We start from the raw sequence: 53,814 nt of genomic DNA on the forward strand, positions 1-53,814 counted from the left end.
TGCGTGAAACTGTGTTTCACACAGGCTACGCTTGCTATTGGTAGTGGTGTTGGTTCCGGGATTGGAAGGCGTTTATCCCGAACTCTTACTTATTTCTACACCGGCAAAAGGTGTTGGAACATTATTGTTAAATGGAGAGATTAGCTCTGCAAGGTGCTTCAAAGGTCATACCTAAATTAGGGATTGTTGCTGAAAAGTATCCAAAAACAACGGAAACAGTAATTGGCGGAACAGTTGCAACAGGGGTTGATATTTATAATGGAGAATTGAGCTATGAAAAAACATTAGCCAATTATGCTTTAGCAGGGATTAAAGCGGGGAAACCTACTTCTCAACAGATAGCGATAGATTCATCTTATACGCTCTATGATCTTGGAAATGATATAGGAAAGGATGATAGTCAAAAAGCTTGGCATGCAACAGGAAAAGTCGTGAGTATTACCTCTGCAACTGGTTTAGATTTGTTACTAATGAAAAAAGATGCAAACCCTATATTTAGACAAATACTTAGCAATTCTGTCGTTGGATATGCTGAGAGTAAATTTAATACCAAGGACGAGAAATGAAAGATTATATATATATTGCTCATTTATTATTTATGTTGGATTGGTTATTTATAACTTTATAACGTCATCCCTCAGATATTTTATAGAGTTTGGTAAATGGGATATATCATTAAGTTTATTTTTTCATCCTATAAAGTTTTCTTTGGTTGTTGGAGCTGTTTTATTAATAGTTAACAAACTTTACTATACTAAAGGACGATATAAATAACAAATCAATCAAATGCTGACCATACTTAAAGCATAGCATTTGGTATGAGGCTGATATAGGTATAAATAATAATGCAGCAAGCGTAGCAACTGTATTTCACTAAAAAGTAAAAATACAAGTTCCGTTAATTTACTGCATAAGCGTTCCATTGTGAACCATCACGAATAATGGCGTTTAAAATGGTTAATAGCAAGCGTAGGGTGCGTGGATTGAAAATCCACGCACGAGTTAATTTTTTCCATGCGTGAAACTGTGTTTCACATAGGCTACGCTTGCTATCGTTAGTGGAGTTGGTGTTGGTGCTGAGATTGGTTATGGAATGGGGAAAGTTATAGAGGTTCCATTAAGTAAAAAATATCCGGGTTTAACATGGGCTAAATATAATCCTCAACCTTTGAATGATCAGATTCCTTATGTTTATGGCTATAAGAAGACTATTTTACCAAGTGTATCTGGAAATATTTCCATTTTAAAACAATTAGTTAAGGTCAGTTTGGGCTAGTTATCTAGCACAGCCCCAAAAACTTAACAAAAAAATATAATTTTTATAAAAAACAGTTGACGGACTGTTTTTTTTAGTATGATTCTGTTTTAGCCTAAAGGTTAAAACACTCTAAAAATTTTGTTCTTAGCCGACTTTGTGTCGGCTTTTTTTATACCATTGATTTATTGTGCACCGCTAAAATAGCGAATCATTTCGTCCATTTTCATTTTTTAAATAGAAATTAAAAAAACAGTTGACGGGCTATTTTTTTTTTTTAGTATTATTGGGTTTTAGCCTGAAGGTTAAAACACTCTAAAATTTTGTTCTTAGCCGGCCTTGTGTCGGCTTTTTTTATCCCTATTGATTTTGTAATCATCACTAAAATACCGTATAATTCCGCCCGTCTTACATTTTTTATAAGGGATTTTGAACGTGTCGGAAATTCAAGCAGGCAGAGTGATTGAAGCAAAAGAAATTATGACTTTATTACCACACCGTTATCCGTTTTTATTGGTAGATCGTGTGTTGGATTTTAAAGAAGGCGAATGGTTAAAGGCGGTTAAAAATATCAGTGTGAATGAACCTTGTTTTACCGGACATTTCCCCAGTGAGCCTATTTTACCGGGCGTATTAATTTTAGAAGCCCTTGCCCAAGCCATGGGGATTCTGGCTTTCAAAACCCACGAATTGAAAGGGGGTGAGCTGTTTTATTTTGCAGGAATTGATGAAGCCCGTTTTAAACGCCCTGTATTGCCGGGCGATCAAATGGAATTAAATGTTCAAGTCATCAAAGAACGTCGTGGGATCACCGCTTTCACCGGCATTGCAACGGTAAATGGTGAAGTCGCTTGCGAAGCAAAATTAATGTGCGCTCGTCGCTAAATAAGGAAATAACTATGATTCACTCAAGTGCAAAAATCCACCCGACAGCATTAGTTGAAGAAGGGGCAATCATTGGTGAGGATGTGGTCATTGGTCCTTTTTGTATTGTTGAAGGTACGGTTGAGATTAAAGCACGCACGGTGTTGAAATCTCATGTGGTGGTACGCGGTGATACGGTCATTGGTGAAGATAATGAAATTTATCAATTTGCAACGATTGGGGAAGTCAACCAAGATTTAAAATACAAAGGTGAAGCGACGAAAACCATCGTAGGGAATGCCAACAAAATTCGTGAACATGTGACAATTCATCGTGGCACGATTCAAGGCGGCGATGTCACCCGTATCGGCAATAACAATCTTTTAATGATTAATGTTCATGTGGCCCATGATTGCCAAATTAAAAATAATTGTATTTTAGCCAATAATGCCACCCTTGCCGGTCATGTGGAATTGGATGATTTTGTGATTGTTGGGGGAATGTCTGCCATTCATCAATTTGTAGTCGTCGGGGCGCATGTTATGCTCGGCGGCGGTTCTATGGTGAGTCAAGATGTACCGCCTTATGTGATGGCTCAAGGCAACCATGCCCGCCCGTTTGGTGTCAATTTAGAAGGATTAAAACGCCGTGGGTTTGATAAACCAACCATGCACGCCATTCGTAATGTTTATAAAATGATTTATCGCAGTGGGAAAACCCTCGAAGAAGTGATACCGGAAATTGAGCAAATTGCGCAAACAGAGTCGGCAATCAGTTTCTTTACCAACTTTTTCAAACGCTCAACGCGCGGTATTATCCGTTAATTTCAAAGGTTTATCCTCCTTTTTAAAATGGAAATAGCCAAGATAGCAATGTTAAATCAACCGCACTTTCAGGTTAAAAGTGCGGTTATTTTTTAGGATAAATTTAATGAAGAAAGAAAACATCACCATTGCCCTTGTCGCCGGAGAGGTGTCGGGCGATATTCTCGGCGCAGGTCTTATCCGCCAGCTGAAAAGCCATTATCCCCATGCCCGTTTTATTGGTATTGCCGGGCCCCGTATGTTGGCAGAAGGCTGTGAAACCTTGGTGGATATGGAAGCCCTTTCCGTAATGGGCTTGGCAGAAATGTTGAAACATTTACCCCGGCTGTTGAAGATTCGTAAAAATGTGATTCAAACCATGTTGCGAGAAAGACCCGATGTGTATATCGGTATTGATGCACCGGATTTTAATTTGGGTGTGGAGTTGAAACTCAAAGCCAACGGCATTAAAACCATTCATTATGTCAGCCCTTCCGTGTGGGCGTGGCGGCAAAACCGTATTCATAAAATTGCTAAAGCGACCCATCAAGTGTTGGCGTTTTTGCCTTTTGAAAAAGCCTTTTATGATAAATTTAACGTGCCTTGTCGTTTTATCGGGCACACGATGGCAGATGCCATTCCGCTAAAACCCGACCGCACTGAGGCATGCCAATTTCTCAACATTGATCCTCACCAACGTTATTTAGCGATACTGGTTGGAAGCCGAGGCTCGGAAGTGGAATTTTTAGCTGAGCCTTTTTTGAAAACGGCATTATTACTCAAAGGGCAATTTCCTGATTTACAATTTCTTGTCCCATTAGTGAATGAAAAACGCCGCCAACAATTTGAAGCCATTAAAGCCCGTGTTGCACCGAATTTGTCCATGCACCTAATTGATGGCAATGCACGCCAAGTTTTGATTGCCGCACAGGCAACAGTCTTAGCTTCCGGCACCGCAGCCCTTGAGGCCATGCTCTGTAAATCACCGATGGTGGTCGGCTATAAAATGAAACCGCTCACCTATTTATTAGCGAAACATTTAGTGAAGACGGATTATATTTCCCTACCGAATTTGCTTGCGAATGAAATGCTGGTGCCGGAGATGATTCAAGAACATTGCGAACCGGCATTATTGGCTGAAAAACTGGCTGTCTATTTGTCCGATGAAGAAAGTGCGGTTAAACATCGCCATGTTTTAATTCAACGCTTTACGGATTTGCATCAGCAAATTCAATGTGATGCGGATAAACAAGCCGCTCAAGCCGTCATTGATCTATTAGAGGAGACTTAACATGTTTAACTATCCTCAAGGCTATGAACGGATTGCCGGTGTTGATGAAGTAGGGCGGGGGCCTTTAGTGGGCGCGGTGGTGACAGCGGCAGTCATTTTAGACCCGAATAATCCCATTGAAGGCTTAGCCGATTCTAAAAAGCTCAGTGAAAAAAAACGCCTTATCCTTGCAGAAGAAATTAAGCAAAAGGCGCTGGCATGGGCGCTGGGGCGTGCGGAAGCGGAAGAAATTGACGAGCTGAATATTTTGCAAGCCTCCTTACTTGCCATGACACGGGCGGTAAAATCCTTAAAAATTCAACCGCACTTTGTGCTAGTGGATGGCAATAAAATTCCTCAAGATCTTGATATACCGGCTCAAGCCGTGGTGAAAGGCGACAGTCTGGTGGCGGAAATCAGTGCCGCTTCGATTTTGGCGAAGGTGGCGCGGGATCAGGAAATGGAAGCCTTAGATCGTCAATATCCTGAGTATGCCTTTGCCCAACATAAAGGCTATCCGACCAAATTACATTTAGAAAAACTCGCTGAATTGGGGGCATTGCCACAACACCGCCGTAGTTTTGCACCGGTTCGTAAAGCCTTGGAAAATGGCGAAAAATGAGGAAGGGGAAATGAATACGATATTTACCAATGCCCTTTGGGTTAGCCCGCTTTTTTGGACACTTATCCTGTTAGCCGTTGCCGTGATTTTATTCGTGAGGAATAAGATCCGAATGGATGCGGTTGCACTTTTAGTGATGTTGGCGTTCTATTTGAGCGGTATTTTAACCACCAACGAGATTTTTGCCGGCTTTAGCGATCCGAATATTATTTTGATTGCCCTGTTGTTTATCATCGGTGAGGGATTAGTGCGTACCGGTGTGGCTTATCAAGTCAGTGAAGGGATCTTAAAACTTGCCGGAAATAGTGAAACAAAAGTCTTGGTATTGCTGATGCTGGCAGTGGCAGGGCTAGGCGCTTTTATGAGTTCTACGGGAGTGGTGGCAATTTTTATCCCTGTGGTATTGATGATTTGTCGTCAAATGAATCTCTCGCCAAAACGTTTAATGATGCCCTTGAGTGTAGCGGGCTTGATAAGCGGTATGATGACACTTATCGCCACTGCCCCTAACTTGGTGGTGAATGCGGAATTAGTCAAAGATACCGGTGTGCGTTTAAAGTTTTTTGATTTCACGCCTATTGGTATTGTCATTTTATTTCTCGGGATTGGCTATATGCTTTTAACCCGCCGTTGGCTTGGGGGAAACATTGCTACAGACAACCAAGAAAACAGCCAACGTTCTATGGCTGAATTGATTGATGAATACGGTTTACGGGGGCGTGCAAAACGCTTTGTGGTGCGTACTGGTTCGTCTTTTATCGGCAAAAAATTGGATGAATTACATTTGCGCTCTAACTATGGCGTAAATGTGTTGGCGATCGAACGTTGGAAACGTTTTCGCCCAACTTATATGATGCCCCTTGCCACCTCTGAAATTCACGAGAAAGATATTTTAATGATCGATATCGGGCAACAGGAATTTAATTTATCGGAGTTTTGTCAAACCCATAACTTAGAACCGGCAGAGATTAAATCGCAATCCTTTGATGAACAGGCAAAATCCATTGGTATGGCAGAATTAGCTTTAGTACCGGGCTCGGCATTGATTGATAAAACCACACAGGAAGTCGCATTCCGTTCCCGTTATGGATTAAATGTGGTGGGGATTAAACGGGATGGCGAATTAATTTCCGACAGTTTTTCCGGCACCCCTTATAAATTGGGCGATTTAATCCTTGTCATTGGCGATTGGAAAGTGATTCAACAAATGCGTAATCGCACCAAGGATTTTGTCGTTCTCACCTATCCGAAAGAAATGGATCGCGTTGCACCGGCACAAAGTCAAGCGCCACAAGCACTACTTTCCGTGTTGGTGATGGTGTTATTAATGGTATCCGGTATCGTGCCGAATGTGATTGCCGCCCTTATCGGTTGTTTAATGTTGGGCTATTTCCGTTGTATTGATGCCAAGAGTGCTTATGAGGCTATCCATTGGCCAAGTTTAATTTTGATTATTGGTATGATGCCCTTTGCTACCGCATTACAAAAAACCGGTGGGATCCAGCTTGCTGTGGAGATAATGCTCCGGTTAGTCGGCGATTGGGGAATGTATTTTGTGTTGATGATGTTATTTGTCTTCTGCGCGGTAATCGGGTTGTTTATTTCCAATACCGCCACCGCAATTTTAGTGGCACCTATTGCCATTTCATTGGCACAACAGCTTCAAGTTTCCCCGATTCCTTTTGCGATGGTCGTGGCAATTGCCGCCTCTGCCGCCTTTATGACACCGGTTTCCTCACCGGTGAATACCATGGTAGTAGGACCGGGCGGCTATAAATTTAGTGACTTTTTAAAAATCGGTGTGCCTTTCACACTGATTGTGATGATAGTCAGTGTATTTTTCATTCCACTTTTATTTCCCTTTTAACCATTGAGATGTAAGAAAAAATTTAAGGAAAAATATGACCGCACTTTTAAAAATAGGATTAGTTTCCGTGTCTGATCGGGCTTCGTCAGGCGTTTATCAGGATCAGGGAATTCCAGAATTACAGGCTTGGCTGGAAAAGGCATTAATCGATCCTTTTTCTGTGGAAACCCGATTAATTCCCGATGAACAACGCCTTATTGAACAAACGCTCAAAGAGTTGGTGGATGAACAAGGCTGCCATCTTGTGTTAACCACAGGGGGAACAGGGCCAGCAAAACGTGATGTGACGCCTGATGCCACCTTGGCAGTGGCCGATCGTGAAATGCCCGGTTTTGGTGAGCAAATGCGTCAGGTTAGCCTTCACTTTGTACCTACGGCGATTTTATCCCGACAAGTCGGGGTGATTCGCAAAGAAAGTTTGATTTTAAATTTACCGGGACAGCCCAAAGCTATTAAAGAAACCTTAGAAGGGGTGAAAGATAAAGAAGGTCATGTGATGGTGAAAGGCATTTTCAGTGCCGTGCCTTATTGTTTACAACTGATTAGTGGGTTGTATATTGATACTTACCCTGAGGTGATTGAGAGTTTTCGCCCAAAATCGGCAAGACGAGAAAATTTGGAGAAATAAAATGAAAAAAATTGAAGCAATGATTCGCCCTTTTAAATTAGATGATGTGCGTGAAAACCTTTCCGATATCGGTATTAGCGGAATGACCGTGACTGAAGTGCGGGGATTTGGGCGTCAAAAAGGGCATACCGAACTTTATCGTGGGGCAGAATATATGGTGGATTTTCTCCCCAAAGTGAAAATGGAAATTGTCGTGCCCGATGATTTACTCGAACAATGTCTTGAAACCATTGTGGAAACCTGCCAAACGGGCAAAATCGGCGATGGAAAAATTTTTGTCTATGACGTGGAGCGGGTGATCCGCATTCGCACCGGTGAAGAAAATGAGGAAGCCATCTAGTGGAAAATAACTTAACTTTACACCGCACTTTATTGGGCATTGCAGCCGTGGTTGTGATTTTAGCGGGCATTAAACTGGCTGCAGAAATTGTTGTCCCCTTTTTACTAGCGCTTTTTATTGCCATTATTTGTTCACCGATCATTAAATCAATGACTGATAGACGTGTGCCTCATTGGTTGGCGATGGTGCTGTTATTTGTCTTAATTTCTCTGATTTTCTTTTTTTTAGTGGGGTTAATTAATAGCAGTGCGAGAGAATTTACCCAGTCAATTCCCCAATATAAAACGCTGCTTTCTGAACGGGTCAATGATCTGATGGTGTTGGTGCAACGTTTTAATTTGCCGGTTTCTTTTTCAAGAGAAACGATCCAAGATAATTTAGACCCAAGTGTCATTATGAATTTTGTAAGCCGTGTTTTGCTGAATTTTTCCGGTGTCGTGAGCAATGCGTTTGTTTTAGTGCTTGTCGTGATTTTTATGCTTTCTGAAGCCCCCACAATGAAACACAAATTTGCGGTAGTGATCAGTACTACGCCGAATAATGTCGAGAAGGAAGAACGCCATATTGATCGCATTTTGCAAGGCGTGATCGGCTACCTTGGAATCAAAAGTATCACCAGTTTGCTCACCGGGATCGCGGTGTTTATTCTGTTGGAAGCGTGCGGTGTACAATATGCAATTTTGTGGGCAACACTGAGTTTTTTATTAAATTACATTCCGAATATCGGTTCGATCATTGCCGCTATTCCGATTATCGTACAAGCATTATTACTCAATGGGTTTGGTATCGGCTTTGGTGTCGCCATTGGTGTGATTGCCATTAACATGGTTATCGGTAATATCTTAGAGCCTAAAATGATGGGACAACGCCTCGGGCTTTCCACTTTAGTCGTTTTCCTTTCCCTCTTATTTTGGGGATGGCTGCTGGGCACTGTCGGTATGTTACTTTCCGTTCCTCTGACTATGGCATTAAAAATTGCTTTAGAATCCGACCCGAATACCGTGAAATATGCGGCACTATTGGGTGATGTGGAATGCGAATAGGAAAAAGTGCGGTCAATTTTGACTGCACTTTTGCTATAGGGATTTAGCAAAAGAATTTATATAAACGGATAAACGGTAATTTCGGTATCCATCCCTTTCTCGGAAGTATATATTCTTTTACGTAACAGTTTTATATCGTTACATTCATAGAATACCTCGTTTGTAATATCCTGCACGATTTTATCCTGATTAAGAAAAACGGTTAAAGCGTATCCTTTTCCACATCCTGTTTTATACGCTTTATATGGAAATCCAACAAACCCCTTCATTGTGAAATCAAACGTATATTCTTGATTAAGAAAATCTTCAATATGAGAAATAGGCTTTCCAATAAAGCTATGCTCAAGCTTGGGATATACTAAACTAAGATTAGTTGCAACAATGTGTAAGACTAAATAGGTAATAAGTAATAATGTAGGCATCATAAATATCTACAACTTTATATTAAATAACTAAAAATGCCGTCAATTTTAACCGCACTTTCTCCAAATAGACATCTCCAATCAAACTAATTTATGGCTTTATCTCGTGAATTTCGGCAGAATAGGGCAAATTTTTTATATTTGCAAAAGGATAAAACAATGACTAAACATTATGACTATATCGCCATTGGCGGAGGTAGCGGTGGAATTGCCTCGATTAACCGTGCTGCAAGTTATGGTAAAAAATGTGCGATTATTGAAGCAAAACATTTAGGCGGGACCTGTGTCAATGTAGGATGTGTGCCAAAGAAAGTGATGTTTTATGGTGCACAAATTGCCGAGGCGATCAACCATTACGCCCCGGATTATGGCTTTGATGTGAATGTGAAAAAATTTGATTTTGAAAAACTCATTGAAAGCCGTCAGGCTTACATTAGCCGTATTCATACTTCTTATAATAATGTCTTGGCAAAAAATAATGTTGATGTGATTAATGGTTTTGGTCGATTTGTCGATACACACACAATCGAAGTAACATTTTCTGATGGTTCGACCGAACGCATTACAGCGGATCATATTTTAATTGCAACAGGAGGAAGACCTTTCCGCCCGCATTCGGTTAAAGGACAAGAATACGGTATCGATTCCGATGGTTTCTTTGCGCTCACCGAATTGCCAAAACGCGTCGCTATCATTGGTGCGGGCTACATTGCAGTGGAACTGGCCGGTGTGTTAAACAGCCTTGGTTCTGAAACCCATTTGGTGGTACGTCGCCATGCCCCGATGCGTAACCAAGATCCATTGATTGTTGAAACCTTGCTTGAAGTGTTAGAACAAGACGGCATTGTGTTACATAAACACACGACGATTCAAGAAATCATCAAAAATGAGGACGGTTCTCTCACGGCAAAATTTGACCACGAACGCAGCGTAACAGTAGATTGCGTGATTTGGGCGGCAGGCCGTGAGCCGGCTACCGACAAAATCGGTTTGGAAAATGCCGGCGTGGAAACCAACGAACGGGGCTATATCAAAGTAGATAAATTCCAAAACACTAATGTAAAAGGTATTTACGCAGTGGGGGATATTATTGAAGGCGGAATTGAATTAACGCCGGTTGCTGTTGCAGCAGGCCGCCGTTTATCCGAGCGTTTATTCAACAATAAACCAAACGAACATTTAGATTATAACCTTGTTCCCACCGTGGTGTTTAGCCACCCGCCCATCGGCACTATCGGTTTGACCGAACCACAAGCCGTTGAGCAATACGGCGAAGAAAATGTGAAGGTGTATAAATCCTCCTTTACAGCGATGTACACCGCCGTTACCCAACATCGCCAACCTTGCAGAATGAAATTGGTCTGTGTAGGCAAAGATGAAAAAATTGTCGGATTACATGGCATTGGCTTTGGTGTGGATGAAATGATTCAAGGTTTTGCGGTGGCAATTAAAATGGGTGCGACAAAAGCGGATTTTGATAATACCGTAGCGATTCACCCAACGGGTTCGGAAGAATTTGTGACAATGCGCTAATGCTTGGCTGATTGATAGGAACGAAAAAGTGCGGTCAAAATTGACCGCACTTTTATGCATTATTTCAAGACGGTAATCGTCCATTTCGCCTCACCAATTTGTTCAAAATTGGTGACTTCATAACCTTCCTCTGCCGCCCAAGCGGGAATGGCTTCGGTGGCTTGAGTACAATCAAATTCAATTTCAAGGCCATCGCCTTTATTGAGTTTTGCCATTTCAGCTTTGGCTTCCACTAAGGGAAAAGGGCACACTAAACCCAATGTTGGTAATTTAACAATCATATTTTTCTCCTAAAATTAAGCAGTAACAGTTTTTAATCGTTGTGGTCGGATAATGGTGAAATAAGCGGCAAACCATGTTCCCAACACCATTAACGGAAGGGATACCCAACCTTGCCATGAAAAATAAGCGGTGGCGACAAGTGCATTGCCGATTGAGCATCCCCCCGCCAAGCTTGCCCCAATCCCCATAAGAGAACCCCCAAATGTACTGCGCACCATGGTTTGTGTATCCGGTAGGCGAAGACGAAATTCATTGCTTCCTTTTGCGGCAATAAACGAGCCGATAAAGATCCCTAATACCAAGAACACGCCCCAATTGATGAATTTAACATCGGCGGTGATAAGATATTGCATAATGTTTGCTGATGGCGTGGTGATGCCTAAACCGCCAATGCGCCCGGTTGCTACACTTAACGGCCAAGCGGCAAGGGCAATCAAACCGATTAATGTTGCAGAAACAAAAGGATGCCAGCGTTTTTCAAATAAAATATGGGCAAGGCCGGTTTTCTTCGGTTTTAGCGTGGCCACTTTTGCCTGTGGTTTTGCCAGGTGCTTATACACATAATAGCCTGTAATGAGGGTTAATAATGCCACCAGCCACCATGCGGATATTCCAATACTGTCATAAATATTGCGTTCGTCTATTTTTACGCTGCGTAGTGTTTGATTGAATTCTCCCAAAGGGCCGGTACGCATCATTGCGCTAAACAACATATACATAAACAATGCCACCCAGCTACCGATTAATCCTTCCGCTGCCCGATACCATGTTCCTGTTGCACAGCCACCGGCATAAATAATGCCGATGCCAAATAAAAAGGAACCGACCATAACAGCAACAAATTCAAAATTTTTGGCAGGTTCAATATTTAACCAACCCAGCTCTTTTAAGATGAAAAAACCAATAGATTGCACGGTAATAGCAATCAGCAAAGCCACAAACATTTTATTGCTTTTTGTGACATATAAATCACGGAACGCGCCGGTGATACAAAACCGTCCACGTTGCATCACAAAGCCAAGTAAAATCCCACAAAATAACCCGGTTAAAAGCATTGTTCCTCCTAAAGTAAGTCAAGAAAAGATGGGGTATTTTTAATGAATTTAGCGTGAATATGCAAATAACTTTTGGTTAATTGATATTTCCTTTAGAAATAAAAGGAGGTGTATTTTGATGAAAAAGGAAATATAAATATAGCGCTTATTTTGTTCGTATGGGAAAAGGGGATAAGCTACTCGGTTTAGGGAGGGAAGAGGCGTAGATAAATTCACGCCATACGGTAGGTATGGCGTGAAAGTGCGGTTGGTTTTTTTAGCGTTTTTCCAAGATTGGTTTTAGGAATCTCGCTGTATGGGAGCCCTCTACTTTTGCCACGTCTTCCGGTGTGCCGGTGGCGATAATTTGCCCGCCTCCGCTGCCACCTTCCGGGCCAAGATCCACAATCCAATCGGCGGTTTTAATCACATCTAAATTATGTTCAATCACCACAATCGTATTACCCTGATCCCGTAGGCGGTGAAGCACGGCAAGCAATTGTTTGATATCGGCAAAATGTAAACCGGTGGTAGGTTCATCTAAAATATAAAGGGTTTTCCCGGTATCCCGTTTGGAAAGTTCGGTGGCTAATTTAACACGCTGAGCCTCCCCACCGGAAAGGGTTGTCGAAGATTGCCCCAAACGGATATAGGATAGGCCCACATCCATAAGGGTTTGCAATTTACGGGCTATCATTGGAATGGCATCAAAAAACTCACGGGCATCTTCGACTGTCATATCCAACACTTGATGAATAGTTTTGCCTTTATAGCGAATCTCTAAGGTTTCACGGTTATAACGTTTGCCTTTACATTGATCGCACGGCACATACACATCCGGTAAAAAATGCATTTCCACTTTAATGACGCCATCGCCTTGGCATGCCTCACAGCGTCCGCCACGAACGTTAAAACTAAAACGCCCCGGGTTATAGCCTCTTGCCCGTGCTTCCGGTACGCCGGCAAAAAGTTCACGAATTGGGGTGAATAATCCCGTATAGGTCGCCGGGTTTGAACGTGGCGTACGCCCAATTGGGCTTTGGTTAATGTCGATGACTTTATCGAAATGCTCCAACCCTTCAATGGATTTATAAGGGGCATAGTCGGTTTTGTCGGCACGGTTCAAAGCATTTTGAGCAAGCGGGAAAAGGGTGTCATTAATCAAGGTGGATTTGCCCGAACCCGATACGCCGGTAATACAAGTGAACAATCCGACAGGAATATCTAAATTCACATTTTTTAAATTATTCCCCGATGCACCTTTCAGTTTTAGCCATTTTTTCTTATCAAGTGCGGTTCGTTTTTTCGGAATTTCAATTTGTTCAACACCGGATAAGAATTTACCGGTGATAGAATTTGTATTCGCCATAATTTCTTGTGCATTGCCTTGGGCAATCACTTGTCCGCCATGCACGCCAGCCCCCGGGCCGATATCAATAATATGATCGGCGGCACGAATGGCATCTTCATCATGTTCCACCACAATTACGGTGTTACCCAAATTGCGTAAATGGATGAGTGTATTGAGTAGCCGTTCATTATCACGCTGATGCAACCCGATAGACGGCTCATCTAACACATACATCACGCCCACTAAACCTGCCCCAATTTGGCTAGCAAGACGAATTCGTTGTGCCTCACCGCCTGAAAGGGTTTCGGCAGAGCGGGAAAGGGAAAGATAATTCAGCCCTACATTGACTAAAAACTGTAAACGCTCTCGAATTTCTTTCAGAATTTTCTCGGCAATTTGCGCTTTTTGCCCGGTTAATGAAAGGGCGGTAAAAAATTCGAGGGTTTCACCAATACTTTTTTCAGAAATCATGGGTAAATTAGTCGGCCCGATATACACATTTCGTGCTTCCGGGCGTAGACGTGAACCACTACAATCTGCACAAGGGCGGTTGCTGATGTTTTTGGCGAGTTCTTCACGCACCGATATAGACTCCGTTTCTTTATAACGGCGGGCCATATTATTCAAAATGCCTTCAAAAGGATGTTTACGAATAACCACATCACCACGATCATTCATATATTGAAATTCAATCTCTTCCTTACCTGAACCATGCATAATGATGTGTTGGATTTTTTTCGGTAAGCTTTCATAAGGCGCATCCACATCAAAATCATAGTGTTTTGCAAGGGAAGTGAGCATTTGATGATAATAAAAATTACGGCGATCCCAGCCTTTCACCGCACCACCGGAAAGGGAAATGCTTGGATTTTGCACCACGCGTGTTTCATCGAAATATTGCTGAACGCCCAAGCCATCACAGGTCGGACAAGCACCTGCGGGGTTGTTAAACGAAAACAAACGAGGTTCTAATTCCGGCACAGAGTACCCACAGTGCGGACAAGCAAAATTTGCCGAAAAAACCAGTTCTTCCGCTTTTGGATTATCCATTTCCGCCACAATGGCTGTACCACCGGAAAGCTCTAATGCCGTTTCAAAGGATTCCGCTAAACGAGAGCTCAAATCTGACCGCACTTTGAAACGATCCACCACCACTTCAATGGTATGTTTTTTCTGTAATTCCAGTTTTGGTGGATCAGACAAATCACAAATCTCGCCATCAATCCTTGCACGAATATAGCCTTGCGCCGCAATATTTTCTAAGATTTTAACGTGCTCCCCTTTACGGTTTTTCACCACCGGCGCAAGCAACATCATCTTCGATTCTTCAGGCAAACTTAATACTTTGTCTACCATTTGGCTGATGGTTTGAGCTGTTAGCGGTACATCGTGATTTGGGCAGCGAGGTTCTCCCACACGGGCAAAAAGAAGACGGAGATAATCGTAAATTTCCGTGATCGTCCCCACCGTAGAACGAGGGTTATGGGAGGTGGATTTTTGTTCGATAGAAATAGCAGGCGACAAGCCTTCAATGGAATCCACATCCGGTTTTTCCATTAAAGAAAGAAATTGACGGGCATAGGCAGAAAGGGATTCTACATAGCGGCGTTGCCCTTCCGCATAAAGGGTGTCAAACGCTAATGAGGATTTGCCGGAACCGGAAAGACCGGTGATAACAATGAGTTTATCGCGAGGAATGGTTAAATTGATATTTTTAAGATTGTGGGTTCTTGCCCCACGAATGTCGATATTTTCCATAAATCATTCGTACTGGTAATTATTTTTGCAAAATTGCGAGCATTATCGCATATTTCAATATCTGTGCAAATATCCAGTTAAATCTTATAGATCTTTTGCAAAATTTCAGGCAAAATAACCGCACTTTTTTAATATAAAAAATGAGGATTTTTCAATGGCAGGAGTTAATAAAGTTATTATCGTGGGACATTTAGGCAATGATCCTGAAGTTCGCACCATGCCAAATGGAGATGCTGTTGCCAATATCAGTGTTGCAACCAGTGAAAGTTGGAATGATCGTAACACCGGTGAACGTCGTGAAATCACAGAATGGCACCGTATCGTATTTTATCGTCGCCAAGCTGAAATTTGTGGGGAATATTTACGCAAAGGTTCGCAAGTTTATGTAGAAGGCCGTCTTCGCACCCGCAAATGGCAAGATCAAAACGGGCAAGATCGCTACACCACAGAAATTCAAGGCGATGTGATGCAAATGTTAGGTAGTCGTAACTCAAATGCGGGTGGATACGGCGCACCGGATATGGGACAAAGCAGCCCACAACCCACCTACCAAGCGAACGCTAATAATAGCTATCAATCATCCCGCCCTGCTCCACAGCAACCAAAACCACAGCCTGAACCACCGATGGACGGCTTTGATGATGATATTCCGTTCTGAATTACATATAATTTAAAAATCACCGATATATAAATATGCCGTCTGAAAATCATCTTTCAGACGGCATTATATTTTCAAAGGATAAGATTACAATTTTGCAAGCACATCCTCCGCTAACTCTTGCAATACTTCTGAAGCCGGGCGTGAGGTTGGTTTTAGATTTACAGTAACGTGTACCAACCCCTGTTCTTTCTGCTCTTGCCAAAATTCCAATAAACCTTTTGATCCGCCTTGCAAATAGATATTGTTATACAATTTAGCTGATTGATTGCGATTTTCTGACAATTCCACAAAATTGGCGTAACCAAATGGTCGCCAGTTACCGTCTTGATTTAGTTCAGCTAACGTCTGCACGATACGTGCTGTATCATTTGGGTTTACGCCGTGCCAAATCCACGTATCTGCTGTATTTGCCAGCCAATCTAATTCTTGTCTTGCCCGACCAATCGCCACCATTGGTAAACGTTGTTTTGCTTTTGGTACAAGATCAATATCACCGTGCAAGCTGCCATAATGTTTTCCCATAAAATGCGGAAATTTTTGACTAATAAGTGTTTGAATCATCTCCCAACTTTCACGAAAACGCTCGGCTCGATTACTAAAATCTGCTTTAAATGCCGGATATTCAATTGGGCGATCACCACTGGATAAACCCAAAATAAAACGATCATTTGTCAGCACATTAGTGGAAACCGCCGCTTTAGCGATATGAATCGGCTCACGCAAAGGAGAAACCAACCCTGCTGTTCCCAAGGCTATTTTTTCTGTTTTAGCGGCTAAATAGCCCATCGTTACCATAGGATCTAATGCTTGTCCCACATCGCCAAAATTCGGATCGTAAAATGGCACATCTCGAATCCAAAGTGCCGCAAAACCCAGTTTATCTGCTAAGACTGCGGTTTCCCCTAAATCTTCTAAAGTAGGAGAAGGGCTATTTGGATAGCCTTTAAAAGGTGCAATCAAACCAACGGTCAGCTCACCTCTTTTAAATACTCTGGAAAAACCATTATGCGTAGAAAGTGCGGTTGGTAATACCATATTTTTTGTAGATTTTTCATCGCTTATCGAAAAAAGATAGCGATTGTCTTGTCCTAAAATAGAAAGATTCGGAACATTCGTTAAATTTTTCATAATTTATTTCCTCTTTATGTTCTAGTAGGAGCATTATATTTCTTCATATTATGGATAAAAATAGGAAAATTTAATAAACTCTTTTGCAAAATTTGCATAAATAAAACCGTCAAATGATACAAAATATGATCGCCAATAACATCAACCTCCAACAGCTTCGCCTTTTTCTTAAAGTTCTTGAAACGAAAAATATTTCCGAGGTGGCTCGTGTAGAAGATTTATCAGCCTCGTTGGTTTCCCGTCAGTTAAAACAATTAGAGGAAAACTTAGGCACAGCTTTGTTTTACCGCAACACAAGGGCAATTACGCCGACCGACCTCGGGTTGCAATTTGCTGAGACTGCAACACAAATGTTGCGGTTATTTGATAACGCAATGCTGAAAATCCATAATCAAAGTGAAGAAATTAGTGGTACAGTTCGACTCAACGTACCGGTATTATTCGGGCAAAAACATATCGCCAAGCACTTGTCAGAATTAAAACAACGTTACCCAAAACTAAATATTCAGCTAACGCAAACCGATCGATTTGTCGATCCTATGTCAGACAGTACGGATATTTTGGTTCGCATTAACACCCTTATAGACAACACGCTCAAAGCAAAAATTATTGCTAAACAGCAATATTTTCTGGTAGCTTCTCCTGATTATCTGACGGAAAAAGGTACGCCAAAAACTTGGTCGGATTTAACCGCACTTGACGGCTTGTTTTATCGTGGACACACTGGAATGCTACGATGGTTGGCAAAAATAGAAGGTAAATGGCAACCGATTTCAGCACAAGAAACCCTTGTAAGCAATAATGCGGATACCTTAATTCAAGCGACCATAAACAAAATGGGCGTGCTGATGATGCCCGATTGGGCGGTAGCAGATGAGTTGCTAACAGGAAAACTAGTTCGAATTTTTCCCGACGTGGAAATTTCCAGCCAAATATGGGGTAGTAACAATATTTGCATAAAGAAAAAGAAAAAATTTGGCCCGAAAAAATTGGCTTGAGGCTTGTGTGGTGGGGCTTTGGTGTTTTTTGATGGGAATTTTATGCAAAAAATAAAAATGGTGGGGATTGGTGAAAAATGGGCGAAAATCGGGTTTTATTTTGCATAAAAATTGTTGATGGATTGGTGGTTTTTAAACGGTTTTAAAATTTTAAAGTTCATTTTAAAACAGGTTTAAATAAGATAAAAATAAGATTTAAAATTTGCCCTTGTTTTTAAAAAAGGCGGTTTCTGTGGTGGAAATCGCCTTTTTTGTTGGTTTTCTAGTCGATTTTGGTACGTCTAGGTGAAATCTGGGAGTTTTGTGTGGGGAATTTTGCTCAGGAATCGTGATAATCGCACGAGATTTTGCTATTAAGCGACATTTAACTCACTATTCTCAAATAGCTGTGTCGTTGTTTCTTTTTTCTCTTGTAATGCAGCCATTGTCTCTGCGGTTGAAAGAATAGCTTCTTTCCCCTCTTCGCTTGCTTTACGGAAACATTTTACCAAGTGGCATTCTATGGCAGTGAAATCGGCGTTGTTGCGCTCAATACTTCGGTTTTCTGTTTCTTTCGGTAATTCGTTTAAGGCTTTTTGGAGTACTGCTAAAGCCTGCTCTACGGTAATTTCTTGCGGTTTCTGAGATTGTTGGGGGGGGTTGCTTTCAAACCCTAGGGCTTGTTGCACTGCCTTGGGCATATCACCTACATAATATTCAAAAACATTTCCTTTTACACCTTTCTTTCTACGTCTCTGCCAGTTTTCTAATTTGGCTTTTTTGGTTATTCCTTGAACAGTTGTAGCTAACCCTCCTACCTCAAGTAACTCTTTAATTTCATACCATTCTTGGATCATCTTAAATACCTCTAACTTAAACTTGGGTTAAGTTAAGCATTCTTTGAGTGTAAAAAATATTTTTCATTTAATATCAAATGGTTAAATTTTAAATTCAAAAAATCTCAAAAAAGTCTAACTTAATCTCTTGACTTAACCTTAGGGATTAACTTAAACTTGACTTATTCCATAAGGTAACACTGACGTTTTACACCAGAGTTTAACCCAAAGTAAGTTTAATTTAAATGCAAGGAGAGGTTTATGCAGAAAAAAGATTGGAGTCGGAAGCGAATTGTTTATGAGCTACACGAGCGAAATATTACGTTGAATTCGCTTTCAGTGAAGTCGGGATTAGCTCCTTCCACGTTAAAAAATGCGTTACGGGTGAGTTATCCCAAAGGGGAACGAATTATTGCTGATGCTATTGGCGTGGATCCTAAAGAGATTTGGGCTGCACGCTACGCGGAACGGGAGAGCCGATTATGTGGGTAGAAATAAAAAATATTCTAGGTCTTGGAGGGTTGCCAAATAGTGTTCAAGGAATAACCAAAAAAGCCAAATTAGAAAACTGGCAGAGAAGAAAAAAACAAGGAGCTAAAAATGCTTATGAATATTTACTTTCTACTTTACCAGATGAAGCTCAAGAAGCCATTCGCCTTAAATTTGCCATTAAAACTGTGGAAAATAAGCCGAAACCGGCATTGCCTCAAGGTCGTGATACGTTAAATTTACGAACTTGTAGTGAGAAGCAAATTAATATTTCCGATGCACGTATGGCTGTTGCACGTTATGTGTTGCAACAAGAAGGGACGAAAAAATGTCAACGGCGAAAATTAGTGCGATTGGTGTGTGATCAGGTGAAACTCAGTACTTTACCGGACGTTGTGCTAGATATGGTGCGTATAGCCAATGCGAAACCGCGCAATGGCTTATCTTTAAGTGAACGTACGTTATATGAATGGGTGTTGGCTTATGAGAAAGCGGAAACCGCAGAAGAGCGTTTGAAGTCCCTTGTACCGAAAGCACTTGGGCGAAGAAAAAAAGCATGGAATGAACACATTTGGATGCGTGATTTTCTCCCTTTTTATCAAACATTCACCGGGATCACTGTGGCACATGCTTATAAACGTTTTATTGCTGCCTATGATGGTGAAAAGCCAAGTCTTCATCAAGTCCGACGTGTGATGAGTGAAGTGCCTGAAATTGTATTGCAACGTGGCAGACTGACCGGTGCAGCCTATGCCCAAAAAATGCCGGTAAATCGGCGGGACTGGGAAGTATTTGGACTCTTTGAGATTTATGTAGGGGATGGACATGGTTTTAAAGCCAAAGTGCGACATCCTGATCATGCTCACGGTTTTCAGCCGGAAGTGACAGCAATTATTGATGGACGCACCCGTTATTTAGTGGGCTGGAGTTTGGCTAAATCAGAAAGCGTGATTGCCGTGGGAGACGCACTAAGACATGCGATTGAACGCTACGGATTACCGTTGATTTATTACTCCGATAACGGTGGCGGGGAAAAAAATAAGCGGTTGGACTGTGAAATCACCGGTTTATTTGCCCGCTTAGGAATTACCCACAAAACCGGACGACCGGGCAATCCACAAGGACGGGGTTTAATTGAGCGGCTTTGGGAAACTACATTAATTCCCCTCGCCAAAGAATATGAAACCTCGGTGGCGAAAACGGTGGATAAAAGTATGGCGCATTTGATACACCGAAAAATTGAAAGTGCGGTCAATGCTATTGAAAAAGGCAAAGCATTAACGGCGGAACAGAAACGGTTTTATAACAAGATGCCCCGTTGGGAACAGTTTATTGCTGATGTTGAGCGGGTGTTTGAAGAATACAACCATACTCCACATAGTGAATTACCGAAAAAAGTCGATGGGAAAAATTTTAGTCCGGCGGAATATCGAGACTGGATTATGGAACATGAACATCCGGAACGTCGATTACTGACAAGCTTTGAATGTGAGTTGTTATTCCGACCGGAAGAAATTCGTACAGTGGCACGTGGTGAGATTGAATTGTTTACCAACCGTTATTTCAGCACTGAATTGGCGGAATATCATGGCGATAAAGTACGAGTGGGTTTTGATATTCACGATCCGAGTTATGTGATTGTTAAAACAATGGATGGCAGATGGATTTGCCGAGCCGAGTTAAATGGTAACAGAAAAGCAGCTTTTGCACCGAGTGTGATAGAGCAAGCGCGTGAGAAAAGCATTAAAGCGGCAAATAAACGTCTTGAGAAGAAAATTGAGCGTAATAGCCGTGAGTTACAACCGGTTCATACCATTGAACATCAACCGAGCTTTGAGTTGCTACTCACCAAAGCCAAACCGAAAGAAGAGCCTACGCCGATTTTCTTAAACAAAGTGGATAAGGAAATATGGGAAGCGGAAAAGAAGTTAGTGAATGAGTAAGGAGTTAAAGATGAATAATCAAGCCAATGAATTAAATCGTGAATTACGTGAATTGCTTTTCCGTTATTTGCGAGTGTGTGATAGCCAAACCGAACAAGAAAAAGCGTGCGCTCAACAAATTCTGATACGTGCGACAAAGATTGAAAATGAACTTAACCGGTTCATCGAGGCTGACCCAGAGCTTTGTCGATATTCGCCTGAACCGCCTTTATCTTATTGGCAGTTTCCGCATCCTTTAAAGGCTTTTTACGAGGAGCAATGCCAAGGTAAATCGCGTCAGCAAATTCTTTTAGAATCGCAAGATGACGTTGGCACATTTGCGGATTGTCAGCCTTGCTGATCCAGCTAAGGGGTGAATATTGATAGTCTTGCAATTTTTGCACGATGAAATCCGGAGAGATAGCGGATTGTTCAACAGCAGATTGTAATAAATCTGCCAAGATAGCGCGAAGATACATACATTCATCTTTTAAGCCTTCGATTTCAGTTTCAAGTTTTGCAAATTTTTTTTCAAGTTCATCAATTCTGGACATAGCGATTTCCTTAGCGTGAATGAATTTTACAAATTATAGCGGAGCGAAAAATGAAAAGCCAAGAATTAAAAGCCTTTATGAAAGCAAACAAAATGAATCAAAAACAAATTGCACAGGCATTGGCGGTGTCGGTGGGGACGGTAAGTCTTTATTTGAATGGGCAGTATCAAGGGGATGTGCAACGCCTTGATGACAAGGTGGCGGAGTATTTATCACGTCAAGATAAGAAGATTTTGAATGTGCGTTATAACCGTCAATTTGTGCCGACTTTGTTGGCTCGCAAAGGGATGGAAGCGATGGAAGTTGCTCATACGGAAGGGGAAACCGTGGTGATTTTTGGCGCAGCAGGTTTAGGCAAAACCCAGCTATTAAAAGAGTATGTCAAAAACCACTCTTCAGCCATCTTTATTGAAACGGATCCGAGTTACACCACAAAAGTGTTATTGCGCAAAATTGCGGAAGGCTGTGGCGTGGCGACGCAAGGCTCAAATAATGATGTATTTGAAAAGATCATTGAAAAGTTGGAGGGATCTGAACGTTTATTGGTGATTGATGAGGCGGAATTGCTTTCAACCCGTTCATTGGAATTTGTGCGCCGCTTGCAGGATAAAACCCAAATTGGCGTGGTGCTTGCGGGTATGCCCCGTTTATTAGTGAATTTGAGCGGCAAAAATGGCGAGTTGGCTCAGTTACATAGCCGTGTCACCAACCGACTAGATTTAGGCAATGCCTTGCCGGAAAAAGATTTGGCGTTGCTGACCCAAACTGCTTTAGGGACAGATGAATTTAATGCGGCATTTATTCGGTTTAGTAAAGGCAATGCACGCCGTTTGAGTAACTTAATTAAAGGTGTAGTGCGATTGGCAGAGATTAATGAATGCAATATTACTTACGAGATGATTGAAGAATATAGCAAAGTGTTGATGGGTTAAGGAGCAGACAATGAGCGAACAAATGAACCGTGTGGCGTATGCATTAAGACGTGAGGGTGTGCAGATTGTGGCAAGTAAAGACGGGCGTTTCCCTCGTATGGTGATTTTAAATCCTAGCCACCGTTTAATGCAGAAAGCAGTGCAAATGACAACTTATAACAATGGCGTAAGAACGGTGCGAAATATGGCAACTGAACAAGGTGTAACGGTGTATTGGTAAGGAGGAATAATGGCACGTCGTCAAATTTATGCCGTCTATCGGGGTGAAGAGAACTTAGGCGACGGCACAGCGGAAGAATTAGCAAAGAAACTGGGCGTACGCCCGAAAACAGTACAAAGCATGAGCGCACAAAAAGGTGCGTGGCGGAAACAATCCAATAAACGGTTAATTGTGATCAAACTAGATAAAGAAGAGGTGTAAAAATGGCAAAAGTAGTGATTGAAGGTAAAACCTATTGGCGTGATGCCAAGGGCAATTTAACGCCGGATGAATTAGTAAAAGAGATTGATAAAGAGCGTGATGCCTTGGTGTTGGAATGGATTGGCAAAGGCAAAACAGTCAGCCAAGCCATTGGCGAATTTAAAGGCGGGATTTTTGATGATATTCAGGCGTTTATTGAACTCTCTGCGGAAAAATATCAAGCCAAAGTGGGCGGTACAAAAGGCAATATCACGTTATTTAGCTATGACGGTAAATATAAAATTCAGCGTGCCATCAATGATCATCTGCAATTTGATGAACGTATTCAAGCGGCGAAAGTGTTGATTGATGAATGTTTAAGTGAATGGTCGGAAGGCTCTCGCCCTGAATTAAAAGCCTTAATTGAACGTGCTTTTGACGTGGATAAAGAAGGCAATTTAAACACTTCTCGCATTTTAGGTTTACGCCGTGTGGATATTCAAGATGCACGCTGGCAGAACGCCATGCAAGCCATTAGCGAAAGTGTGCAAGTGGTGAGTTCTAAAGCCTATGTGCGGCTTTATGAGCGGGTGGGCGAAAGCGATCAGTATGTGCCGATTGCGTTAGATGTGGCGGGGGTGTAGGGATGATTTATTTTGTCATTAGCCTTGCAATGATATTGATATTTCTTGGTTGGTTGGCTTATTTGGGGTCTAGAGAGTAAATATAAAACCCTTTTCAACGCTCTTTAAACTCGCTTTAAGGGGCGTTTATAAAGTGTTTTAACCCATAGGAGAAAATGATGATTTACAGCGTAAACATTAATGCCATCTGTGATTTTGATACAGAGGCAGAAAATGAAGAAGACGCAAAAGCCTACGCTATCGAAATATTCAATGAGATAGCCGAGCAATATGGCGTTGATTTTAAATTTAGAATTAATTATGCACTACCAAAAGAAGAGGATGAGTAATGAATAAAAACATCAATAAATTCGACCGCTTTAAGTATTACAGCTCACAAGCGGCAAAAAATGAGCGTAAAGGCAAATTACAGGACGCTAAAGAGCAATGGGCAATCGCAGAATTAAATGCGCCGGGCGTTAAAAATAAGGCATGGTGCAAGCATCGTGCCGCATTTTGTGAACGTGTATTGAGAGAACCGTTTTAGGAGAATTTTATGAGTGATTATATCGTACGTCTGTATGACGTCATTGAAGTAAAAATGAGAGCTGAAAGTTTAGAACAAGCGATTGAACTTTGTGATTTAAACACCGCACCGCAGTTAACGGGTGTGATTGTAGAAATTGACAATGTGATTGAGGGGGAAGAAGTATGAAAAAAACAGATATAGCCCAGCAAATTGTCGATATTCAAACTTTATTAGAAATTGCCAAAGATAATGTGTTGGAAGAGAAAAATAATGATGCGTTGAAATTATTGCATCGGGCAAGTCGGGAAATGAAATCAGTGGCGTGGAAGGTTGCGCCGGTGTTGGGGGAATGAGGATGAACAATGCAAAGCATTATTTAGTGACATTAGAAATTAATGTAACAACGGCAGAGGATGATTTGACATTTAATGTCAGCGCAGCATATCGAAATCATCCGAATAATTATGTTAAGGATATGATGAATTTAATGATGTTCAAATTGGTTGCTGTTGTCCGTGCCGGTTGGTTAGCACTTGAACGTGTTGATCCAAACATTGAGTCCGTATTTTCACACAAATTACATTTTGATTTTAAACAATGTACTGATGATGAATGGGAAGTAAGCGCTGAAACTGAAATTAAGGATATCATCGGACGAACTTTAATTGATTTAAGTAAGCGTATTTTTATGGAAGATCCAAGGATTGATGAGCTTATCGCATTAGCTGATTAAAACCCATTTACAGCCCATTTACCACATCAAGTGGGCTGAATAATGTGTTTTACGACAGGAGAAAAATGAAAAGCAACAAAGACAAACTGCTTAGGAAAATCAAAAAACTACTGGCATTGAGTAAATCAACTAATCCACATGAAGCGGCAAGTGCGTTAGCTATGGCACAAAAACTAATGGCAGAAAACCGGATTAATCAAGCACAGGTTGAATTTAGTCAAGCTCATACAAAGCAAAAAACTGCGATTAAATCAGCCCGCTATGTACACATGTTAATCGCAATAGTTAAAAAAGCATTCGGCGTAGATGCGTATCTTTGTAATCAATATCCTGGGGAAGATTGGTGTGAAAATAAGATGCATATCGTATTTTTCGGTATAGATGAGCGTCCTGAAGTTGCGTCATATTGTTTTGATGTGTTGTATCGCAAATTGCAAACTGCACGTAAAGCGTTCTTAGATACGCAAAGCAAACGCCTGAAACGCAGTACACTTATTTCACGGGGTGACCGTTTTTGTGAGGGATGGGTTGTCGGCGTGAATCAAAATGTGAAGCAATTTGCAATGACACCGGAAGAAAAACAAAAAGTGGATCACTATAAAACCTCAATATTTGAGAATGAAAAGTGGAGTGAACTCAAAGTGCGATCAGCCGGTGACACGAGAGATTACGGTGCATCACAAAGCGCAGGCTACAGACAAGGACAACAAGTTACACTGAATCATGGTGTAAACGGGAAAGAAACAGTTAAATTAGGAGTAAAACAATGACAGAGCAGATTTATGAATTTAAACAGGTGACAGATATTTTGGTGCTTGATGATAAGCAGTTTGAACGATTCTTAGCGGATTTTAAAGAATGGTTTCGCTTTCAAAAACAGGTTCGCACTGATGTAGAAAAGCTAAGAAAAATAGGGATTAATATCACGGTAGCGGATGTGATTCGTTGGAAAGATGATGCTCTCATCGGCGTGGGTAAAATTACGATTGATGTACAAAAGGCACGGGATTATTAAAACCCATTTACAGCCCATTTTAACCGCACTTTAAGTGGGCTGAATAATGTGTTTTAAATATGATTTAAACGAGGTTTAAAGATGAAATGTAAATGCCCTGCTTGTGGGGCGGTGCTATCGCTTGATGTGTTGTTACAGCATGAACAAGCAACACAGGCGGTGATGACGGCAATGCAATTTAACGGTGAATTTGGGCGGTTAGCTGTGCAGTATTTGGCACTATTTCGCCCGGGAACGTCAGCCCTTGCGATGAATCGTGTCGCAAAGTTATTGGGGGAATTAATGACTTTAGTCCAACAGGGCGAATTTTCCCGCAACGGGCAGGTTTATGCTGCACCTCTAGATGCATGGATTTATGGGTTTAACACGGTGCTTAATGGTCGTCATAATATTAAACGCCCATTAGTCGGGCATGCTTATTTGTTGGAAGTGATGAGTAAATGGCAAGGGCAATCCCTTGAGCCGGCAATAAACGTTGCGGCGAAATCCCATCAACAGGCTCCATTAAGCAGTAAAACCGGTCAGGCATTGGCGAATTTAGCGGAGTTTGCAAATGGAAAAGGATGATTGGTTAAATGCTGTCATTGCAAAAGGGCTAATGGGGCTTGTGACGCTAAGATTACCCAATACGCCACCGGAAGAAATCATTGTAAAAACGGCTCAAGTGTGGGTATTGGCTCTCACCAAGGGGATGGGTACTAAGTGGGTAAAAGAGCGGGATAAACCTCGCATTGAGAAAGCCTTTATGCGACTTTATGCAGAGTGCGACAGATTTCCTAATCCTAAAATGTTGGTTGAGCGTTTACCGAAAGATTACCCTGAAACATTAATGATTGAGCGGAAAATGACTGAAGAAGATCGCAAACGTAACAATGAAATGTGTCAAAAATTACGAGAAATCTTAACGGGGGTCAAAATAAATGCTTAATCGTAAAAGTTTAATGGCTAAGATCCATATCGGTAAAAAACAGTTGGGGCTTGATGAAGAAACTTATCGTCAATTCCTTGCCAATCTTACGGGTAAAAGCAGTTGTGCGGCAATGGCGGCAGAGGAATTACACAAGGTATTGGGAGAAATGGTGAAGAAAGGCTTTAAAGCACAGTCAAAATTTTGGGGAAACCGCCCAGTACCAAAGGAAGATAAGAAAGTTTATTTGGCAAAAATTACCGCACTTTTGGCAAAACACGGCTTACCAAAGGAATATGCAGATGGTATTGCTAAACGTTCCTTTAAAGTGGATTTTGTGCATTGGTTGCACCCTTGGCAGTTGAAAAAGGTGGTGCAGATGTTGTCGGTGTATGATCGCAATAAAAAGGCGTTGTGAAAATGGGTAGGTAGGTGTAAATTAAAGGCTCTTTTGAGCCTTTTTTATTGGAGAAAATAATGAAAAAATTACTCCTTTTAGTAATATTTTCTTTTCCGCTGATTGCTAATGCTGGGCTTTTTAGTGATGGGAAAAATGACATTAAAATTTTTAAAGACTATCCCTTTGATATGCACAAAAGTGAATTTACTAAGCAATTTCGATACTTTGGAAAGTGTCAATTTGATACTGGAGTAAAAATTTGTGCGCCCGAGGGATACGAATCGCTTTATGGTATCAAATTTAACATAGTGATTACCTTAGAGAAGAATAAAACGAATGGAATTATACTTAACACAACCGATGGGTTCATTAGTCGAGCTGATTTTTGGGAATTGTTTAGGGGAGTTCTCAAATCAGGATTTGTTCTTTATCAAGTAGAAGATAAAGAGGGAAAAGCAAACATCTTTGATGATATGTTTGAATCAGCTAAGGTCGGTTATAAAGTCAATAATACCGATCCTAAGTTAGATATTTTAGAATCCAAAAAATCAACATCTCAGAAGTTATTTTATTTGGAAAAAGACAAACTGGATTCTATTTTGAGAGCTGGACGAAAGTTTTCATCTTCTCAAGAAATTGTCGAACAATTACCTAAAGATACTCGTTTTATTGAAATGGATGTTAATAGTATTAATGGTGAAAGTTACTTAGTGGTACTAAAAATATCATTACCCAAACTCAGTGTCTCGACTAATGAGAGACCAACTGAAAAGTTCTAATAAAATCCCGTCCCGTGCGGGATTTTTTTTCATCTTTCTCCTACCAAAATTCCTAACTTTTAAAAATCTCGTGTTAAATTGCGCCAAAATGTGATTTGACAGGGGGTGATTATGCAGTCTCAATTTGAACGTGTTGCCGATTGTCTGCCGGACGTGGTGTTAGAAATGGTGGAGCTGGTTGGGTTTAATGATGTAGAGAAAATTGTTCATCAATTTGGTGGGGTGAACTTTCTTTTTTCCGATGGTAAAGTGTATTTCCCTAAACTCAAAGCCTTAATTGGGCTGGAAAGTGCGGTGAAATTGCGCCGTTATTTTAAGTCGGAGCGGGTTTATATTCCTCGCTGTGAAGTGGCATTGCGTTTATTACGCAATGAGCGACTAAAAGCCGATTTTGATTTTATTACGCAACAAGAGAAAAAAAGCGGGCGTATGGCAATGTTAGAGCTTTGTAAAAAATACCAACTTTCTGACCGCCATGCATGGGATATTGTTCGCACACTTCAGTCAATGTCCCCCTATCAACATCAACAAGCTACACTTTTTTAAGTGTCGGCGTGTGGAACTCCCTCCTCCATTCAACGCAATCTTTTTATTACACAATACCCTCAATTCTGACAACGAATGAGGGTATTTTTTTATGTCTTTAACTTTTCAGCAAATTTTCGATCGCCTTATCGGACATGAGGGCGGTTATGTCAATGATCCACGTGACCCCGGTGGTGAAACAAACTGGGGGATCACAAAACGCACGGCACAGGAAAACGGCTATATGGGCGCAATGCGTTCTATGACCCGTGAACAAGCATTTAAAATTTATCATTCCGCATTTTGGGTGCGTTATCAGTGCGAAAAAATGCCATCGGCCGTGGCGTATCAATTTTTTGATACAGCGGTCAATCACGGTTTAGGCAATGCTAGCCGAATGTTGCAACGTGCAGTCAATGTGGCGGATGACGGTGTGATTGGTAATTTCACCCTTACAGCAATCAAGAAAATGGCAGTTTCTGATGTGATTATGCGTTTGAATGCAGAGCGTTTGGAGTTTTACTGCAAATTATCCACTTTTGCGACCTTTGGAAAAGGTTGGGTACGTCGTGTGGCAGGAAATTTGAAATACGGAGCAATGGACAATGAAGTTTAGATTTTTAGGTGTATTTAAACGGGTTTTTAACCGATTTTTTCAACGTCGTCAAAAACCGTTAGCTTATCGACCGCACTTTTTTAGTAAAAATGCGTGGAGTTATGTCCGCCGTGGTAAACCTACTCCGGCGGAAGTGATTATGTGGAGGTTGAGCCAATGAGTAATAAGTTTGTTGAGTTATTTACCAATAATGACGGACGAGCCAGTACCACGGGTTTTATCCAGTTTTTTGGCTTTTTAGTGATGGCGGGCGTGTTGATTTATTCGGTGTATTTAGACCGAGCTATCACCACGGATTTGTATTTTTATTTTGCTTGTTTCTGTGGCGGTTCTGCCGCAACGAAAGGTGCAGTGGCGGCATTTCAATCTCGTGAGCGAGCGAAATCAGAAACAACCTCTCAAGCCGAACCTGAAGACAGACCGAGGGGGATTTGATGAATATTCAAATGATGTTATTAGCCATTATCGGTGGGCTGATGGTGGTTGGCTATATTGGGCATAAATTGCACCGGGCAGGCCGTGAAATTGACCGTTTATTAAAAACCAATGCGACATTAGAACAAGAAAAATCCGTCTCCGAGACGAAAGTCAAACATTATGAAACAAGGAAAAATCATGAAGAAAACAGTCGTCATGCTGACCGCTCTTCTCTTATTGACAGCTTGCAACAATCGGGCGATCTCCGTGATTAATCCAAGTTGTGCCGGTTTTTCGTTGATTTCAGCCAGTCGGCAAGATACCACTGAAACCCTACGCCAAATTAAAGTGCATAACGACACCTATCGGGAAATTTGTGCAGGTAAGGAGGGACAATGATGGATGATAAATGGTTTATCGGGCTTGGTACGACGTTGATTATCAGTCTTGTCGCTTGGGCATGGAAATCAGTGAATGAGAAAGTGCAAGACAATGAGAAATCTATCCAGCTATTGGAAGAAAAAATGTACCGTGAATTTCAGAGCAAAGAGTTGGCCAGTGTAAAAGATCATCACATGCACGAAGTGCTCACGGAAATTCGGAGTCAGTTAAAAGAAATCAATAAAAAGTTAGATTTAAAGGCGGATAAATAATGTCGGCAAGAGAGCGAAAACGCTTAGAGCAATTAGCAGAAAAAGAGCAAACCAACGCTAAGTTAGATGAAATTTTAAGTTTGACACGGCAAGTCGGTCATAAAATCGACCGGTTAGACGGACGAGTGGATGATATTGATGTGCGCTTGGCAAAGGTAGAAAAAAATTTAGCTAAGTTAGGTGTAAAAGCCGCCGTTGTGGGTGGGTTGAGCGGTTTATTGGTTTCTGTTGGGTTTGAATTAATCAAAGCCAAGTTTGGAGGCTGATATGGCTCACGATGAGAAAACGAAAGCGGAAGTGCGCCGTTACTATGTGTTTGATTGTTTAACCCTCGAAACGGCAGCAGAGAAAGCGAAAGTCTCTTATAACACGGCTCGCCGTTGGAAACGTGAAGCCGAAGCCCGTGGGGATAATTGGGATAAAGTCCGTGATGCCAACACCATGGCAAGCGGTAAAGTGGAAGATGTAGCACGAGGTATGCTAACCACCTTTGTGCTTTATTTTGAAAATACCATGGAAGAACTCCGCCAAGCGGAAAATTTGCCGGTGAGTGATAAAGCCAAACTCATCCAAGGCTTAGGCGATTCCTACGCCAAAATGGTGGCAAGCAGTAAGCGGTTGTTGCCGGAGGTGTCAGAATTGGCTGTAGCAATGCGAACCGTTGAATTATTCGGTGAATATATTAATCAACACCATACCGCATTAATGGAGCCTTTTATTAACGCACTAAAAGGATTTGGCGAACTGGTCGAAAAGGAGTTTAAGAAGTGAACCTTGTCTCTTTTATTTTTGTCATTGCTGCCTGTCTTTCTGCCCGTGATGGTGGGGATTGGGGTTGGTGGGTATTTTTTGCGATATTGGCGAGTGATTAAATGAAAAGCAAAGATTTTCTAAAAGAATTAGCCGCGTATGCGGACAGCCTGCGTCAAAAATTAGAAGCCTCTTTTGACGGGTGGGACGACACACCCGAAGCGGTGGTTGCACGGCGTAAAAAAGTATTAGATCCAGTTTCGGGCTATGACTTTTTTGTGTCGAATTATTTTCCGCATTATGTGCGCTCAAGTAGTCGTTCGCAGTTGCACAATTATCTTTTTGAGCAATTACCCCTCACTCTGCAGCAACCCACATCAGTACATTTAGCGATAGCTGCACCCCGTGGCGAGGCTAAATCTACTTTAGTGTCGCAGTTGTTTACGCTTTATTGCCTCGTTACACAGAAAAAACGCTATGCCCTGATTGTGATGGACAGTATCGACCAAGCTTACCCTATGCTTGAAGCCATTAAAGTGGAACTGGAATTTAACCAACGATTGAAAATTGACTTTCCTGAAATGGCAGGACAAGGGCGAGTTTGGCAGGCGGCAACAATTATCACAAAAGCTAATCAGAAAGTGCAAGTGGCAGGTTCGGGTAAAAAATTACGGGGATTACGCCATGGCGCATATCGTCCTGATCTTGTGGTGCTGGACGACATAGAAAATGATGAACAAGTCAGAAGCCCTGAACAACGGGATAAATTGCATGATTGGTTGAAGAAAACCGTGCTTCCACTCGGTGCGGCGGGTGATAAGTTAGATGTGGTGTATATCGGGACAATCTTACATTACGACAGTGTATTAAACCGCACGTTGGCAAGTAAGGCGTGGAAAACCGCTAAATTTAAAGCCTTAATCAAACAGCCTGATGACATGGCGTTATGGGATAAATGGGAAGATTTTTATCTTAACGAGGGCGAAGCGGTCGCGGATGCCTTTTATCAGGCAAATAAAGCGGCAATGGATAAAGGGGCGGAGGTCAGTTGGGCGGCACGTCCGATTTTGACGTTAATGAAAATTCGGGCTCGTGATGGACATGCCACCTTTGACTCGGAATATCAAAATGACCCCTTAAGCAGTGATGATGCAATGTTCGCCAATAGTCTCATTTACTGGACGGAATTGCCGGATGATTTGATTTATTTTGGCGCACTTGACCCCTCAATGGGAAAAGCCGGGGCAAGTCGTGACCCTTCTGCGATTTTAGTCGGGGGGTATCAACGCTCCACAGGCAAATTATATGTGGTCGAAGCGCAGGTGAAAAAGCGTTTGCCCGATTTAATCATTGAAGATGTGATCCGTTTGCAACGTCAATACCGCTGTCAGCGTTGGTTTGTGGAAACCGTACAGTTTCAGGAATTTTTAAAAGATGAGTTGGTAAAACGTTCGGCTCAACGGGGTTGTCCGGTTCCGGCCACGGCAACCAAACCGAACACGGACAAGATGTTGCGTATCGAAAGTTTACAGCCTCACATGGCGAATGGATTGATTTTACTCCATGCCTCGCAAGCCACACTCATTGCTCAGTTACGACATTTTCCGAAAGCCGACCATGATGATGGCCCGGATGCTTTGGAGATGTTATGGCGTAATGCGGTGACGAACTCGGCCCCGATTGAATGGGTGGGGTTAAATGATTTGGAAGGTGATGATGAGTTGGATGATTTATACAGTATTTGGCGCAGTTAAGGTGGGATAAATGGGATTTTTAGATAAAGTGAAAGGCTTTTTTAAGATTGAGGAAACCGAGGAAACGCAAACCGATGAAGCGAATGTGACGGCAACAGGACGGGTGTTAGACGATCACCCATCTGCCCAAATCACACCGGGGAAACTGAAAAGCATTTTAGAGGATGCGGAAAACGGGGATATTCAGGCTCAACATCAACTTTTTATGGATATTGAAGAGCAAGACTCTAGCATTGCCGCCAATATGATGACCCGCAAGCGGTCGGTGCTCACGCTAGATTGGCGTATTGTTGAACCTCGCAATGCAACGCCTGCGGAAGAAAAACTACAAGCGGAAATTGATGAGTTGTTCCATCAATATCCGAACCTTGAAGATCTATTTGTGGATTTAATGGATGCGGTGGGACACGGTTTTTCTGCCTTGGAAATCCAATGGGCACAAGTGGAGGGGAAATGGGTGCCAAAAGGGTTTAAACCTTGCCCGCAATCTTGGTTTAACCTTGATAAACAGGATAATCTTTTACTCCGTACACCGGATAACCCGATGGGTGAGCCGTTGCGCCCCTTTGGTTGGGTAGTACATCGTCATAAATCCCGTTCGACCCAGTTGGCCCGTGATGGGTTATATCGCACGCTTGCGTGGCTTTATATGTATAAGCATTATTCCGTGCGTGATTTTGCGGAGTTTTTAGAGCTTTACGGTATGCCGATTCGCATCGGGAAATATGGTGCGGGTGCGACAGCCTTGGAAAAACGTACATTGCTGCGTGCTTTGGCAGAAATCGGACATAATGCGGCAGGGATTATGCCGGAGTCTATGCAAATTGAGTTGCACAATGTAGCTACAGGGACATCATCAGGTAACAATCCCTTCTTGCACATGGTGGATTGGTGTGAGAAATCCATTGCCCGCTTGATTTTAGGGCAAACTTTAACGAGCGGTGCAGACGGTAAAAGCTCCACCAATGCATTGGGTAATGTGCATAATGAAGTGCGTCGTGACTTGATGATAAGTGATGCCAAACAGATTGCACAAACTATCACGAAGCAAATTATTTTGCCTTATTTGCAAATTAACGTTGATCCGAATATTGCACCCCATCGTGTGCCATACTTTGAGTTTGATACCAAAGAATACGAAGATTTATCTATTTTCGCCGAGGCGTTGCCGAAATTGGTCGAAATCGGTGTAAAAGTACCGGAGAGTTGGGCGAGAGATAAATTGGGGATTCCGGAAGTGCAAGAGGATGATGAGTTGTTAAAACCCCTTCAAAGCGAATTTAAAACGGATTTAAACGAGGATAAAACAGCGAAAAAACCGACCGCACTTTCGGCTCATGTTATAGGATGCCAGTGTGACGGCTGTTTGGGCAAAGTTGTGGCCCTATCTGCAAAATCAGGAGAAAAAGATGAACAGGCTTTGTTAGACGAAACGTTAGATGAAGCCTTAGAACAGGTTGATTTTAACCAACAACTTGACCCGATGGTGCAAAAAGCGGTGCAAGTGATGTTGTCTTGTCACTCTTATGAGGAAGCGACAGAAAAACTCGCTACGCTTTATCCGGAATTGACAGCAAAAGCTCACCACGAGTATTTAACCCGTGCGATGTTTTTATCAGAACTTCTAGGGGCAAGCCATGCCAAACCTTAGTTTTGCGCTCGGCTTGCCACCGAAAAAAGCCATTGAATTTTTAAAAAGCAAAAAAGCCTTTTTAGATCATATTGACGAAAAAGGCTTGATGGAGAGCGCAAGGGCGAAAGCCGCCCGTATTGCTAACCTTTCCAGCCTTGAGATGATGAAAGATATTTATCAATCTTTGATTGAGGCCCAACAGCAAGGGCAACCTTTCGTTGAGTGGCAGAAAGGCATTTTTGAGCATTTTAAAAAGAAAGGTTGGATTGCGGGTTATGATAAAGGTTATTTATTGGCTGATCCGAAAACCGGGGAATATTTTGGTACGCCACGGCGGTTAGAAACCATTTATCGCACCAATATGCAGGCTGCTTATTCGAGCGAGCGTTATCAACAAATGCGGGATAATGCGGATAGTCGCCCTTATTGGCAATATTCAGCGGTTAATGATGATCGGACACGCCCAAGCCATTCGGCGATGAATGGCTTGGTTTATCGTTATGATGATCCTTTTTGGAACGTATTTTATCCGCCTAATGGGTTTAATTGTCGTTGTTCGGTGATTGCTTTGGCTGAACGGGATATTGCACGGCGTAATCTCGTAGTGGGCAACAGTGAAGAACGGTTAATTGACTATGAGCGCAAAATCAATGCCACGCAAACAGAAAAAACGACGGCATTTAAACTCTCTGATGATAAATGGGTGGTGACTGACCGAGGGTTTGATTATAACGTGGGTCGGATGATGTATAAGCCAAATTTGGATCAGTACCCGGAAGCCTTGGCACATCAGTTTGCTAAACGTGAAATGGGTGGCGAGGGGTTTAAGTTTGATTTTAGACAGTTTGAAGAAGAGTTTAAACAAGCCAAACAGCGACTAAATTTAAATGAAAAACTCACATCTGATGATTTAACAGCGGTGCGTAACCAGCTGCGTCGTGAATATAAGTTTGCGGCGGGAGTATTAAATGTAGCAGATAAAGCGACATTGAAAAGTGAAACAGCAACCGTGTGGCTTTCTGATGATACGCTCATTAAGCAGTTTAACAGCCGTGATGGACAAGGATTTGGCTTGGAGGAATACGCACTATTACCCGATGTGATCAATCAACCCGATAAAATTATACCGGATGAATTGGGTTATCAATTTTATAAGCAAATTAATAACAAGAAGATCATGGCCGTGTTGAAAGTATTGGGGAAAGAGAACGAGATATTTATGCAATCTGTTCGCTTTGTGAGTGAAAAACAATGGAGAAAAGCATTTAAATAATTGCCACTAGGTAGGGCTCGAACCACCTACACACAATCCAAGGTACTCTTTCAACCTATCGTCCGCGATCCTCGAGATTCATCGCTTTTCTAGTGGCTAAGGACAATATAACGATGATTGAAATAAAAATCAACAATGAAAAAGAAGTGGTGGCGTTGCTGGAGCGAGTGGCGGAAGGCATTCGTTATAATGTGCCACTGATGCGTATCATTGCCGGTACAATGCAAAGTGCGGTCGATCAGAATTTTGAGGCAGGCGGTCGTCCGAAATGGTTGGGCGTAAAAAGCCGTCCCGGTGGAACGCCTTTGATTGATAGTGGTGCATTGCGTAATAGCATCCATGCAAGTTGGGATAATGATGAGGCGCAAGTGGGGACAAATTTAAAATACGCCGCCATTCATCAATTTGGTGGTAAAACCAAACCGCACAAAATAAAACCGGTCACCAAGAAAGCCTTGGCCTTTGGAGGTATTGTGCGTAAGTCGGTAAATCACCCCGGAAGCACCATTGAGGCTCGTCCATTCCTTGTCTTAACCCCACAAGATGAGGAGGATATTTTAGATGATGTACAACACTATTTTCAGAGTTTGATGAAATAAATCCAAAAACCGCCCTAAATCAAGTATAGGGCGATTTTCTTTTTTATAGGTATCATTTTTCGAGTTTAAATTTTTAAAACAATTTAAAGCGGTTTTAAAACGTTTTAAAATGGGTTTAAGCTAAAAGCTAAGTATTCATTTTTTATTTCTTCTCTTTTAGGGCGTGTGGAACTCCCTCCTCTCTTTTCATTTTTGCCTTTCCGTTATTCTGTTATCCGCTATTAAAGAATGAGGATAACAAACGATGCACATTAAGCCGATTGCGTTAAGTTTCGAGCTGAACAAAAAAACAAATGGGCGTATTCAGTTATTCCCTTTTGGTCGTTTTTATTCGCAAGATGAACGCACCGAAGGTGCAGGAGGCTGGTATGTAGATGACAGTAATGGCTATGCGCTAGCCGACCAAATTAATCAGCTTAAAATCAAGCTGATGATTGACTACGAACATCAAACATTATTTATAAAAGATAACGGCAAACCCAATCCTGCCGCAGGATGGATGGAAACGGCGGAATATATTCCCGGTGAAGGCATTTTTGTCGATGTTGACTGGACAAAAAAAGCACATAAACAAATTCAGGACGGAGAATATCGTTACATTTCTCCTATGTTCTTGAGTGCCAAAGACGGCAAAGTAACAAAAGTGCTGAACGCCGCATTAGTAAATCGCCCTGCTTGTCACGATTTGGCAGAAGCGATTGCCTTTTCATCTCAATTTAATCAACAACAAAAGGATAATTCTATGCTGGAGTTATTATGTCAATTATTCGGTGTGAAGGATGCAACCGAAGACGAAATGAAACAAAAATTAACCGCACTTTCTGCCGCAAAAGGTGACAGCCCGGTAGCATTAAGTGATGTGTACGGAAAACTGAAGGAAAAAGACGGCGAAGTCGTTGCATTAAGCGCAAAAGTAGGGGCTGAACCCGACCCGAGCAAATATGTGCCATTGTCTATGATGAAAGACGTGCAAGATAAATTGGCGGCGTTGAGTGCTCAAGTGCAAAGCGACAAAGTAGCAGATTTAATTCAAACCGCTCTTTCTGATGGTCGTTTATTGCCATCGCAAAAAGATTGGGCGGAAAAATTAGGTAAAGCGGATGTGACCGCATTATCAGACTATTTGGCTGTAGCAACGCCAAATCAAGCTTTAGCCGGTGGAAGCCAAGCCAAAGAAGATCCTAATCAGAAAGTGGTGGCGTTAAGTGCAGGAGAGGCTGCTGCAGCCCGAGCTTTAGGGATGACAGAGGCGGAATTTATTGAAGAACACAAGGAGAAAAAATAATGAGCTTTAAAAAATCAGAGGTTTTAAAAGCAATTGAAAGCCAGTTTAAAAAAGACTTTGTGGCGGGGTTAGCGTTAATTAAACCGCAGTGGGATATGGTGGCGATGAAAATTTCATCCAATACCAAAGTAAATACCTACGGCTTTTTAGGTCAATTCCCGAAAATGCAGGAATGGGTAGGAAAACGTCAGCGTAAAGCGATGCAAGCCCAAGGTACCAGCATTGAAAACAAACTTTATGAAAGTACGGTAGGAGTGCCTCGTGTAGATATTGAAGATGACCAAGTAGGCTTATTCCGCCCGATGGTGAAACAAGCGGCACAAAGTGCGGCAGAGTTACCGGATGATTTAGTTTTTGGATTGTTAAAAGAAGGTAAAAATACGCTTTGCTATGACGGTCAAAACTATTTTGACACTGACCACCCTGTTTATGAAAACGTGGACGGCACAGGCAATAGCAAACAGCAAAGCAATATTACCACCGGTTCTAAAGCTGATGCACCAACCTTTTATATTTTTGATACCACAAATGCGGTTAAACCATTAATTTGGCAAGAACGTACCGCACCGGAAATTGAAACAAAATTTGATCCGTCAAAATCCGATACTGTCTTCAATGAAGATGTTTATGAATGGGGTGTGCGTGCTCGTGGTGCTGCCGGTTTTGGTTTCTGGCAATTAGCCCATTGTGTGGAGCAAACAGAGCTTACGGCAGAAAGCATTATGGCAGTGATTGCCCAAATGCAATCCTTAAAAGGCGATGGCGGTAAATTACTAAACATTCGTCCGAATGTGATTTTAGTGCCACCTGCTCTTGAGTTTAAAGCTCGTCAAATCTGTGAGGGTGAGATGATTAACGGTACGACCAATATCTTAAAAGGTCGTTTGAAAGTGTTGGTTTCACCGCAAATCATTTAAGCGTAACTATATTGGGCGGGAAACCGCCCTTTAGGAGTAAACATGGCTCGTCAAAGACAAACAACTCAATCGGAAAAGGATAAAAAACTTAATACTCCACCTTCCGATAGTCCAAAGAATGATCTTCCTGTGCAGGATAACGCACAAAAAAAGGAAAATGATAAACCCTTGGATGATGTTCCAAAAACGAATGAAAAAAACGATACCCCACCGCTTCAACCCGAAGGGCATGTTATTGAACCCATCGCTTATGCAGTGAAATTACGCAGTATTCACCCGCAAGCCAGTTATGGGCGTGCCGGTTTTCGTTTTACCAAATCGGAAGAAACGGTGATTAACGTCACAGATATTGAGCCTGATAAGGTGATTTTATTGGCGGAAGATCCTTGGTTGGAACTTGTACCTATTTGTGAGGAATAAACCGTGAATTACGCCAGTGTGGATGACTTTGTATTGCGTGTAGGTGAGGTGCAAGCCATTGAATTGACCGACCGGGATTTGCTTGGTGAGGTGAATGAAAATTTACTTGAAGTCGCTTTGGCGGACAGCTCAAGCCAAATTGATGGTTATTTGGCTGCACGTTATACCCTGCCCCTTGTTACTGTTCCACAAAATCTAGTGCGACTTTGTTGTGATTTAGCACGCTATCGTTTAGCCAGTATGTCCGGTGTGAAAATCACCGATGAGATCATTGAACGCTATAAATTAAGCCTGAAAGAATTGCAGGATATTAGTTCGGGCAAGGTCTCACTGGGTTTGCCATTGGCAGATGAAGGGGCGGATAATCAAGACAGTGGCGTGATTTTTACTAATCCGAAAAACAGGATTTTTAGCCGTGATAACACAAATTGAACAAGCCTTAGTGGAGCGTTTACAGCGTGGATTAGGGCGATTAGTCAGTACAGTGAAAAGCTATGGCGGTGAGTTGGATGATGAAAGTCTTAGCACATCACGCTTACCAATTTGTTTAGTGACCTTTGGCGGGGCACGCATTGAACGCATGGGGACGAATGCTAAACGACACCAATCCACGGCTAATTTTGTGGTTATTGTCGCTGTCAATTCATTGCGAAGTAATCTTGCTGCCCGCCAAGGTGGCGTGGATAAGCGTGAGGTTGGGGTTAATCAGTTAATTACCGCCGTGCGCCGTTTATTGGACTCACAGACCTTAGGGCGATTAGTGAAACCATTAAAACCGACAAAAGTGCGTACGATTTTCAACAACGCTACCTTTAAAGGCGGGGCTATTACCGCTTATGCGATTGAGTATGAAGCGGTTTATGACGATTTAGCCCCCCTTGAAGACGGCTTGTTTCCGGAAGCGACCCGTGATGTTGAAAATCCTGATTATGTGTTTACCCGGTATCAGGGCGAACATTCAGAACCTGACCCAATGTTAGAACGCATTGGGGGCAATATTTATGATCCGACAAATGGCGCAAGCGTGCCGTTTGAGGTGGAGACAAAACATGAAAGTTAAAGCAAAAGCCGGCATTAAAGTGCCGATGGAAAATCAACCTTATATCTATATTGAACAGGCGGTCGTTGAGGTTGAGCCGACAGTATATTACCAACGCCGCATTCAGGACGGTGATTTAATTGTGGTGAGTGAAGCTCGCTCACGTAAACAGGAGAAAAACAATGGCTGAAACTAACATTGAATTTGACAATATCCCTTCCAGTCTTCGCTTACCGGGTGTTTATACAGAGTATAACGCCCGCAATGCGGTTAGCACATTACCGACTAATGAGCAAAACGTATTGATTGTTGCACCAATGTTAGATGGGGATAACGCTTTTAGTGCGCCAACGCCGATTTATTCGGACTTAGATGCTAAAACCGCCTTTGGTGCAGGTTCTTGGGCACATTTAATGGCTCGTTTGGCAATCAAAAACAATGCCATGATTCGTTTAACGGCAATTGGTCTGAAAGATAATGAGGCGGGTGTTGCCGCTACCGGTTCTATTGCATTAAGTGGTACATCGACCAGTGCAGGCGTGTTAAAAGTGGTGATTGGCGGCGTGGATTATGCGGTTGCTATTAGCAAAGCCGAAACCGCAGAGCATGTTGCAAGCCGCTTAAATGCCGTGATTAATGCCGGTGAATATTGTCCGGTAACTGCAACGGTTGAAGAAGGTACGATTAGCCTTACCGCAAAATGTAAAGGTGAAATCGGAAATGAAATTGAAGTGACGGCTAATATCACCGCCGCTGATATGGCAGTGAGTGTAACAATCCTTGCCAACGGTGCGGAAAATGCGGATTTATCGGCCGCACTTGCGAGTGTTGCCGGGGAACATTATCACGTGATTATCTCCCCTTTTGCTGACGATAAAAATGCCAAAGCCTTACTTGAGCATTTAGATGCCGTGGCAAGCCCAACGGAGAAAAAACCGGGTGTAGGTGTGCTAGGTTGGCGTGGGTCAATGGCGAGTGGTACAACCTATGCCGAAAAAATCAACGATGAGCGTGTGACCGTAGGTTGGTATAAAGGTGCTGTGGAATCTAATGCGTTAATTGCTGCAGGATTTGGAGCGATTATTGCAGGTCAAGAAGACCCGGCAAAACCACTCAATACACTTGAAATTAAAGGTTTAACGCCGGTGAGTGCCACACAAACACCACTTAAAACGGAAGTGAACCAAGCCTTATTCCACGGTTTAACACCGATTATGGTGGTGAATAACCGAGTACAAATTGTGCGTGCGATTACTACTTACACCAAATCCCCGGCGAATGTGGATGATCCGTCATGGCTTGATTTAACCACTATTCGTACTTTGGATTACACTCGCAAAGCCATTGAACAGCGTATTGCGTTACGCTTCCCTCAATCAAAATTATCTAATCGCACCCCACCAAAAGTGCGGTCGGAAATTTTGGATGTACTTTACCGCTTAGAGCAGGAAGAAATTTTAGAAAACGTGGATGCCAACAAGGACAAATTGCTTGTGGTGCGCAATGCAAAAGACCCTAATCGTTTAGATACGGTCATTCCGGCTGATGTGGTAAATGGCTTGCATGTAGTGGCAAACCGCATTGATTTAATTTTATAGGAGGCGTAGATGTCTGAAAAATATGCAGGTTCTGCAGTGCTTGAAGTTCATGGTGTGGAAATTGAAATTCAGGATTTGAGTGTTACTAAACAAACCGGGCGTAAATTGGTAAAAACCATGAACTCGGAAGGCCGAGCCCGTGGTTTTGCCAAAGGGATTGCGACGTGGGAGATTTCACTGACTGCGGCAATGCCAATTGACGGCTCGGAAATTGATTGGGCGGGAATTAGTGATGCCAAAATCACGATTTATCCACTTAACCAAGAGGATAAACGCACCTCTTACTTGGGTTGTTTTACTACCCAAGTGGGAGAGAAATACACTGTGGACAATGAAGCGGTGATTGATATCCAAATGAATGCGTTGAAAGAGGTGAAAGAATAATGCGTTTATTATTTGGCCTCCCCTTTAATGACCAACGTCATTTTGACTTTGAGGTAAATCTCCTTACTTTGGGCGGTGAATGTGCCGCCCTTGAGAAAATTGCCGAGTTGGGTTTGGATAGTAAAGAAAAACTCAATAAAGCCGAGCAGATGTTAGTGGATTTGGCGTATTTATCCGAGCAATTTAAGGTGTTAGGCATACCGAAAGATACGCTCACACCGCAATTTTTGCTGAATAACCTTGCCACTGATGATTATGTGTTGATCACACAAGCCATTGCGGAGTTGCGAAAAAAGCACATCGACGCTGGGGAAAGCCTGAACAAGCCAAACACCGAATAAAACAACGCCACGGCTTGTTTGAAGCTGAAAAAAATTACCGAAGTGCGGTGATTTTATTGGCGAAATTCGGATTTACTGCACAAGAGGTTCGGGCGATGTGTCATGCGGAAGTTGCCGCTTGGATAGCAAGTTGGCAGTCATCGCAAGGGATAAAAGTGCAGGCAGAAAAAGGCAACACGGTGCATTACAACCTTATGCGTCGTAAAAATAAGGGGGCATAAGCCCCTTTTTTTGTGGATTTAAAATGAGTTTAAAAAGGGTTTAAACATGGCACAAATGACATTGGCGTTGGCATTAAAAGCACAAGATTATGCCAGCCGTGTGATTAATCAAATGCGTGGTAATGTCAATAAAATGGCTGATGAGCAACAACGCCATGCTCAACGGACTGCGCAAGTAACACAAAAAAGCTATCAGAGTGTGCAAGAGGCAATGCGTGCACGAGAACGCTTGGGGATTCGTAGTGAGAATGCGATTCAAGCAGAAATCGCACAAACCATTGCAAGTTACAATAAATTGAAAGCCAGTGGTGTGCTTTCTGCACGAGCCCTCGCCCGTGAAGCTGAGGCAACAAAACGTAAAATCGCCTCGTTGAATGCGGAAATGGGCAAAACCACTATGGGGCAACGGCTAGGTAATATTGGGCGAGGCATGGCAAGTATTGGTGCGGGTGCAATGGCAGGCGCAATGGTGATGGCTCAACCGATGAAAAAAGAGATGGATTATGACCGTCGCCTCGCCATGGTATCTAATACTGCCTTTTCAGATCGTGATGTAGCAGGACGAATTGCAGGCAAAAAAGAATTACATCAAGCCGTACAACGTGCGGTTGAAACTGGCGGGGGTACGAAAGAAGACGCTTTGGGGGCATTAGATACGATGCTTGCCTCCGGTGCAGTGAAATCAGATACGGCCATGAAATTATTACCTACTTTACAAAAGGCGGCGGTGGCGACCGGTGCTGATACGAATGATTTGGCGAAAATTGCGATTTCCTCAATGCAGCAATTTGGTATCAGTGAAGATCAGATTGGTGCGGTATTGGATAAAGCCGTTGCCGCCGGACAAGCCGGTAACTTTGAGCTTTCCGATATGGCTCGTTGGCTACCACAACAAATGGCCGCAGCAAAATCCGCCGGGCTTTCGGGTATGGAAGGGTTTGAAGCGTTATTAGTGGCCAACCAACAAGCCCGTGTAACAGCAGGGACAAGTGATGAGGCGGGAAATAACCTTGTTAATTTACTGGCAAAAATTACTTCAAAAGAAACTAACGAACGTTTCCAAAAACTCAAGATTAAAGGCAAAGACGGTAAAACCCACGGTATTGATTTTATTAAGTCAATGGAAAATGAAAAGAAACAGGGCAAAAACTCACTTGAAGCCTTTAGTTCCATTATGGATATGGTGGTAGGTGAAGATGACCGTTACAAATCCCTTCAAGCAAAATTAAAAACCGCCAAAAAAGAAGAACAGAAAGCCTTGTTGGAGCAAATGACAAACTTGGTGGAAGGGACGGCTATCGGGCAAATTATTTCTGACCGACAAGCACTGATGGCATTACTTGGTATTCGTAACAATGTGCAGTTAGGTTCAGAGGTAAAGAAAGAAGTGGGTAATGCAGAGGGGGCGGTGGATACATCTCATGCAGTTATACAAGACACTAACAGTGCAAAAGTTGAAAATGCGAAAAATGCCTTAGAGTTTGCGCAAATGGAAGGCATGAAAGGCTTTAATAATGCATTAGGAGAGGCTGCAACCAAGATTGCCGAATATGCAAAAACCTATCCGGATTTAACGGCCACTTTAACCACCGCCGGTACGGTGATCACCGCATTAAGTACAGCGGCGATTGCAGCAAGTGGTGCATTGGCATTATTAGGAGCAAAGCGTAGTGGTATTGGACTTGGTGATGTAGCAGATCTTGCCAGTGATTTTGGTAAAGGGGGAAAAACTAAAGGCCTTTTTAAAGGAAAACCTAGTTTAGGAAATCTTGCTAAAAACTTTATTTCAACTGGGGCTATTGTTGGAACAGGTTTGATGATTGCCGCTGATCAACGCCCCATTGAGGAAGCCAAAGCTGAAGAAAAGGCAGAAAGGAAAACCGCACAAGAGAAAGCCTTAGAAAACCAATTTTATGCGAAAGCCTATGGCGGGGATAAAAAACAGACCTTTCAATACAATCCGTCGACAACCGGTTATAACAAAAACTCAATATGGACAACGGCCTCCCGTGCCGGTGAGGTGGCAGAATTAGCACGCAAAGATGAGATAGCGGCTTTGCGTGTTGAGCGAGGCACGTTAACACAAGCAGAATATCAAGCTCGCACACGTCAAAGTGCGACCAGAATGGCGGATATTCGCAATCAAGGGCAAGCTTATTCAGGCCTCGCTCACGCCGCCAATGACACGGATTCTGCCCTAAACCGCACCTTGAGCAATTTATCGGTGCTATCTAACTATCAAACGGATTTTCAGCAATTTGGGCAAACCATTAGTGATGGGCTTAAAACAGCGATTGAGAGCCAAAATTTCACCATTCAAAACCAAATTAAAGTGGATTTAGACGGACGGCTCGTGGCGGAACAAACGTCTGAATATCAATATCAAGATGTAAAACGTTGGGGGTAAATATGGGATGGACGAAGCCGATTCAGCGGGCCAGTTTCCGAGGTGTGCGTTTTGAAGTGCTTTCTGTGGATGATGATTTTTACCGTTCCACCATTGAGCACGCCTACCCATTTGTTAATGGGGCGGATGTAGAAGATTTGGGGTTAAACCCATTGACCGTGCGAATGCAAGCGATCTTTTATGGTGATGGCTATTACACAGATTTTAAACGTTTTTTAAGTGTACTTGAAAAACAAGGAGCGGCCACGCTAGTACACCCGATTCGAGGTCGTTTGCAAAATATGATTTGCACCGGGGCAAATTTCCGCCATGAAGCCGATATGATTGACTATGTAGCATTAGATTTGACCTTTATCGAATCCACACCGGCTAAACCTATTTTTATCTTTAATCATTCCCTGCTGGCGAAAATTGATACCTTGCTCTCGGAATTAGAGGACTTTACCGATGATGTAATGACACTCTACGGCGAATTTTTAGAGATTGTCGCTTTTGGAGCTAATGTGAAATCTCGGTTGCAAGGTGTTTATGGGGCAATATTCGGTTGTTTTGAGCAGATTCGTCATTTATTTGATTTTGATAAAACCCGTTATGCGGTATCACCGGTCGTCACAAAAGAAAACTTTAAGGCTAAAGCAACTCGTTCAGTGCGTGATTTAGTACTGATGATTGATAGTGGATTGCATCAAATTGCGACACGACAAGAGTTAACGACAAAAGCGAAATTTGATGAGGTAATTCGCACCATTCGCCAGATTAAAACCATTCCTGTTGATTTAGTCAGCGGTAAAAATATTAAATCGGCGAAAGAACAAGCTACATTGAAGTCTTTAACCACATCATTTTCAAAGGCCGATACGGAATCGGTACATTTAGTGATGCAATTAGCTGTAAGTTCAGTTTTGTTGCGCATTGCCACAGAACTCATGGAAGACGATGAATTATTGCCACAAGATATTGATTACATCACCACGAAAGTGCGGTCACAAATTGTAGAGAATTTGCAATTACTGCGTGCGCAAACAGATAAAGAGCATAAAGGTGAACGTATTGTGGTACTCACTACACCCAATACCGGGTTTTATACGGCTGCAAATAAGACCGCAGAGCAATTACGCAATAAAGTCCATCAATTCACCGAGCTTGCTATTGCGGCGATTAATCGCAAACCGCCTTTAATGGTGAGAGAAGCGCCAATAAACGGCACAATACAACAGATTGCCCACGAGTTTTATGGCGATTATAAACGTGCTGATGAATTATTGCGGTTAAACCCGCAAATCCGTTATCCAAATTTGATTGAGCGTGGGGAGTGGCTGAATAGTTATGTCAAATAATTACCCTTATCACAATGATGTAGTGGTTGAAATAGACGGCAAAGCCCATAACAGCTGGAAAAGCTATGATATTGATAGTGACTTTTTGATTCCTGCCGATGCCTTTAGTTTTGATTTAGGCGTGCCGTCAAATAGCACGGTGCTACCGGATTTTTCAGGGAGCGAAGTGAAAGTAAAAATTAATGGTGAATTGGTGATGACCGGCATTGTCGATACAACACAACACGCTATTAGTAAGACGTCTCGTAGCTATCGTTTAAATGGTCGTGATCGGGCGAGCATTTTGGTTGATTGTTCGGCTCCTATCACTAATGTGAAAGGCATGACGGTATTAGATGCCGTGAAGAAAATTGTTGAGCCGCTTGGCATTAAACAGGTACAACTCAAAGCAGAAAACAACCCTACCTTGGATAAAGTGGATATTGAAGTGGGCGAAACGGCTTGGAATGCGGCAATGCGTTGTGCCAATTCTGCCGGGTTGCATATTTGGTTTGAGCCAAATGGCGTGTTAATTGTGGGCGGAGCCGATTATAGCAAGCCACCGGTAGCGACATTGTGTTGCATGAAAGACGGTAAGCGTAATAATTTTGAACAAGCCAATTTAACCTTTGATGTTTCCAATCGTTTCAGCGAGGTGACATTTTTAGCGCAGAGCCACGGCAAGCAAGGCACGGATAACAAAAATGACTTGAAATGGATCTATCAAGATGCGGAAATGACGACTTATAAGCCGAAAACCGTGGTGGTGTCTGATGTTGATAATTTAGAAGCCTTAAAAAAATGGGCGAAAAAGTATATTTCAGACAGTCAGTTAGAGGGATTTACCCTCACTATTGTTGTCCCCGATCATAAAATGCAAGATGGGACATTGTGGCAACCGGGACAACGAGTACATATCATCTGTGAAGAATATGACATTGATGCCATCTTTTTCTTGATGGGGCGGCGTTTTAGCTTAAGTCGCCATAATGGCACACAAACCGAGCTACGGTTTAAGCAAGATGGTATATGGACACCGGATGCTTATGAGGCAAAAGCGGAAAAAGCCCGTAAACGTAAAGGCAAAAAAGGCAAGAAGAAAAAATCAGAGGGCGATTTGATTGCAACTGATGGAAAAGGAGGCTGGGCAAAATGAGACGATTAACCCAAGCTATTCAGCAAAGAACACAGAATGCCATCAGTGATATTCGCCAAGCCTTTCGTGGTGTGTTGAATTTAGTTAAAAGTGCGGACAATATTCAGAAAGTGCAAGTATCCGGTCTTGCGGATGAAACATTGCAAGATGTGGAGCTGATGCAACATTTTGGTTTTACGTCCGTACCGCCGGCTAACACGCAAGCGGTGATTTTACCCATGGGCGGCCAAACCAGCCATGGCATTGTGATTGCCACTGAAAATGGAGCTTTCCGGGTAAAAAGTCTGCAAGGTGGCGAGGTGGCAGTGTATGATGAAAGTGGCTCAAGCATTATCCTGAAAAAAGGACGACTCATTGAAATTGATTGTGATGTGTTAAAAATTAAAGCGACAAGTAAGGTAGATATTTCAAGTCCGCTTGTGGAAACGGATCAGGTATTTACTGCACAGGGACAAATCAATGGCAATGGAGGGATGGCCGTGCAAGGTGGCAGTGGTGCTAGTTTCACCGGCAATGTTGAACAAAAGGATGGTAATTTTACCACGAGCGGTGATGTAAAAGCCGGTTCGGTATCCTTAAAAGATCATAAACATCCCGGTGATAGCGGCGGTATGACCGATAAACCTCAATAACACCTTAAAAAGGCGGTGTGGAACTCCCTCACCACCTTTTTTGTATTCCCATCTTTTAATCTGTCGTCATGGACAGAGAGATCAGCCCGCTTACTGGGGACTATACCAATAAACAAATCAGTACGCTACAAAACGCAGCGTATATCAGGTTGACTACGCCTTTAGGCTCTTGGTGGGCAGATGGGCGTGTAGGCTCTCTGCTCCACCTTATTCCAAGAGAAAAAGATTTATCCCGTGTGGGGTTGATTGCCCAACAATATGCCGAAGAAGCTTTGCAGCCTTTGATTGATGACGGGCGTGCAGAAGAAATTATTGTTAACCATACTCAACCTCATGACGGGAAAGTGATTCTTGATATTTCCATTCGTGATAACCGGGGCGATACCTATCATTTTAAACACCCCGTAAGCGTGATTTAAATGGGGTTTAAACAATGTTTATCGTACCGAGTTTAGATGATATTCGTCAGGCCATTTTGCGTGATGTGAAATCACTTGAGCCACAAGCTGATGTGAGTGAGGACAGTGATTATTATGTTCGTGCAAGTAGTCTTGCTGCTGTGGCAGAAAACATTTATGCCCATCAAAAATGGATCATCAAACAATTTTTTCCCGATACCGCTGATACTGAATTTCTTGAAAAACACGCAGGCTTGCGTGGGATTCGGCGTAGAAACGCCACCTATGCAAGCGGGCGTGGTGCAACTATCATCGGTCAACCTGATGCCGTCATTAAAGCCGGGTTACAAATCAAAACAGAAGATAACCGTTTTTATGAAACCACAGAAAGTGCGGTCATTTCCCAAGAAGGTTTTATTGTTGTACCGGTGCGTAGCCTTGCCACAGGCGCTAATCAAAATATTAACCACGCAACGCCGGCCAGCTTTATGGCAGCACCCGTCGGGGTACAAACCGATTTGACCTTAAATGAGGTGATTGGGGCAACAGACGCAGAATCCGATGCCTCTTTGCTCGACCGTTTACTTGAGATTATTCGTCGTCCACCTGCGGGTGGCAATCGCTATGATTATCGCACATGGGCGTTATCAGTAGATGGCGTGGATGCCGCTTATGTCTATCCCTTACGCCGAGGCTTAGGCACGGTAGATATTGCGATCACCTCTAACAATAACATCCCTAGTGATGAAACGGTACAGCGTTGCCAAGAATATATTGATGATGTGCGCCCGGTGACGACAAAAGAAAGCAAAGTGGTGAAACCGGATGTCACGAAAGTCAATTTTACGATTCAGGTGAAAACAACGGGAGTGACATTAGAGGAAATCAAAACGGCTGTTTCGACCGCCCTTGCTGATTATTTTAATACGCTTATCCCCGGTGATGATTTGATTGTGTCGCAATGTGAAGCCGTGGTGAATAATCTTATTGGTGTAGTTGACCGTAAATTTACAACTCCGACAACAAACCGTAAGGCAGATGTCGTCAATAAAATTGAGTGGTTTAGGCTCGGAACAATCACTGTGACGGAGATGGAATAATGCAAGTTGAGCATAAAAAAGTGCTTTCGCAGCTCTATCCCCCAGTGTCCTATAACGTTAATGGTGAACGCTTTTTAGCGCAATGTGAAGTGGACGGCAACGCATTTGACCGCTTGCAACAAAGTGCTATTGAAATGCTAGGTGTTATTGAGCCTGCTACCTCAAATTCAATGCTCGCCGATTGGGAAAGGCTATGCGGGATTAAAACCGATTTTTCTAAAAACTATCAAGAGCGGGTTAAGCTGGTCATCGTCCAACTTAACGCCGTGGGTGGTTTGTCTATTCCTTATTTTAAGCATATTGCAGAAAGCATTGGCTATCAAATTGAAATTAAAGAATTTTCCCCGTTACAAAATGATTTACCTAATCCCGGTGATATTGTTCAGTTTCGTAATGAACCTAACGAAAACCTGATTTTTATGTGGCGGGTGGAGGTGTTAAACGGTGATGACAATATTGTGTATTTCCGTGCCGGTCAGTCATTTGCCGGTAATCATTTGGTTGAGTTTGGTGACCCTATCATTGAAGAATTTTTCAAAGATTTAAAACCGGCTCACACTTATTGCTACTTTGCTTATAGAGATAACTAAGATGAAGACTTTATTACCTGAAATTAATTCTGCCGACAAGCGTTTCCATAACGGTAATCCGGCAACGGGTGAACAAGGCACTCGTGTGACCGATACTTGGCTTAATGATGTACAAGATCGTATTCGTGATATACAAGAAGAAGCGCATTATGTGTTGCAACAGGCAGGATTTACCCCTAAAGCGGAAACGAAAACACAACTCTATCAAGCGATTGTGAAAATCATTGAGGATAATCGACAATCAGCTACAACCAAAAAATCAGGTATCGTACAGCTTAACTCCGCTACAAACAGCACGTCAGAAACCGAGGCGGCAACGCCAAAAGCCGTGAAAACTGCTTATGACAAGGGTGTTGATGCACTCAATAAAGCCAACGAAGTAGATAGCGCCACTCTCAAAAAAACAGGCAATCAAACCTTAAATGGTTATTTAAAAACCACCTATTCATCAAGTAGAGGTTGGGCTGGATATCAATTTGATGCCGCTCATGGTGTATGGCAACTTGAAGTTAATCCTGCTGCCGATACTGCGGGCAATCGCCGATTTAATATGAAATGGATGCCCAATAGCGGCACATCTGTTTATCTATCATTCCCTCATATTGGTGATAAAGGGGATATAGTCGCATATCAAAGTTGGGTAAATAACCTATTAAATGAGTTTAAAAAAGGCAATGATTACATCAAACGCATTGGAAACAACCACAACATCCAGTTACGCTGGAATGGCAATGGAAACCTTGATTTAAAAATTGATAACACTGAATTAGGCCAACTCCATTACACCAATCAACGATATGTAAGTGTGACAGCAAATGATGGCGCATATGCAGGCTTACATATCCAACGGAAAGGCTCATCAGGTAACTATTGGGCAAGAGCCGAGGCGCTCCCTGATAGACGATGGAAATTTGTCACCGAAGGTGGTGCAAGTGTCTTTATGAAAAATAAATCCGGCACGGTGGCATTGGTTGAAGATTTTACTCAAAATTTATCAGCTAACGGATGGACTAAATTACCTAACGGTTTATTAATTCAGTGGGCAAGTGGAAAAGGTAGCACTAAAAATAATTTCCCAATTGCGTTTAGACAAGTGTTTTCAGTGGCGGCATCACAAACGTGTAATGGAGATGCTAATTACGATGTAGATATTTTTTACACCAACACCCAATTTTGGGGTCGCTATCAGACCGCTTACCGAGTGATTGCAATAGGCATTTAAGGATTTAATTATGATTTTTTATTCACCAAAAACAAAAGGGTTTTATGTATCTGAAATCCATGGCGATGATATACCCAGCGATAAGATTGAGATTCCGGCTGGTGAATATCAGGCTTTATTAGATGGTCAAGAACAAGGTTGGCAAATTACTGAAAATGAGAAAGGAAAACCAATATTGGCTGTGCCTGCGCCGAGTAAATATCACAACCTAAAAAACGGAAAGTGGGAAATCACACCGGAAAAACTAACCGTACTTTTGAACGAACAACGAGCTTTGATGTGGGAAAAAATCAAGCAGAAACGCTATGACAACCTAAGAGGTGGCGTGTATGTAAAATCTATCGGCAAGTGGTTTCACAGCAACGACGAAAGCCGTCAGCAATACACCTTTTTACGCACATTAGACGCACTACCGCCGAATTTGATGTGGAAAACCATGGATAACAGCTTTGTGGAAGTCACTAAAGCGATTTTAGATGAGCTGTCATTGCAAATGATTTTAGACGAGCAGGTGGATTTTATGAATGCGGAACGGCATAAAGCCCTTATGGAACAAGCGGAAAATCCACTTGAGTATGATTTTAGTTCAGGTTGGGTGAAAACATTTGCGGAGGCAGGCAATGAATAAGGTTTATTTGGCATTTTATAAACACAAACGTTCATGGCGTAAAGAGCCGTTTAAGGCGCTTGCCGATGCGGTCACCCGCTTTTTTACAAAGGGCATTTACAGCCACTGCGAAATCGCTGTGCAACGCACCGAATTTACTCACGGCCATCATTATGAGCATCAAACCGTGTGGGATTGCTACTCATCATCAGTCCAAGACGGCGGTGTCCGCCTAAAACAGATTGATGTGAGCGATAGCACCAAATGGGATTTAATCCCACTCAATAATGTCACCGAGGAGCAAATCAAAGCCTATTTTGACCGCACTTCGGGCGCAAAATATGACTGGTGGGGTGCAATTGGTATTGCGTTAGGCATCAAGCAAAAAAGGAGTAAATATTTTTGCTCGGAATGGTGTTTTAACGCACTCAAAAATAGCGAAGAGGGTTGGCGTTTTAGCCCGAATCAGTTGGCGGCGATGTATCAAGGAGGCAAGCATGCCGGAAAAACATGATATTGCCCTTTATCGGGGGGATGATACAGAGATAACCGTATCCATCACCGATGATGACGGGGCGGCATTGCCATTAGAGGGCTTGCGGGCAGATTTGCACGCTCTCGCTAATCGTGAGGTGGTGTTGCGGTTATCAACCGATGATGGCTCTATCAGCATCGAAAATAACGACATCACCTTGCATTTTAATCACGATTTAACCGCACAGGCCAAGTGGAAATCGGCTAAGTACGATTTACAAATTACCGATGCACAAGGCAAGGTCAAAACCTTATTGGCAGGCACTATCACCCTGACAGCGGACATCACCAAAATCTAGGAGCACATTATGCGTAAGATGTGCGTGCAGGTAAAACAATCCAACAATCAAAACATCACTATCAAGCCAAAATCAACACCCAAAGTTGAGGTAAAAATCAACGCCACCGAAATCACAAAGTGTGATGAGGTAGATTTGACACCCTTACCAGACTTTGTTGAACATTGGTTACATCATGGGTAAAAGAGGTAAAAATGTTAGAAAAAAATCCAATCTTTATTGCACTAAAAAAAATTGCTACCGATGTTTTTAGTGTTAAGCAAAAAATCGGAGCAACCACCGAACTTAGTACCATCAACAAAACTGTCGTTGGAGCTATCAACGAGATTGCAAGTCGACCGACTGCCACAAGTGGCATCACCGAAGAACAGGCTCGAAACATTGCTAAAGCGGAAGTGTCTGCATTGGTTGATGGAGCGGATACCGCTTTGGACACCTTTGCGGAAGTAGGTGAACGGCTTAAATCCGGTGAGAGTGCGGCAACGGCATTACTGACCGAAGTGTCAGTAGTCAAAACAAGGCTCACCACATTGGAAACGGCCAATAGCGGCTTTGAAGAGCTACCAAAGGTGATTGAGCGTATCTTAAGTACGGGGGCTTAATGTGTATCAATCTATTTTAGATGCGCTAAAAAAAATTGCGTTAGAGGTCTACCGCCTCAAAGCGCAACAATCTAATGGCACAACCGGGGCAACGGCTACGCCACGACATAGGCCTTGTGCCTTTGCAGTGGATAGACAAGCCTCTACCTGTGTTATCCATTTTGATAATGGATGCACCTTACCCATACCGCCCACTTACTCCCGAATCTATCCCTACTCACCTCACAAAGGCGAGCCTTATGGGGCAGCGGCGGGTTCACCGAGTGAGTATGACCCGATTTTAACTATTTTATGGTTAAGCCGAGGGTTAATCACACTTTCGGATTTATCCGGGCTAAATGGGATATCTCGTTTTGTGGGAGTAGATTGGGTTGTACAAAACCCGGTTCAAGACCCGGCTCAATTTAACTGGTCTAGAGCAATGTTCAGCAATACCGACACCAGTGGCCCGTCGAAGCGGGGACAACCGTTTTTCTTACGGACATTGTATGCGTTGGGGATTGTCAATGAGCAGACCGCACTGGATTTAGGGGCGGTTAAGATTTAAAAAAGTGAAGACGGCGACACGG

The 53,814-nt window shown here is 42.5% G+C and carries 74 protein-coding genes; 67 read left to right on the forward strand and 7 right to left on the reverse strand.

From position 1 onward, the window contains the following. The first annotated feature begins 131 nt into the window (after positions 1 to 131). The 10 genes from BKK52_RS10425 to BKK52_RS10470 all read left to right on the forward strand — a co-directional run bounded on the left by BKK52_RS10425 (position 132) and on the right by BKK52_RS10470 (position 8,692). On the forward strand, positions 132 to 566 hold the full coding sequence (locus BKK52_RS10425; RefSeq protein ID WP_077478625.1) for a hypothetical protein: 435 nt from the start codon (positions 132 to 134) through the stop codon (positions 564 to 566). 527 nt (positions 567 to 1,093) lie between these two features. Next, entirely contained in the window at positions 1,094 to 1,276 is a 183-nt protein-coding gene (locus BKK52_RS10430) for a hypothetical protein (protein ID WP_077419609.1), read from the forward strand. Positions 1,277 to 1,690: 414 nt separating this feature from the next. Continuing rightward, positions 1,691 to 2,140, forward strand: a complete 450-nt coding sequence (gene fabZ, locus BKK52_RS10435; RefSeq protein WP_077419610.1) for a 3-hydroxyacyl-ACP dehydratase FabZ — start codon at positions 1,691 to 1,693, stop codon at positions 2,138 to 2,140. Positions 2,141 to 2,154: 14 nt separating this feature from the next. Continuing rightward, entirely contained in the window at positions 2,155 to 2,943 is a 789-nt protein-coding gene (gene lpxA, locus BKK52_RS10440) for an acyl-ACP--UDP-N-acetylglucosamine O-acyltransferase (protein ID WP_077419611.1), read from the forward strand. Between the two features lie 106 nt (positions 2,944 to 3,049). After that, positions 3,050 to 4,213, forward strand: coding sequence for a lipid-A-disaccharide synthase (lpxB, locus tag BKK52_RS10445; protein ID WP_077478626.1), 1,164 nt, complete (start codon positions 3,050 to 3,052; stop codon positions 4,211 to 4,213). Position 4,214: 1 nt separating this feature from the next. Next, positions 4,215 to 4,814 (forward strand): ribonuclease HII, encoded by a 600-nt coding sequence (gene rnhB, locus BKK52_RS10450; protein WP_077478627.1) that lies wholly within the window; start codon positions 4,215 to 4,217, stop codon positions 4,812 to 4,814. Positions 4,815 to 4,824: 10 nt separating this feature from the next. After that, positions 4,825 to 6,681: an SLC13 family permease gene (locus tag BKK52_RS10455; RefSeq protein ID WP_077419645.1), complete on the forward strand. Its 1,857-nt coding sequence runs from the start codon at positions 4,825 to 4,827 to the stop codon at positions 6,679 to 6,681. A 34-nt stretch (positions 6,682 to 6,715) separates the two neighbouring features. Next, positions 6,716 to 7,309: a molybdopterin adenylyltransferase gene (gene mog, locus BKK52_RS10460; protein WP_077419614.1), complete on the forward strand. Its 594-nt coding sequence runs from the start codon at positions 6,716 to 6,718 to the stop codon at positions 7,307 to 7,309. Position 7,310: 1 nt separating this feature from the next. Continuing rightward, on the forward strand, positions 7,311 to 7,649 hold the full coding sequence (gene glnB / locus BKK52_RS10465) for a nitrogen regulatory protein P-II (RefSeq protein ID WP_077415422.1): 339 nt from the start codon (positions 7,311 to 7,313) through the stop codon (positions 7,647 to 7,649). Then, positions 7,649 to 8,692 carry an AI-2E family transporter gene (locus BKK52_RS10470; RefSeq protein ID WP_077419615.1) on the forward strand — a complete coding sequence of 348 codons (1,044 nt, stop codon included), beginning with the start codon at positions 7,649 to 7,651 and terminating at the stop codon, positions 8,690 to 8,692. Before glnB ends, BKK52_RS10470 begins: the two co-directional genes overlap by 1 nt. Before the next feature lie 56 nt (positions 8,693 to 8,748). On the opposite strand, the gene BKK52_RS10475 is transcribed toward BKK52_RS10470, so the two are convergent. Further along, a complete protein-coding gene (locus BKK52_RS10475; RefSeq protein ID WP_077419616.1) occupies positions 8,749 to 9,117 on the reverse strand; it encodes a hypothetical protein in 369 nt (122 codons plus the stop codon). Positions 9,118 to 9,273: 156 nt separating this feature from the next. Between BKK52_RS10475 and gorA the strand changes: the two genes are divergently transcribed. Further along, entirely contained in the window at positions 9,274 to 10,647 is a 1,374-nt protein-coding gene (gene gorA / locus BKK52_RS10480) for a glutathione-disulfide reductase (RefSeq protein WP_077478628.1), read from the forward strand. A 59-nt stretch (positions 10,648 to 10,706) separates the two neighbouring features. On the opposite strand, the gene BKK52_RS10485 is transcribed toward gorA, so the two are convergent. The 3 genes from BKK52_RS10485 to uvrA form a co-directional block, all read right to left on the reverse strand. Then, positions 10,707 to 10,928 carry a sulfurtransferase TusA family protein gene (locus tag BKK52_RS10485; protein WP_077419618.1) on the reverse strand — a complete coding sequence of 74 codons (222 nt, stop codon included), beginning with the start codon at positions 10,926 to 10,928 and terminating at the stop codon, positions 10,707 to 10,709. 15 nt (positions 10,929 to 10,943) lie between these two features. Further along, positions 10,944 to 11,984: a YeeE/YedE family protein gene (locus tag BKK52_RS10490; protein WP_077419619.1), complete on the reverse strand. Its 1,041-nt coding sequence runs from the start codon at positions 11,982 to 11,984 to the stop codon at positions 10,944 to 10,946. 256 nt (positions 11,985 to 12,240) lie between these two features. Further along, on the reverse strand, positions 12,241 to 15,072 hold the full coding sequence (uvrA, locus tag BKK52_RS10495) for an excinuclease ABC subunit UvrA (protein ID WP_077478629.1): 2,832 nt from the start codon (positions 15,070 to 15,072) through the stop codon (positions 12,241 to 12,243). 154 nt (positions 15,073 to 15,226) lie between these two features. Here uvrA and BKK52_RS10500 point away from each other — a divergent pair, with 154 nt between their 5' ends. Next, entirely contained in the window at positions 15,227 to 15,730 is a 504-nt protein-coding gene (locus tag BKK52_RS10500) for a single-stranded DNA-binding protein (protein WP_077419621.1), read from the forward strand. Positions 15,731 to 15,817: 87 nt separating this feature from the next. On the opposite strand, the gene BKK52_RS10505 is transcribed toward BKK52_RS10500, so the two are convergent. Further along, positions 15,818 to 16,861, reverse strand: coding sequence for a TIGR03571 family LLM class oxidoreductase (locus BKK52_RS10505; RefSeq protein WP_077478630.1), 1,044 nt, complete (start codon positions 16,859 to 16,861; stop codon positions 15,818 to 15,820). Between the two features lie 125 nt (positions 16,862 to 16,986). On the opposite strand from BKK52_RS10505, the gene BKK52_RS10510 reads away from it, so the two are divergent. Continuing rightward, positions 16,987 to 17,859, forward strand: a complete 873-nt coding sequence (locus BKK52_RS10510) for a LysR family transcriptional regulator (RefSeq protein ID WP_158076044.1) — start codon at positions 16,987 to 16,989, stop codon at positions 17,857 to 17,859. Between the two features lie 353 nt (positions 17,860 to 18,212). Here the strand turns inward: BKK52_RS10510 and BKK52_RS10515 are convergent, their stop codons facing one another. Beyond that, positions 18,213 to 18,695 carry a DNA-binding protein gene (locus BKK52_RS10515; RefSeq protein ID WP_077474536.1) on the reverse strand — a complete coding sequence of 161 codons (483 nt, stop codon included), beginning with the start codon at positions 18,693 to 18,695 and terminating at the stop codon, positions 18,213 to 18,215. A 240-nt stretch (positions 18,696 to 18,935) separates the two neighbouring features. Here BKK52_RS10515 and BKK52_RS10520 point away from each other — a divergent pair, with 240 nt between their 5' ends. Further along, the gene (locus BKK52_RS10520; RefSeq protein ID WP_077474537.1) at positions 18,936 to 19,166 is read left to right on the forward strand and encodes a helix-turn-helix domain-containing protein; all 231 of its coding nucleotides are present in this window, start codon (positions 18,936 to 18,938) and stop codon (positions 19,164 to 19,166) included. After that, entirely contained in the window at positions 19,157 to 21,106 is a 1,950-nt protein-coding gene (locus BKK52_RS10525; RefSeq protein ID WP_077478632.1) for a Mu transposase C-terminal domain-containing protein, read from the forward strand. The genes BKK52_RS10520 and BKK52_RS10525 overlap by 10 nt, the downstream gene beginning before the upstream one ends. A 161-nt stretch (positions 21,107 to 21,267) precedes the next feature. Here BKK52_RS10525 and BKK52_RS10530 read toward each other — a convergent pair whose 3' ends face one another. Beyond that, the gene (locus BKK52_RS10530) at positions 21,268 to 21,639 is read right to left on the reverse strand and encodes a hypothetical protein (RefSeq protein WP_077478633.1); all 372 of its coding nucleotides are present in this window, start codon (positions 21,637 to 21,639) and stop codon (positions 21,268 to 21,270) included. A gap of 50 nt (positions 21,640 to 21,689) precedes the next feature. Between BKK52_RS10530 and BKK52_RS10535 the strand changes: the two genes are divergently transcribed. The 52 genes from BKK52_RS10535 (at position 21,690) to BKK52_RS10760 (ending at position 53,792) form a co-directional block, all read left to right on the forward strand. After that, on the forward strand, positions 21,690 to 22,571 hold the full coding sequence (locus tag BKK52_RS10535) for an AAA family ATPase (protein ID WP_077474540.1): 882 nt from the start codon (positions 21,690 to 21,692) through the stop codon (positions 22,569 to 22,571). A gap of 10 nt (positions 22,572 to 22,581) precedes the next feature. Further along, on the forward strand, positions 22,582 to 22,791 hold the full coding sequence (locus BKK52_RS10540; protein ID WP_077478634.1) for a hypothetical protein: 210 nt from the start codon (positions 22,582 to 22,584) through the stop codon (positions 22,789 to 22,791). 9 nt (positions 22,792 to 22,800) lie between these two features. Beyond that, positions 22,801 to 22,992 carry a hypothetical protein gene (locus BKK52_RS10545; protein ID WP_077478635.1) on the forward strand — a complete coding sequence of 64 codons (192 nt, stop codon included), beginning with the start codon at positions 22,801 to 22,803 and terminating at the stop codon, positions 22,990 to 22,992. A 2-nt stretch (positions 22,993 to 22,994) separates the two neighbouring features. Further along, the gene (locus tag BKK52_RS10550) at positions 22,995 to 23,615 is read left to right on the forward strand and encodes a DUF3164 family protein (RefSeq protein ID WP_077478636.1); all 621 of its coding nucleotides are present in this window, start codon (positions 22,995 to 22,997) and stop codon (positions 23,613 to 23,615) included. Between the two features lie 158 nt (positions 23,616 to 23,773). Beyond that, complete coding sequence (locus BKK52_RS13535) at positions 23,774 to 23,944, forward strand: hypothetical protein (RefSeq protein WP_158076045.1); 171 nt, start codon at positions 23,774 to 23,776, stop codon at positions 23,942 to 23,944. Beyond that, a complete protein-coding gene (locus BKK52_RS10555) occupies positions 23,944 to 24,141 on the forward strand; it encodes an ANR family transcriptional regulator (protein WP_077478637.1) in 198 nt (65 codons plus the stop codon). Before BKK52_RS13535 ends, BKK52_RS10555 begins: the two co-directional genes overlap by 1 nt. Positions 24,142 to 24,150: 9 nt before the next feature. Further along, entirely contained in the window at positions 24,151 to 24,309 is a 159-nt protein-coding gene (locus tag BKK52_RS13680) for a hypothetical protein (protein WP_167367924.1), read from the forward strand. Beyond that, a complete protein-coding gene (locus tag BKK52_RS13375) occupies positions 24,306 to 24,476 on the forward strand; it encodes an FMN-dependent NADH-azoreductase (protein WP_143531410.1) in 171 nt (56 codons plus the stop codon). Before BKK52_RS13680 ends, BKK52_RS13375 begins: the two co-directional genes overlap by 4 nt. A 2-nt stretch (positions 24,477 to 24,478) precedes the next feature. Continuing rightward, on the forward strand, positions 24,479 to 24,856 hold the full coding sequence (locus tag BKK52_RS10560) for a hypothetical protein (protein WP_077478638.1): 378 nt from the start codon (positions 24,479 to 24,481) through the stop codon (positions 24,854 to 24,856). A gap of 65 nt (positions 24,857 to 24,921) precedes the next feature. Beyond that, complete coding sequence (locus BKK52_RS10565; protein ID WP_077478639.1) at positions 24,922 to 25,626, forward strand: DUF2786 domain-containing protein; 705 nt, start codon at positions 24,922 to 24,924, stop codon at positions 25,624 to 25,626. Then, complete coding sequence (locus BKK52_RS10570) at positions 25,623 to 25,871, forward strand: hypothetical protein (RefSeq protein ID WP_077478640.1); 249 nt, start codon at positions 25,623 to 25,625, stop codon at positions 25,869 to 25,871. Before BKK52_RS10565 ends, BKK52_RS10570 begins: the two co-directional genes overlap by 4 nt. A gap of 81 nt (positions 25,872 to 25,952) precedes the next feature. Further along, on the forward strand, positions 25,953 to 26,438 hold the full coding sequence (locus tag BKK52_RS10575; RefSeq protein ID WP_077478641.1) for a hypothetical protein: 486 nt from the start codon (positions 25,953 to 25,955) through the stop codon (positions 26,436 to 26,438). Next, positions 26,425 to 26,799 carry a hypothetical protein gene (locus BKK52_RS10580; RefSeq protein ID WP_077478642.1) on the forward strand — a complete coding sequence of 125 codons (375 nt, stop codon included), beginning with the start codon at positions 26,425 to 26,427 and terminating at the stop codon, positions 26,797 to 26,799. Before BKK52_RS10575 ends, BKK52_RS10580 begins: the two co-directional genes overlap by 14 nt. Further along, positions 26,792 to 27,196, forward strand: coding sequence for a gp16 family protein (locus BKK52_RS10585; RefSeq protein ID WP_077478643.1), 405 nt, complete (start codon positions 26,792 to 26,794; stop codon positions 27,194 to 27,196). The genes BKK52_RS10580 and BKK52_RS10585 overlap by 8 nt, the downstream gene beginning before the upstream one ends. Before the next feature lie 59 nt (positions 27,197 to 27,255). Beyond that, a complete protein-coding gene (locus BKK52_RS10590; RefSeq protein ID WP_077478644.1) occupies positions 27,256 to 27,957 on the forward strand; it encodes a hypothetical protein in 702 nt (233 codons plus the stop codon). A gap of 111 nt (positions 27,958 to 28,068) precedes the next feature. After that, complete coding sequence (locus BKK52_RS10595) at positions 28,069 to 28,503, forward strand: Mor transcription activator family protein (protein ID WP_077478645.1); 435 nt, start codon at positions 28,069 to 28,071, stop codon at positions 28,501 to 28,503. A 91-nt stretch (positions 28,504 to 28,594) separates the two neighbouring features. Further along, positions 28,595 to 29,098, forward strand: a complete 504-nt coding sequence (locus BKK52_RS10600) for a glycoside hydrolase family 108 protein (RefSeq protein WP_077478646.1) — start codon at positions 28,595 to 28,597, stop codon at positions 29,096 to 29,098. Then, complete coding sequence (locus BKK52_RS13685) at positions 29,088 to 29,258, forward strand: hypothetical protein (RefSeq protein ID WP_167367925.1); 171 nt, start codon at positions 29,088 to 29,090, stop codon at positions 29,256 to 29,258. Before BKK52_RS10600 ends, BKK52_RS13685 begins: the two co-directional genes overlap by 11 nt. Next, positions 29,255 to 29,533: a DUF2644 domain-containing protein gene (locus BKK52_RS10605; RefSeq protein WP_077478647.1), complete on the forward strand. Its 279-nt coding sequence runs from the start codon at positions 29,255 to 29,257 to the stop codon at positions 29,531 to 29,533. The genes BKK52_RS13685 and BKK52_RS10605 overlap by 4 nt, the downstream gene beginning before the upstream one ends. Next, complete coding sequence (locus BKK52_RS10610; protein WP_077478648.1) at positions 29,533 to 29,790, forward strand: DUF2681 domain-containing protein; 258 nt, start codon at positions 29,533 to 29,535, stop codon at positions 29,788 to 29,790. The genes BKK52_RS10605 and BKK52_RS10610 overlap by 1 nt, the downstream gene beginning before the upstream one ends. Then, the gene (locus tag BKK52_RS14105) at positions 29,783 to 29,914 is read left to right on the forward strand and encodes a hypothetical protein (RefSeq protein ID WP_279626518.1); all 132 of its coding nucleotides are present in this window, start codon (positions 29,783 to 29,785) and stop codon (positions 29,912 to 29,914) included. Before BKK52_RS10610 ends, BKK52_RS14105 begins: the two co-directional genes overlap by 8 nt. Then, positions 29,911 to 30,168: a hypothetical protein gene (locus tag BKK52_RS10615; RefSeq protein WP_077475302.1), complete on the forward strand. Its 258-nt coding sequence runs from the start codon at positions 29,911 to 29,913 to the stop codon at positions 30,166 to 30,168. The genes BKK52_RS14105 and BKK52_RS10615 overlap by 4 nt, the downstream gene beginning before the upstream one ends. Further along, complete coding sequence (locus BKK52_RS10620) at positions 30,168 to 30,434, forward strand: hypothetical protein (protein ID WP_077478649.1); 267 nt, start codon at positions 30,168 to 30,170, stop codon at positions 30,432 to 30,434. The genes BKK52_RS10615 and BKK52_RS10620 overlap by 1 nt, the downstream gene beginning before the upstream one ends. A gap of 1 nt (position 30,435) precedes the next feature. Continuing rightward, positions 30,436 to 30,939, forward strand: coding sequence for a DUF1804 family protein (locus BKK52_RS10625; RefSeq protein ID WP_077478650.1), 504 nt, complete (start codon positions 30,436 to 30,438; stop codon positions 30,937 to 30,939). A gap of 101 nt (positions 30,940 to 31,040) precedes the next feature. Beyond that, on the forward strand, positions 31,041 to 32,672 hold the full coding sequence (terL, locus tag BKK52_RS10630) for a phage terminase large subunit (protein ID WP_077478651.1): 1,632 nt from the start codon (positions 31,041 to 31,043) through the stop codon (positions 32,670 to 32,672). 10 nt (positions 32,673 to 32,682) lie between these two features. Next, positions 32,683 to 34,323, forward strand: a complete 1,641-nt coding sequence (locus BKK52_RS10635; protein WP_077478652.1) for a DUF935 domain-containing protein — start codon at positions 32,683 to 32,685, stop codon at positions 34,321 to 34,323. Beyond that, positions 34,310 to 35,578, forward strand: coding sequence for a phage minor head protein (locus tag BKK52_RS10640; RefSeq protein WP_077478653.1), 1,269 nt, complete (start codon positions 34,310 to 34,312; stop codon positions 35,576 to 35,578). The genes BKK52_RS10635 and BKK52_RS10640 overlap by 14 nt, the downstream gene beginning before the upstream one ends. 113 nt (positions 35,579 to 35,691) lie before the next feature. Continuing rightward, the gene (locus tag BKK52_RS10645; RefSeq protein WP_077475296.1) at positions 35,692 to 36,177 is read left to right on the forward strand and encodes a phage virion morphogenesis protein; all 486 of its coding nucleotides are present in this window, start codon (positions 35,692 to 35,694) and stop codon (positions 36,175 to 36,177) included. Positions 36,178 to 36,421: 244 nt separating this feature from the next. Next, positions 36,422 to 37,462 (forward strand): phage protease, encoded by a 1,041-nt coding sequence (locus tag BKK52_RS10650; RefSeq protein ID WP_077478654.1) that lies wholly within the window; start codon positions 36,422 to 36,424, stop codon positions 37,460 to 37,462. Continuing rightward, entirely contained in the window at positions 37,462 to 38,379 is a 918-nt protein-coding gene (locus BKK52_RS10655; RefSeq protein WP_077478655.1) for a Mu-like prophage major head subunit gpT family protein, read from the forward strand. The genes BKK52_RS10650 and BKK52_RS10655 overlap by 1 nt, the downstream gene beginning before the upstream one ends. A gap of 42 nt (positions 38,380 to 38,421) precedes the next feature. Further along, positions 38,422 to 38,799 carry a hypothetical protein gene (locus BKK52_RS10660; protein WP_244160243.1) on the forward strand — a complete coding sequence of 126 codons (378 nt, stop codon included), beginning with the start codon at positions 38,422 to 38,424 and terminating at the stop codon, positions 38,797 to 38,799. 3 nt (positions 38,800 to 38,802) lie between these two features. After that, complete coding sequence (locus tag BKK52_RS10665; protein ID WP_077478656.1) at positions 38,803 to 39,231, forward strand: gp436 family protein; 429 nt, start codon at positions 38,803 to 38,805, stop codon at positions 39,229 to 39,231. Next, entirely contained in the window at positions 39,215 to 39,859 is a 645-nt protein-coding gene (locus tag BKK52_RS10670) for a DUF1834 family protein (protein WP_077478657.1), read from the forward strand. The genes BKK52_RS10665 and BKK52_RS10670 overlap by 17 nt, the downstream gene beginning before the upstream one ends. Beyond that, complete coding sequence (locus BKK52_RS10675; RefSeq protein ID WP_077478658.1) at positions 39,849 to 40,028, forward strand: DUF2635 domain-containing protein; 180 nt, start codon at positions 39,849 to 39,851, stop codon at positions 40,026 to 40,028. Before BKK52_RS10670 ends, BKK52_RS10675 begins: the two co-directional genes overlap by 11 nt. Then, a complete protein-coding gene (locus BKK52_RS10680) occupies positions 40,021 to 41,436 on the forward strand; it encodes a phage tail sheath subtilisin-like domain-containing protein (RefSeq protein ID WP_077478659.1) in 1,416 nt (471 codons plus the stop codon). Before BKK52_RS10675 ends, BKK52_RS10680 begins: the two co-directional genes overlap by 8 nt. 9 nt (positions 41,437 to 41,445) lie before the next feature. Continuing rightward, the gene (locus BKK52_RS10685; protein WP_077478660.1) at positions 41,446 to 41,820 is read left to right on the forward strand and encodes a phage tail protein; all 375 of its coding nucleotides are present in this window, start codon (positions 41,446 to 41,448) and stop codon (positions 41,818 to 41,820) included. Continuing rightward, positions 41,820 to 42,161: a hypothetical protein gene (locus tag BKK52_RS10690; RefSeq protein ID WP_077478661.1), complete on the forward strand. Its 342-nt coding sequence runs from the start codon at positions 41,820 to 41,822 to the stop codon at positions 42,159 to 42,161. The genes BKK52_RS10685 and BKK52_RS10690 overlap by 1 nt, the downstream gene beginning before the upstream one ends. A 14-nt stretch (positions 42,162 to 42,175) precedes the next feature. Continuing rightward, positions 42,176 to 42,382, forward strand: a complete 207-nt coding sequence (locus BKK52_RS10695) for a hypothetical protein (RefSeq protein WP_077478662.1) — start codon at positions 42,176 to 42,178, stop codon at positions 42,380 to 42,382. 46 nt (positions 42,383 to 42,428) lie between these two features. Further along, entirely contained in the window at positions 42,429 to 44,789 is a 2,361-nt protein-coding gene (locus BKK52_RS10700; protein ID WP_077478663.1) for a phage tail tape measure protein, read from the forward strand. Between the two features lie 2 nt (positions 44,790 to 44,791). Then, the gene (locus tag BKK52_RS10705) at positions 44,792 to 46,126 is read left to right on the forward strand and encodes a DNA circularization protein (protein WP_077478664.1); all 1,335 of its coding nucleotides are present in this window, start codon (positions 44,792 to 44,794) and stop codon (positions 46,124 to 46,126) included. Further along, a complete protein-coding gene (locus BKK52_RS10710) occupies positions 46,116 to 47,261 on the forward strand; it encodes a phage baseplate assembly protein (RefSeq protein WP_077478665.1) in 1,146 nt (381 codons plus the stop codon). The genes BKK52_RS10705 and BKK52_RS10710 overlap by 11 nt, the downstream gene beginning before the upstream one ends. After that, positions 47,258 to 47,893 (forward strand): phage baseplate assembly protein V, encoded by a 636-nt coding sequence (locus BKK52_RS10715; RefSeq protein WP_077478666.1) that lies wholly within the window; start codon positions 47,258 to 47,260, stop codon positions 47,891 to 47,893. The genes BKK52_RS10710 and BKK52_RS10715 overlap by 4 nt, the downstream gene beginning before the upstream one ends. A gap of 68 nt (positions 47,894 to 47,961) precedes the next feature. Further along, entirely contained in the window at positions 47,962 to 48,312 is a 351-nt protein-coding gene (locus BKK52_RS10720) for a phage GP46 family protein (RefSeq protein WP_077475282.1), read from the forward strand. A gap of 14 nt (positions 48,313 to 48,326) precedes the next feature. Continuing rightward, positions 48,327 to 49,391, forward strand: coding sequence for a baseplate J/gp47 family protein (locus BKK52_RS10725; RefSeq protein ID WP_077478667.1), 1,065 nt, complete (start codon positions 48,327 to 48,329; stop codon positions 49,389 to 49,391). After that, positions 49,391 to 49,981 carry a YmfQ family protein gene (locus BKK52_RS10730; RefSeq protein WP_077478668.1) on the forward strand — a complete coding sequence of 197 codons (591 nt, stop codon included), beginning with the start codon at positions 49,391 to 49,393 and terminating at the stop codon, positions 49,979 to 49,981. The genes BKK52_RS10725 and BKK52_RS10730 overlap by 1 nt, the downstream gene beginning before the upstream one ends. 1 nt (position 49,982) lies before the next feature. Then, positions 49,983 to 51,203 carry a phage tail protein gene (locus BKK52_RS14245; protein ID WP_077478669.1) on the forward strand — a complete coding sequence of 407 codons (1,221 nt, stop codon included), beginning with the start codon at positions 49,983 to 49,985 and terminating at the stop codon, positions 51,201 to 51,203. Between the two features lie 10 nt (positions 51,204 to 51,213). Further along, entirely contained in the window at positions 51,214 to 51,831 is a 618-nt protein-coding gene (locus BKK52_RS10740) for a DUF4376 domain-containing protein (RefSeq protein ID WP_077478670.1), read from the forward strand. Further along, positions 51,824 to 52,324 (forward strand): enoyl-CoA hydratase, encoded by a 501-nt coding sequence (locus tag BKK52_RS10745; RefSeq protein WP_077478671.1) that lies wholly within the window; start codon positions 51,824 to 51,826, stop codon positions 52,322 to 52,324. Before BKK52_RS10740 ends, BKK52_RS10745 begins: the two co-directional genes overlap by 8 nt. Further along, on the forward strand, positions 52,308 to 52,643 hold the full coding sequence (locus BKK52_RS10750) for a hypothetical protein (RefSeq protein WP_077478672.1): 336 nt from the start codon (positions 52,308 to 52,310) through the stop codon (positions 52,641 to 52,643). The genes BKK52_RS10745 and BKK52_RS10750 overlap by 17 nt, the downstream gene beginning before the upstream one ends. Before the next feature lie 9 nt (positions 52,644 to 52,652). Further along, a complete protein-coding gene (locus BKK52_RS13540) occupies positions 52,653 to 52,826 on the forward strand; it encodes a hypothetical protein (RefSeq protein ID WP_158076046.1) in 174 nt (57 codons plus the stop codon). 11 nt (positions 52,827 to 52,837) lie between these two features. Beyond that, positions 52,838 to 53,245, forward strand: coding sequence for a hypothetical protein (locus tag BKK52_RS10755; RefSeq protein WP_077478673.1), 408 nt, complete (start codon positions 52,838 to 52,840; stop codon positions 53,243 to 53,245). Position 53,246: 1 nt separating this feature from the next. Continuing rightward, positions 53,247 to 53,792, forward strand: coding sequence for a hypothetical protein (locus tag BKK52_RS10760; protein ID WP_077478674.1), 546 nt, complete (start codon positions 53,247 to 53,249; stop codon positions 53,790 to 53,792). Positions 53,793 to 53,814: the final 22 nt, after the last annotated feature.

Origin of the sequence: Rodentibacter trehalosifermentans (assembly GCF_002000545.1) — a bacterium.
GTDB lineage: Bacteria > Pseudomonadota > Gammaproteobacteria > Enterobacterales > Pasteurellaceae > Rodentibacter > Rodentibacter trehalosifermentans.

Excerpts from the sequence above, each read along its gene's own strand:
- BKK52_RS10425 (WP_077478625.1), top strand. The coding sequence starts at position 132 with ATGGAGAGATTAGCTCTGCAAGGTGCTTCAAAGGTCATACCTAAATTA.
- BKK52_RS10430 (WP_077419609.1), top strand. The coding sequence starts at position 1,094 with ATGGGGAAAGTTATAGAGGTTCCATTAAGTAAAAAATATCCGGGTTTA.
- lpxA (WP_077419611.1), top strand. The coding sequence starts at position 2,155 with ATGATTCACTCAAGTGCAAAAATCCACCCGACAGCATTAGTTGAAGAA.
- lpxB (WP_077478626.1), top strand. The coding sequence starts at position 3,050 with ATGAAGAAAGAAAACATCACCATTGCCCTTGTCGCCGGAGAGGTGTCG.
- rnhB (WP_077478627.1), top strand. The coding sequence starts at position 4,215 with ATGTTTAACTATCCTCAAGGCTATGAACGGATTGCCGGTGTTGATGAA.
- BKK52_RS10455 (WP_077419645.1), top strand. The coding sequence starts at position 4,825 with ATGAATACGATATTTACCAATGCCCTTTGGGTTAGCCCGCTTTTTTGG.
- mog (WP_077419614.1), top strand. The coding sequence starts at position 6,716 with ATGACCGCACTTTTAAAAATAGGATTAGTTTCCGTGTCTGATCGGGCT.
- glnB (WP_077415422.1), top strand. The coding sequence starts at position 7,311 with ATGAAAAAAATTGAAGCAATGATTCGCCCTTTTAAATTAGATGATGTG.
- BKK52_RS10475 (WP_077419616.1), bottom strand. The coding sequence starts at position 9,117 with ATGATGCCTACATTATTACTTATTACCTATTTAGTCTTACACATTGTT.
- gorA (WP_077478628.1), top strand. The coding sequence starts at position 9,274 with ATGACTAAACATTATGACTATATCGCCATTGGCGGAGGTAGCGGTGGA.
- BKK52_RS10485 (WP_077419618.1), bottom strand. The coding sequence starts at position 10,928 with ATGATTGTTAAATTACCAACATTGGGTTTAGTGTGCCCTTTTCCCTTA.
- BKK52_RS10490 (WP_077419619.1), bottom strand. The coding sequence starts at position 11,984 with ATGCTTTTAACCGGGTTATTTTGTGGGATTTTACTTGGCTTTGTGATG.
- uvrA (WP_077478629.1), bottom strand. The coding sequence starts at position 15,072 with ATGGAAAATATCGACATTCGTGGGGCAAGAACCCACAATCTTAAAAAT.
- BKK52_RS10500 (WP_077419621.1), top strand. The coding sequence starts at position 15,227 with ATGGCAGGAGTTAATAAAGTTATTATCGTGGGACATTTAGGCAATGAT.
- BKK52_RS10505 (WP_077478630.1), bottom strand. The coding sequence starts at position 16,861 with ATGAAAAATTTAACGAATGTTCCGAATCTTTCTATTTTAGGACAAGAC.
- BKK52_RS10510 (WP_158076044.1), top strand. The coding sequence starts at position 16,987 with ATGATCGCCAATAACATCAACCTCCAACAGCTTCGCCTTTTTCTTAAA.
- BKK52_RS10515 (WP_077474536.1), bottom strand. The coding sequence starts at position 18,695 with ATGATCCAAGAATGGTATGAAATTAAAGAGTTACTTGAGGTAGGAGGG.
- BKK52_RS10520 (WP_077474537.1), top strand. The coding sequence starts at position 18,936 with ATGCAGAAAAAAGATTGGAGTCGGAAGCGAATTGTTTATGAGCTACAC.
- BKK52_RS10525 (WP_077478632.1), top strand. The coding sequence starts at position 19,157 with ATGTGGGTAGAAATAAAAAATATTCTAGGTCTTGGAGGGTTGCCAAAT.
- BKK52_RS10530 (WP_077478633.1), bottom strand. The coding sequence starts at position 21,639 with ATGTCCAGAATTGATGAACTTGAAAAAAAATTTGCAAAACTTGAAACT.
- BKK52_RS10535 (WP_077474540.1), top strand. The coding sequence starts at position 21,690 with ATGAAAAGCCAAGAATTAAAAGCCTTTATGAAAGCAAACAAAATGAAT.
- BKK52_RS10540 (WP_077478634.1), top strand. The coding sequence starts at position 22,582 with ATGAGCGAACAAATGAACCGTGTGGCGTATGCATTAAGACGTGAGGGT.
- BKK52_RS10545 (WP_077478635.1), top strand. The coding sequence starts at position 22,801 with ATGGCACGTCGTCAAATTTATGCCGTCTATCGGGGTGAAGAGAACTTA.
- BKK52_RS10550 (WP_077478636.1), top strand. The coding sequence starts at position 22,995 with ATGGCAAAAGTAGTGATTGAAGGTAAAACCTATTGGCGTGATGCCAAG.
- BKK52_RS13535 (WP_158076045.1), top strand. The coding sequence starts at position 23,774 with ATGATTTACAGCGTAAACATTAATGCCATCTGTGATTTTGATACAGAG.
- BKK52_RS10555 (WP_077478637.1), top strand. The coding sequence starts at position 23,944 with ATGAATAAAAACATCAATAAATTCGACCGCTTTAAGTATTACAGCTCA.
- BKK52_RS13680 (WP_167367924.1), top strand. The coding sequence starts at position 24,151 with ATGAGTGATTATATCGTACGTCTGTATGACGTCATTGAAGTAAAAATG.
- BKK52_RS13375 (WP_143531410.1), top strand. The coding sequence starts at position 24,306 with ATGAAAAAAACAGATATAGCCCAGCAAATTGTCGATATTCAAACTTTA.
- BKK52_RS10560 (WP_077478638.1), top strand. The coding sequence starts at position 24,479 with ATGAACAATGCAAAGCATTATTTAGTGACATTAGAAATTAATGTAACA.
- BKK52_RS10565 (WP_077478639.1), top strand. The coding sequence starts at position 24,922 with ATGAAAAGCAACAAAGACAAACTGCTTAGGAAAATCAAAAAACTACTG.
- BKK52_RS10570 (WP_077478640.1), top strand. The coding sequence starts at position 25,623 with ATGACAGAGCAGATTTATGAATTTAAACAGGTGACAGATATTTTGGTG.
- BKK52_RS10575 (WP_077478641.1), top strand. The coding sequence starts at position 25,953 with ATGAAATGTAAATGCCCTGCTTGTGGGGCGGTGCTATCGCTTGATGTG.
- BKK52_RS10580 (WP_077478642.1), top strand. The coding sequence starts at position 26,425 with ATGGAAAAGGATGATTGGTTAAATGCTGTCATTGCAAAAGGGCTAATG.
- BKK52_RS10585 (WP_077478643.1), top strand. The coding sequence starts at position 26,792 with ATGCTTAATCGTAAAAGTTTAATGGCTAAGATCCATATCGGTAAAAAA.
- BKK52_RS10590 (WP_077478644.1), top strand. The coding sequence starts at position 27,256 with ATGAAAAAATTACTCCTTTTAGTAATATTTTCTTTTCCGCTGATTGCT.
- BKK52_RS10595 (WP_077478645.1), top strand. The coding sequence starts at position 28,069 with ATGCAGTCTCAATTTGAACGTGTTGCCGATTGTCTGCCGGACGTGGTG.
- BKK52_RS10600 (WP_077478646.1), top strand. The coding sequence starts at position 28,595 with ATGTCTTTAACTTTTCAGCAAATTTTCGATCGCCTTATCGGACATGAG.
- BKK52_RS13685 (WP_167367925.1), top strand. The coding sequence starts at position 29,088 with ATGAAGTTTAGATTTTTAGGTGTATTTAAACGGGTTTTTAACCGATTT.
- BKK52_RS10605 (WP_077478647.1), top strand. The coding sequence starts at position 29,255 with ATGAGTAATAAGTTTGTTGAGTTATTTACCAATAATGACGGACGAGCC.
- BKK52_RS10610 (WP_077478648.1), top strand. The coding sequence starts at position 29,533 with ATGAATATTCAAATGATGTTATTAGCCATTATCGGTGGGCTGATGGTG.
- BKK52_RS10615 (WP_077475302.1), top strand. The coding sequence starts at position 29,911 with ATGATGGATGATAAATGGTTTATCGGGCTTGGTACGACGTTGATTATC.
- BKK52_RS10620 (WP_077478649.1), top strand. The coding sequence starts at position 30,168 with ATGTCGGCAAGAGAGCGAAAACGCTTAGAGCAATTAGCAGAAAAAGAG.
- BKK52_RS10625 (WP_077478650.1), top strand. The coding sequence starts at position 30,436 with ATGGCTCACGATGAGAAAACGAAAGCGGAAGTGCGCCGTTACTATGTG.
- terL (WP_077478651.1), top strand. The coding sequence starts at position 31,041 with ATGAAAAGCAAAGATTTTCTAAAAGAATTAGCCGCGTATGCGGACAGC.
- BKK52_RS10635 (WP_077478652.1), top strand. The coding sequence starts at position 32,683 with ATGGGATTTTTAGATAAAGTGAAAGGCTTTTTTAAGATTGAGGAAACC.
- BKK52_RS10640 (WP_077478653.1), top strand. The coding sequence starts at position 34,310 with ATGCCAAACCTTAGTTTTGCGCTCGGCTTGCCACCGAAAAAAGCCATT.
- BKK52_RS10645 (WP_077475296.1), top strand. The coding sequence starts at position 35,692 with ATGATTGAAATAAAAATCAACAATGAAAAAGAAGTGGTGGCGTTGCTG.
- BKK52_RS10650 (WP_077478654.1), top strand. The coding sequence starts at position 36,422 with ATGCACATTAAGCCGATTGCGTTAAGTTTCGAGCTGAACAAAAAAACA.
- BKK52_RS10655 (WP_077478655.1), top strand. The coding sequence starts at position 37,462 with ATGAGCTTTAAAAAATCAGAGGTTTTAAAAGCAATTGAAAGCCAGTTT.
- BKK52_RS10660 (WP_244160243.1), top strand. The coding sequence starts at position 38,422 with ATGGCTCGTCAAAGACAAACAACTCAATCGGAAAAGGATAAAAAACTT.
- BKK52_RS10675 (WP_077478658.1), top strand. The coding sequence starts at position 39,849 with ATGAAAGTTAAAGCAAAAGCCGGCATTAAAGTGCCGATGGAAAATCAA.
- BKK52_RS10680 (WP_077478659.1), top strand. The coding sequence starts at position 40,021 with ATGGCTGAAACTAACATTGAATTTGACAATATCCCTTCCAGTCTTCGC.
- BKK52_RS10685 (WP_077478660.1), top strand. The coding sequence starts at position 41,446 with ATGTCTGAAAAATATGCAGGTTCTGCAGTGCTTGAAGTTCATGGTGTG.
- BKK52_RS10690 (WP_077478661.1), top strand. The coding sequence starts at position 41,820 with ATGCGTTTATTATTTGGCCTCCCCTTTAATGACCAACGTCATTTTGAC.
- BKK52_RS10700 (WP_077478663.1), top strand. The coding sequence starts at position 42,429 with ATGGCACAAATGACATTGGCGTTGGCATTAAAAGCACAAGATTATGCC.
- BKK52_RS10705 (WP_077478664.1), top strand. The coding sequence starts at position 44,792 with ATGGGATGGACGAAGCCGATTCAGCGGGCCAGTTTCCGAGGTGTGCGT.
- BKK52_RS10710 (WP_077478665.1), top strand. The coding sequence starts at position 46,116 with ATGTCAAATAATTACCCTTATCACAATGATGTAGTGGTTGAAATAGAC.
- BKK52_RS10715 (WP_077478666.1), top strand. The coding sequence starts at position 47,258 with ATGAGACGATTAACCCAAGCTATTCAGCAAAGAACACAGAATGCCATC.
- BKK52_RS10720 (WP_077475282.1), top strand. The coding sequence starts at position 47,962 with ATGGACAGAGAGATCAGCCCGCTTACTGGGGACTATACCAATAAACAA.
- BKK52_RS10725 (WP_077478667.1), top strand. The coding sequence starts at position 48,327 with ATGTTTATCGTACCGAGTTTAGATGATATTCGTCAGGCCATTTTGCGT.
- BKK52_RS10730 (WP_077478668.1), top strand. The coding sequence starts at position 49,391 with ATGCAAGTTGAGCATAAAAAAGTGCTTTCGCAGCTCTATCCCCCAGTG.
- BKK52_RS14245 (WP_077478669.1), top strand. The coding sequence starts at position 49,983 with ATGAAGACTTTATTACCTGAAATTAATTCTGCCGACAAGCGTTTCCAT.
- BKK52_RS10740 (WP_077478670.1), top strand. The coding sequence starts at position 51,214 with ATGATTTTTTATTCACCAAAAACAAAAGGGTTTTATGTATCTGAAATC.
- BKK52_RS10745 (WP_077478671.1), top strand. The coding sequence starts at position 51,824 with ATGAATAAGGTTTATTTGGCATTTTATAAACACAAACGTTCATGGCGT.
- BKK52_RS10750 (WP_077478672.1), top strand. The coding sequence starts at position 52,308 with ATGCCGGAAAAACATGATATTGCCCTTTATCGGGGGGATGATACAGAG.
- BKK52_RS13540 (WP_158076046.1), top strand. The coding sequence starts at position 52,653 with ATGCGTAAGATGTGCGTGCAGGTAAAACAATCCAACAATCAAAACATC.
- BKK52_RS10755 (WP_077478673.1), top strand. The coding sequence starts at position 52,838 with ATGTTAGAAAAAAATCCAATCTTTATTGCACTAAAAAAAATTGCTACC.